This is a genomic window from Collimonas antrihumi (assembly GCF_018304965.1).
Classification (GTDB): Bacteria; Pseudomonadota; Gammaproteobacteria; order Burkholderiales; family Burkholderiaceae_D; genus Collimonas; species Collimonas antrihumi.
In genome coordinates this window covers 1-57,671 of sequence record NZ_JAGQED010000023.1, presented here as the reverse complement: position 1 = coordinate 57,671, position 57,671 = coordinate 1, and the positions used below count along the sequence as shown (strand labels likewise).

The 57,671-nt window shown below is 57.3% G+C and carries 43 protein-coding genes (1 of these 43 running past the window's edge); 24 read left to right on the top strand and 19 right to left on the bottom strand.

Features of this window, described 5'->3' with window-relative positions; all coding sequences use genetic code 11:
- The 4 genes from KHU29_RS17180 to edd form a co-directional block, all read right to left on the bottom strand.
- Window positions 1-139: the start of a glycine betaine ABC transporter substrate-binding protein gene (locus KHU29_RS17180; protein WP_211454115.1), read on the bottom strand. It extends 791 nt beyond the left edge of the window; the window shows 139 of its 930 coding nt (coding positions 1-139); its start codon is at window positions 137-139; its stop codon lies off the left edge, out of view.
- 27 nt (window positions 140-166) lie between these two features.
- A complete protein-coding gene (locus KHU29_RS17175) occupies window positions 167-838 on the bottom strand; it encodes an ABC transporter permease (protein ID WP_281416149.1) in 672 nt (223 codons plus the stop codon).
- A gap of 685 nt (window positions 839-1,523) precedes the next feature.
- Window positions 1,524-2,180, bottom strand: a complete 657-nt coding sequence (locus KHU29_RS17170) for a bifunctional 4-hydroxy-2-oxoglutarate aldolase/2-dehydro-3-deoxy-phosphogluconate aldolase (RefSeq protein ID WP_246542180.1) — start codon at window positions 2,178-2,180, stop codon at window positions 1,524-1,526.
- On the bottom strand, window positions 2,177-4,057 hold the full coding sequence (gene edd / locus KHU29_RS17165) for a phosphogluconate dehydratase (protein ID WP_211454113.1): 1,881 nt from the start codon (window positions 4,055-4,057) through the stop codon (window positions 2,177-2,179). Before edd ends, KHU29_RS17170 begins: the two co-directional genes overlap by 4 nt.
- Window positions 4,058-4,067: 10 nt before the next feature.
- Between edd and KHU29_RS17160 the strand changes: the two genes are divergently transcribed.
- The 7 genes from KHU29_RS17160 (at window position 4,068) to KHU29_RS17130 (ending at window position 12,393) form a co-directional block, all read left to right on the top strand.
- On the top strand, window positions 4,068-4,328 hold the full coding sequence (locus tag KHU29_RS17160; RefSeq protein WP_211454112.1) for a hypothetical protein: 261 nt from the start codon (window positions 4,068-4,070) through the stop codon (window positions 4,326-4,328).
- A gap of 62 nt (window positions 4,329-4,390) precedes the next feature.
- Window positions 4,391-6,061 (top strand): glucose-6-phosphate isomerase, encoded by a 1,671-nt coding sequence (pgi, locus tag KHU29_RS17155; RefSeq protein WP_211454111.1) that lies wholly within the window; start codon window positions 4,391-4,393, stop codon window positions 6,059-6,061.
- A 153-nt stretch (window positions 6,062-6,214) separates the two neighbouring features.
- On the top strand, window positions 6,215-7,687 hold the full coding sequence (gene zwf / locus KHU29_RS17150) for a glucose-6-phosphate dehydrogenase (protein WP_211454110.1): 1,473 nt from the start codon (window positions 6,215-6,217) through the stop codon (window positions 7,685-7,687).
- 23 nt (window positions 7,688-7,710) lie between these two features.
- Window positions 7,711-8,565: an SIS domain-containing protein gene (locus KHU29_RS17145; protein ID WP_211454149.1), complete on the top strand. Its 855-nt coding sequence runs from the start codon at window positions 7,711-7,713 to the stop codon at window positions 8,563-8,565.
- 68 nt (window positions 8,566-8,633) lie between these two features.
- Entirely contained in the window at window positions 8,634-9,863 is a 1,230-nt protein-coding gene (locus KHU29_RS17140; protein WP_211454108.1) for an AGE family epimerase/isomerase, read from the top strand.
- 35 nt (window positions 9,864-9,898) lie between these two features.
- The gene (locus KHU29_RS17135) at window positions 9,899-10,876 is read left to right on the top strand and encodes a carbohydrate kinase family protein (protein WP_211454106.1); all 978 of its coding nucleotides are present in this window, start codon (window positions 9,899-9,901) and stop codon (window positions 10,874-10,876) included.
- A gap of 404 nt (window positions 10,877-11,280) precedes the next feature.
- On the top strand, window positions 11,281-12,393 hold the full coding sequence (locus tag KHU29_RS17130) for a porin (protein WP_211454104.1): 1,113 nt from the start codon (window positions 11,281-11,283) through the stop codon (window positions 12,391-12,393).
- Between the two features lie 228 nt (window positions 12,394-12,621).
- Here the strand turns inward: KHU29_RS17130 and KHU29_RS17125 are convergent, their stop codons facing one another.
- Together KHU29_RS17125 and zwf (KHU29_RS17120) are read right to left on the bottom strand one after the other, a co-directional pair.
- Window positions 12,622-14,607 carry a glucokinase gene (locus KHU29_RS17125; RefSeq protein ID WP_211454102.1) on the bottom strand — a complete coding sequence of 662 codons (1,986 nt, stop codon included), beginning with the start codon at window positions 14,605-14,607 and terminating at the stop codon, window positions 12,622-12,624.
- Window positions 14,608-14,765: 158 nt separating this feature from the next.
- Window positions 14,766-16,241, bottom strand: coding sequence for a glucose-6-phosphate dehydrogenase (zwf, locus tag KHU29_RS17120; protein WP_211454100.1), 1,476 nt, complete (start codon window positions 16,239-16,241; stop codon window positions 14,766-14,768).
- Window positions 16,242-16,571: 330 nt separating this feature from the next.
- Here zwf (KHU29_RS17120) and KHU29_RS17115 point away from each other — a divergent pair, with 330 nt between their 5' ends.
- From KHU29_RS17115 to tal, 5 genes are all read left to right on the top strand, one after another.
- On the top strand, window positions 16,572-17,825 hold the full coding sequence (locus KHU29_RS17115) for an ABC transporter substrate-binding protein (RefSeq protein ID WP_211454098.1): 1,254 nt from the start codon (window positions 16,572-16,574) through the stop codon (window positions 17,823-17,825).
- A 269-nt stretch (window positions 17,826-18,094) separates the two neighbouring features.
- A complete protein-coding gene (locus tag KHU29_RS17110) occupies window positions 18,095-19,048 on the top strand; it encodes a carbohydrate ABC transporter permease (RefSeq protein ID WP_246542178.1) in 954 nt (317 codons plus the stop codon).
- Entirely contained in the window at window positions 19,038-19,931 is an 894-nt protein-coding gene (locus KHU29_RS17105) for a carbohydrate ABC transporter permease (RefSeq protein ID WP_211454097.1), read from the top strand. Before KHU29_RS17110 ends, KHU29_RS17105 begins: the two co-directional genes overlap by 11 nt.
- A gap of 27 nt (window positions 19,932-19,958) precedes the next feature.
- A complete protein-coding gene (locus KHU29_RS17100) occupies window positions 19,959-21,104 on the top strand; it encodes an ABC transporter ATP-binding protein (RefSeq protein WP_211454095.1) in 1,146 nt (381 codons plus the stop codon).
- Window positions 21,105-21,488: 384 nt separating this feature from the next.
- Window positions 21,489-22,424, top strand: a complete 936-nt coding sequence (tal, locus tag KHU29_RS17095) for a transaldolase (protein ID WP_211454093.1) — start codon at window positions 21,489-21,491, stop codon at window positions 22,422-22,424.
- Between the two features lie 94 nt (window positions 22,425-22,518).
- On the opposite strand, the gene purU is transcribed toward tal, so the two are convergent.
- Window positions 22,519-23,388: a formyltetrahydrofolate deformylase gene (gene purU / locus KHU29_RS17090; RefSeq protein ID WP_211454091.1), complete on the bottom strand. Its 870-nt coding sequence runs from the start codon at window positions 23,386-23,388 to the stop codon at window positions 22,519-22,521.
- Window positions 23,389-23,659: 271 nt separating this feature from the next.
- Window positions 23,660-24,190, bottom strand: a complete 531-nt coding sequence (locus KHU29_RS17085) for a bactofilin family protein (protein ID WP_211454088.1) — start codon at window positions 24,188-24,190, stop codon at window positions 23,660-23,662.
- A gap of 352 nt (window positions 24,191-24,542) precedes the next feature.
- On the opposite strand from KHU29_RS17085, the gene KHU29_RS17080 reads away from it, so the two are divergent.
- Window positions 24,543-25,337: a thymidylate synthase gene (locus KHU29_RS17080; RefSeq protein ID WP_211454086.1), complete on the top strand. Its 795-nt coding sequence runs from the start codon at window positions 24,543-24,545 to the stop codon at window positions 25,335-25,337.
- A gap of 12 nt (window positions 25,338-25,349) precedes the next feature.
- On the opposite strand, the gene KHU29_RS17075 is transcribed toward KHU29_RS17080, so the two are convergent.
- The 6 genes from KHU29_RS17075 to KHU29_RS17050 all read right to left on the bottom strand — a co-directional run bounded on the left by KHU29_RS17075 (window position 25,350) and on the right by KHU29_RS17050 (window position 36,202).
- Window positions 25,350-26,792: an efflux transporter outer membrane subunit gene (locus KHU29_RS17075; RefSeq protein WP_211454085.1), complete on the bottom strand. Its 1,443-nt coding sequence runs from the start codon at window positions 26,790-26,792 to the stop codon at window positions 25,350-25,352.
- A gap of 11 nt (window positions 26,793-26,803) precedes the next feature.
- Entirely contained in the window at window positions 26,804-28,123 is a 1,320-nt protein-coding gene (locus KHU29_RS17070) for an efflux RND transporter periplasmic adaptor subunit (RefSeq protein ID WP_211454083.1), read from the bottom strand.
- Between the two features lie 70 nt (window positions 28,124-28,193).
- Window positions 28,194-30,065 (bottom strand): ABC transporter ATP-binding protein, encoded by a 1,872-nt coding sequence (locus KHU29_RS17065; protein ID WP_211454081.1) that lies wholly within the window; start codon window positions 30,063-30,065, stop codon window positions 28,194-28,196.
- A 315-nt stretch (window positions 30,066-30,380) separates the two neighbouring features.
- The gene (locus KHU29_RS17060) at window positions 30,381-31,976 is read right to left on the bottom strand and encodes an OpgD/OpgG family glucan biosynthesis protein (protein WP_211454079.1); all 1,596 of its coding nucleotides are present in this window, start codon (window positions 31,974-31,976) and stop codon (window positions 30,381-30,383) included.
- A 33-nt stretch (window positions 31,977-32,009) separates the two neighbouring features.
- The gene (gene mdoH / locus KHU29_RS17055; RefSeq protein ID WP_425514484.1) at window positions 32,010-34,661 is read right to left on the bottom strand and encodes a glucans biosynthesis glucosyltransferase MdoH; all 2,652 of its coding nucleotides are present in this window, start codon (window positions 34,659-34,661) and stop codon (window positions 32,010-32,012) included.
- Window positions 34,634-36,202, bottom strand: coding sequence for a glucan biosynthesis protein G (locus tag KHU29_RS17050; RefSeq protein WP_425514483.1), 1,569 nt, complete (start codon window positions 36,200-36,202; stop codon window positions 34,634-34,636). Before KHU29_RS17050 ends, mdoH begins: the two co-directional genes overlap by 28 nt.
- A gap of 402 nt (window positions 36,203-36,604) precedes the next feature.
- Here KHU29_RS17050 and KHU29_RS17045 point away from each other — a divergent pair, with 402 nt between their 5' ends.
- Entirely contained in the window at window positions 36,605-37,117 is a 513-nt protein-coding gene (locus KHU29_RS17045) for a dihydrofolate reductase (protein WP_211454075.1), read from the top strand.
- 269 nt (window positions 37,118-37,386) lie between these two features.
- The gene (locus KHU29_RS17040; protein WP_092415874.1) at window positions 37,387-39,651 is read left to right on the top strand and encodes an arginine/lysine/ornithine decarboxylase; all 2,265 of its coding nucleotides are present in this window, start codon (window positions 37,387-37,389) and stop codon (window positions 39,649-39,651) included.
- A gap of 77 nt (window positions 39,652-39,728) precedes the next feature.
- Here the strand turns inward: KHU29_RS17040 and KHU29_RS17035 are convergent, their stop codons facing one another.
- From KHU29_RS17035 to hrpA, 4 genes are all read right to left on the bottom strand, one after another.
- Complete coding sequence (locus tag KHU29_RS17035; protein WP_211443756.1) at window positions 39,729-39,941, bottom strand: DUF1653 domain-containing protein; 213 nt, start codon at window positions 39,939-39,941, stop codon at window positions 39,729-39,731.
- A 17-nt stretch (window positions 39,942-39,958) separates the two neighbouring features.
- The gene (locus KHU29_RS17030) at window positions 39,959-41,179 is read right to left on the bottom strand and encodes a DUF2863 family protein (protein ID WP_211454073.1); all 1,221 of its coding nucleotides are present in this window, start codon (window positions 41,177-41,179) and stop codon (window positions 39,959-39,961) included.
- Between the two features lie 17 nt (window positions 41,180-41,196).
- Window positions 41,197-41,763 (bottom strand): dCTP deaminase, encoded by a 567-nt coding sequence (dcd, locus tag KHU29_RS17025; protein ID WP_092398441.1) that lies wholly within the window; start codon window positions 41,761-41,763, stop codon window positions 41,197-41,199.
- 131 nt (window positions 41,764-41,894) lie between these two features.
- Window positions 41,895-45,926 carry an ATP-dependent RNA helicase HrpA gene (hrpA, locus tag KHU29_RS17020; protein WP_211454071.1) on the bottom strand — a complete coding sequence of 1,344 codons (4,032 nt, stop codon included), beginning with the start codon at window positions 45,924-45,926 and terminating at the stop codon, window positions 41,895-41,897.
- A gap of 304 nt (window positions 45,927-46,230) precedes the next feature.
- On the opposite strand from hrpA, the gene KHU29_RS17015 reads away from it, so the two are divergent.
- The 6 genes from KHU29_RS17015 to KHU29_RS16990 all read left to right on the top strand — a co-directional run bounded on the left by KHU29_RS17015 (window position 46,231) and on the right by KHU29_RS16990 (window position 52,663).
- A complete protein-coding gene (locus tag KHU29_RS17015; RefSeq protein ID WP_211454069.1) occupies window positions 46,231-47,943 on the top strand; it encodes a peptide chain release factor 3 in 1,713 nt (570 codons plus the stop codon).
- A 184-nt stretch (window positions 47,944-48,127) separates the two neighbouring features.
- Complete coding sequence (locus KHU29_RS17010; RefSeq protein ID WP_211454068.1) at window positions 48,128-49,363, top strand: amino acid ABC transporter substrate-binding protein; 1,236 nt, start codon at window positions 48,128-48,130, stop codon at window positions 49,361-49,363.
- Between the two features lie 24 nt (window positions 49,364-49,387).
- Window positions 49,388-50,251, top strand: a complete 864-nt coding sequence (locus KHU29_RS17005) for a branched-chain amino acid ABC transporter permease (RefSeq protein ID WP_211454066.1) — start codon at window positions 49,388-49,390, stop codon at window positions 50,249-50,251.
- Window positions 50,248-51,204 (top strand): branched-chain amino acid ABC transporter permease, encoded by a 957-nt coding sequence (locus KHU29_RS17000; RefSeq protein WP_246542176.1) that lies wholly within the window; start codon window positions 50,248-50,250, stop codon window positions 51,202-51,204. The genes KHU29_RS17005 and KHU29_RS17000 overlap by 4 nt, the downstream gene beginning before the upstream one ends.
- Window positions 51,201-51,935 carry an ABC transporter ATP-binding protein gene (locus KHU29_RS16995; RefSeq protein ID WP_211454063.1) on the top strand — a complete coding sequence of 245 codons (735 nt, stop codon included), beginning with the start codon at window positions 51,201-51,203 and terminating at the stop codon, window positions 51,933-51,935. The genes KHU29_RS17000 and KHU29_RS16995 overlap by 4 nt, the downstream gene beginning before the upstream one ends.
- Window positions 51,932-52,663 (top strand): ABC transporter ATP-binding protein, encoded by a 732-nt coding sequence (locus KHU29_RS16990; RefSeq protein ID WP_211454061.1) that lies wholly within the window; start codon window positions 51,932-51,934, stop codon window positions 52,661-52,663. Before KHU29_RS16995 ends, KHU29_RS16990 begins: the two co-directional genes overlap by 4 nt.
- Before the next feature lie 125 nt (window positions 52,664-52,788).
- Here KHU29_RS16990 and KHU29_RS16985 read toward each other — a convergent pair whose 3' ends face one another.
- On the bottom strand, window positions 52,789-54,117 hold the full coding sequence (locus KHU29_RS16985) for a dicarboxylate/amino acid:cation symporter (protein WP_211454059.1): 1,329 nt from the start codon (window positions 54,115-54,117) through the stop codon (window positions 52,789-52,791).
- Between the two features lie 600 nt (window positions 54,118-54,717).
- Here KHU29_RS16985 and KHU29_RS16980 point away from each other — a divergent pair.
- From KHU29_RS16980 to KHU29_RS16970, 3 genes are all read left to right on the top strand, one after another.
- On the top strand, window positions 54,718-55,458 hold the full coding sequence (locus KHU29_RS16980; protein ID WP_211454057.1) for an acetoacetate decarboxylase: 741 nt from the start codon (window positions 54,718-54,720) through the stop codon (window positions 55,456-55,458).
- 53 nt (window positions 55,459-55,511) lie between these two features.
- The gene (locus KHU29_RS16975) at window positions 55,512-56,294 is read left to right on the top strand and encodes a 3-hydroxybutyrate dehydrogenase (RefSeq protein WP_211454055.1); all 783 of its coding nucleotides are present in this window, start codon (window positions 55,512-55,514) and stop codon (window positions 56,292-56,294) included.
- Between the two features lie 142 nt (window positions 56,295-56,436).
- The gene (locus tag KHU29_RS16970) at window positions 56,437-57,387 is read left to right on the top strand and encodes a hypothetical protein (RefSeq protein WP_211454053.1); all 951 of its coding nucleotides are present in this window, start codon (window positions 56,437-56,439) and stop codon (window positions 57,385-57,387) included.
- Window positions 57,388-57,671: the final 284 nt, after the last annotated feature.

The window sequence follows — 57,671 nt, the reverse complement described above, 5'->3', positions numbered from 1 at the left end:
TCAATTGCTCGGTAAAGTTCTTGCCGCCGACTACCAGATTGGCCGCGCTCGCTTGCGCCATGCCGAACAGGCCGAGCGTGAAGACCAGCAACGCTGTAATACGTGACAGACGAGATGCAGTTATAGGTGAATTATTCATGTGTTCCCTTTTCAGAATGGGCAGGCATCAGCGCAACAGGCCGCGTTTGCTCAGGTAGGCATTGCTGCCTAGCGAGACGATCGCATCCAGCATCAACGCCAGCACCGCGGTGGCGGTAGCGCCCAGCAGCAATTGCCCATGGTTGTTCAGGTAGATGCCTGGAAAGATCAGGCCGCCCAGGCTTTCGCCGCCAATCAGAATCGACAATGGCGCGGTCCCGACAATGATCGCCAATGCGGTACGCACACCGCCGACGATGATCGGCAAGGCATTCGGCAGTTCGACCCGGAACAACACCTGCAGCGGCTTCATGCCGATGCCTTTGGCCGCCTCCTTCATGGACGGCGAAACCTGCTTCAAGCCTTCATAGGTATTGCGCACGATGGGCAGCAACGCTGCCAGCCACAAGGCGATGATGGCCGGCTTGTCGCCGATGCCGAACAAGGCCAGCGCCAGCGCCAAGACTGCCATGGAAGGAATGGTGTTGCCGATATTGAAGATTTGCATCCACTTCTCGGCATGCCGCGCGAAGTATGGCCGGCTCAGCAAGATGCCGGCAGGAATGCCGCACAACAGCGACAGAGACATCGACCAGCAGACCAGGACCAGGTGACGGCCGGTGTAATAAATCAAGTCGCCCTGGTATTGATGGATAACCGCAGGGCCGATCGACCAGCCAATGGCGGCCACGACCAGCATGGTGATGGCGGCGCCAACCATGGCGTTGCGATAGCGATTCGTCATGCTTACTCCCTTGCATATGCAGCGGCGGCAAAACGCAGGCCGCGGCGCCCAGGCGTTTGCCTGCGAGCGCGCAACCGGATTTTTTTCGCTGCGTATTGAATGACCGGCGGGCACGGAACCGCATAGGCAAAGCCGGAACCTGTCAGCGCGACATACAACTTCAATTTTTTTATGATCTCGTCCGGTCTTCCCGCGGGGATGACATTGAACAAGCCGACTACCGCATGGGGCGGCAAAGAATGCGAGAAACTTCTCGACTTTGATGAAACTCCGGCGTTGCCGAAGTGTGAGACAACCCGCTGACGCGAGTCACGAAACCCAAAAATGTGCCGTTGAGGCAGCACTATGTTGTTGAGAGTTTGTCATTATAGCCAATTTCCTTGATGACGTCCAGTAATGGGATTAATGAAAGCTATTACCGGAATGTCTTAAGCCCACGATAGCACAGGATTTATCCGATGAATATCGGAAAACGTGATTTTTGTAACAACAAAAAAATCCAGGAAATAAGAAGGGAATACGGGAAGGAAATACAAGGAGGGAAATACAAGGCGGAAAATACAGGAAGGGAGAACAGCCAGTCAAAGACGCTGCCACGGCTAACCGACCATGGCAGCACCCTCGGGGAGGGAGATATAGCTTAGAGCGCCTTGCGCAGCTTGCTGGCGGCCGCAGCCAGGGCGGTAATGCGCGTCCAGTCGCCGGATTTCAACAGCTCTTTCGGCGTCAGCCAGGAACCGCCGACGCAGGCAACGTTTTTGCAGGCCAGGAATTCCGGCGCGCTATCCAGCGAAATGCCGCCAGTCGGGCAAAACGTTACGTCGCCCAACGGACCGGCAATCGCATTCAACATGCCGACGCCGCCCGCCGGCACTGCCGGGAACAGCTTCAACTGACGGAAACCGGCTTCGCGCGCAGCCATTACTTCGGATGGCGTCATCACGCCGGGCAGCAAAGGCAGGCCGCTAGATTTGGCGGCAGCGATCAATGCCGGGGTCAAACCTGGAGAAACGCCGAACACCGCACCAGCGTCGCGGGCAGCAACGAACTCGGCAGCCTGAGTCAACGTGCCGACGCCGACAATCGCACCCGGCACTTGTTCGGCAATGGCCCGGATTGCGGGCAAACCATGCACCGTGCGCAAAGTCACTTCAAGTACGCGAATCCCTCCCGCGACCAGGGCTTTGGCCAAAGGTACCGCATGTTCGATATCGTCGATCGCAATCACCGGAATCACCGGCGATGCACGCATGATGTCTAACAGTTCGTTGCCATAGAGGAGATTTGTGGATGTCATATCGTTGCTTTCTGTGGTTGTGCGGAATGATCGGCGGATTCGGGACTATGCAAAACAGGTGGCAAGCCAAAGCTGGTGGCGCCCTCTTCAGCCGCGCTGACCGTGTTGCGGAACATCGCAAACAGCTCGCGGCCCATGCCAACATGATTGGCTGACAAGTCGGTCGCCAGTGGCTGGCGCTGCGCCCATTCTTCCGCAGGTACCAAGGCTTCCAGTATACCCTGCTCGGCGTCCATGCGGATCATGTCGCCGGTCCGCACCAGGCCCAGCGGGCCGCCGGCCAGCACTTCCGGCGTCACGTGGATTGCTGCCGGCACCTTGCCGGAGGCGCCCGACATGCGGCCATCCGTGACCAGGGCCACATGGCGGCCGGCATCCTGCAAAATTCCCAGAGCTGGCGTCAGGGCGTGCAATTCCGGCATGCCGTTGGCACGCGGCCCCTGATGACTCAGTACCGCAACAAAATCGCGATCCAGTTCGCCGGCGCGGAAAGCCTTCATGAACGCTTCTTGCGAATGGAACACAACCGCTGGCGCCTGCACTACCCAATGTTCTTTCTTCACGGCGGAAATCTTGATGACCGAACGGCCCAGGTTGCCGGTCAGCAGGCGCAAGCCGCCATCGGCAGAAAATGGCGCGGTCGCAGTCCGCAATACCGAGTCGTCGCCGCTTAGTGCCGGCGCCGGCTTGAACACCACCGAATTGCCATCAAGGAATGGCTCGGCGCAATGCGCGCGCAGGCTGTCGCCGAGGATGGTTTTGACATCTTCATGCATCAGGCCGGCATCCAGCAATTCGCGAATCACAAATCCGGTGCCGCCGGCGGCATGGAAATGATTGACGTCGGCATCGCCATTCGGATAAATCCGGGTGACCAGCGGTACGACTGCAGACAGCGCGTCGAAATCGTTCCAGTCGATGACAATCCCGGCGGCTTTGGCAATCGCCACCAGATGCAGGGTGTGGTTGGTAGAACCACCGGTCGCCAGCAAAGTGACGATGGCGTTGACGATACTTTTCTCGCTGACCACGTGGCCAACCGGCAGGTACTGATTGCCACGGTCGGTGATCTTCAACGCCTGGCGTGCCGCCTCGGCGGTCAGTGCGTCCCGCAGCGGCGTATTCGGGGTGATGAACGCCGAGCCTGGCAGATGCAAGCCGAGTGCTTCCATCAGCATCTGGTTGCTGTTGGCGGTGCCGTAGAAAGTGCAGGTGCCGGCGCTGTGATAGGACTGGGACTCAGCTTCCAGCAATTCGGCGCGGCCGATTTTTCCTTCAGCGTAGAGTTGGCGAATCTTCACCTTCTCTTTATTGCTCATGCCGCTGGTCATTGGTCCGCCGGGGATGAACACCGCCGGCAAATGGCCGAAATGCAGGGCGCCGATCAACAGTCCCGGCACGATCTTGTCGCAGATGCCGAGATACACCGCGGCGTCGAACATGTTGTGCGACAGCGCAATCGCCGTCGCCATCGCAATCGCGTCGCGCGAGAACAAGGACAACTCCATCCCCGGCTGGCCTTGCGTCACACCGTCGCACATCGCTGGCGTACCACCGGCGAACTGGGCGACGCCGCCGGCGGCGTGGACTGCATCCTTGATAATTTGCGGAAAGCGTTCGAACGGTTGATGCGCCGACAACATGTCATTATAGGAAGACACGATCGCGATCGATGAACTTTTATCCTGTTTCAGTCTCAACTTGTCATTGGTTGGAAACGCGGCAAAGCCATGTGCAAGATTAGTACATGACAGCGCCCCACGCTGCACATCCTGACGGCGGGCATGCTCCAGGCGCGCCAGATAGGCGCTGCGATAAGGCTGGCTGCGGGCAACGATACGTTCGGTGACTTTGGCGACGCTGGCTTGAACAGACATGATTTGATCCTTGAAACAGTATAGATTTGAAATTTTACTACAAAATAACAAAGCAACGCTAACTCATCACCCTTTTTATCATCATTGCCTGCCCGCATTTGCATTTTTGAAACAGGCTCGCTCCACTCAAGCAACTGCACCACTAGCCACACAAAAACATATGATCTGCCATAACAATTACCCTGAAGAAATGGCAAACCACGTGATTACCGGAAAGCGCCGAACAACGCCAAACCAACTCCAGGCAGGTATATTACAAAATAATTTGTAGTGAAATTACCGCCAACGTTGTATAGTCGTATAAATTCCTGACCGACAATAAAGACTCCGGATATGCCACAACCAGCGCTTAATACTACCGCCAGCTTCCAAGCCTTGCATGCACATTACGCAGCAGTCAAAGATTTATCGTTGCGTGAGCTGTTTGCTGCTCCATCCGCGCCACCCACCTCGTCGCGCTTTGAACAGTTCTCGCTCAAGGCGGCTGGCCTGTTCCTGGATTATGCAAAAAACAATGTGACCGCGGAGACCATGGCGCATTTGTTTGCCCTGGCCCGCGAACGCCAGGTCGAAACACAGCGCCAGGCGATGTTTGCCGGCGCCAAAATCAATACCACCGAACATCGCGCCGTGTTGCACACAGCCTTGCGGGCGCCGCGCCTGCCAGCGCTGGAGCTTGATGGTCAGCATATCAGCGCCGACGTCCATGCGGTCCTGCAGAGAATTCAGACATTCACCACCGCGCTACGTTCCGGAGCGTGGCTGGGATACAGCGGCAAGCCGATCACGGATATCGTCAATATCGGCATCGGCGGCTCCGATCTCGGCCCCAAGATGGTATGCCAGGCGCTGCGTCCCTATCAGCGGGCCGACCTGCACCTGCACTTCGTCTCCAATGTGGATGGCGACGATCTTGATGCCGTGCTGCAGCAGGTCGATCCGCAAACCACGCTTTTCGTGATCGCCTCGAAAACCTTCACCACCGCGGAAACCATGATGAACGCGCACTCGGCGCGCAACTGGTTTTTGCAGAATGCTGCTGGCGCCAAAGAGTCCGACCTGCGCAAACATTTTGTCGCCGTATCCACCAATGTTGAAGGTGTCACGGCGTTCGGCATCGATGCCGCCAATATGTTCCCGTTCTGGGATTGGGTCGGCGGCCGTTACTCGGTGTGGTCATCGATTGGCCTGTCGGTAGCGCTGGCGGTCGGCTTCGAGCGGTTCAGCGAATTCCTGGCCGGCGCCCACGCCATGGACCAGCACTTCCAAAACGCGCCGCTGGAACAGAACATGCCGGTGATCCTGGCGTTGCTGGGCGTCTGGTACCGCAATTTCTTCGATTACCGCTCTGTCTCGATTGCACCTTACCACCAGGACCTGGGAAACTTCCCTTCCTATCTGCAGCAACTGGAAATGGAAAGCAACGGCAAGCGCGTCAGCCTCGACGGCCGTACGCTTGTAGCTGCCACTTGCCCGATTATCTGGGGCAATGTCGGCACCAACGGCCAGCATGCCTATTTTCAATTGCTGCATCAAGGCACCGACATTACGCCGGTCGATTTTATTGCGACATTGAACGCCAGCCATCACTTGCCCGGCCACCAAGCCGCGCTGCTGGCCAACTGCTTCGCTCAGTCGGAAGCGCTGATGCGCGGCAAGCATGCCGACGAAGTACAGGCGGAAATGCAAGCCAAAGGCATGCCAGCCGAGCAGATCGCCGCACTGCTGCCGCATCGCACCTTCCCCGGCAATCGCCCCAGCAACACAATCTTGATGGAAGCACTGACTCCCGCCAACCTTGGCGCGCTGATCGCTTTGTACGAACATAAGGTATTTGTCCAGGGCGTTATCTGGGACGTCAACAGTTTCGATCAATGGGGTGTCGAACTGGGCAAGGTTTTGGCAAGCAATATCTTGAACGAGCTGACCACCGCCGCTGCCCCGCAAGGCCACGACAGTTCGACCAATGGCTTGATTGCGATGGCGCGCACGGCGTTGTCATAACGGAGTTACATATTATTCATACATCCTTGTCATTCCCGCGAACGCGGAGATCCATTTTAATGGTCAACATGGATTCTCCGCCTTGGCGCCCGCGTTCGCGGGAATGACGAGGGTTTTAAAAAAAGCGGTAGTAATTTATAGGTCTCATTTATCATGGCTCTTGCAGAATTTGATTTGGCAATCTTTGGCGGCACCGGCGACCTGGCAATGCGCAAGCTGCTGCCGGCAATGTATGCGCGCGACCGCGCTAACGACTTGCCGCCGGATGCGCGCATCCTGTGCATCGGACGGCATGACAGCAGCGACGAAGATTTCATCAAGCACGTAGAGCGGGACGCCAAGCCGCACGTCAGCAAGGAAAGCTTCGACGCCACCGTCTGGCAGCGTTTTTGCAAGCGCATCAAGTACGTCGGCATGGACGCCACCGATGCCGCTTCCTACAAAGCCCTGGTCGAAGCCATGCGGCCTGATCACGCGATCACCAATGTGTTTTACCTGGCGACGCCGCCTAGCCTGTTCTCGAAAATCTGCAAAAACCTGGCTGCCAGCGGCCTCGCCACTTCCAACTCGCGCGTGGTGCTGGAAAAACCGTTGGGCCGCGACCTCGCCAGCGCCAAGCAGATCAATGTCGAAGTCGGCCTGGTGTTTGCCGAATCGCAAATTTTCCGTATCGATCACTACCTCGGCAAAGAGACTGTGCAAAACCTGCTGGCGTTGCGCTTCGGCAATGTATTGTTCGAGCCGCTGTGGCGCCGCGAATGGATTTCCGACGTGCAGATCACCATCGCCGAACAACTCGGCGTCGGCAACCGGATGGGTTACTACGAAACTTCGGGCGCTCTGCGCGACATGCTGCAAAATCACTTGCTGCAACTGTTATGTATCGTCGCCATGGAGCCGCCGGTATCGATTACTCCGGATGCCGTCCGCGATGAAAAGCTAAAAGTGCTGCGTTCGCTAAAGCGCTTCACGCCGACTACGCTGGCGCACAATGTGGTGCGTGGACAGTATCGTTCCGGCCATGTCGAAGGCGTTGCGGTGCCTGGTTATCGCAAGGAAGCCGACGCCAATCCGCAGTCGCGCACGGAAACCTTTGTCGCACTGAAGGCCGAGGTCGATACCTGGCGCTGGGCTGGCGTGCCGTTTTACCTGCGCACCGGCAAACGCATGGCCGATTCGCTGGCGGAAATCGTGATTCGCTTCAAGACCATCCCGCATTCGATTTTTGCCCAGCCGAACAGCAGCTTCGAGCCGAACTGCCTGGTCATCCGCTTGCAGCCGGACGAAGGCCTGACCCTGAACCTGATGGCCAAGACCCCGGGCGACGGCATGCGCTTGAAACCGGTTGAGCTGGAACTGAATTTCCGCGAAAGCTTCAAATCTCCGCGCATGGAAGCTTACGAACGGCTGCTGCTGGACGTCTTGCGCGGCCAGTTGACATTATTCATGCGCAGCGACGAACTGGAAGCGGCATGGGAATGGGTAGAGCCGATTCTGGAGTTCTGGGACCAGGAAGAAGACGATCCGATTCCTTACACCGCCGGCACCTGGGGCCCGGCGGCAGCCAGCGCCCTGATTGCACGCGACGGCTTGCAGTGGCGCGAAGAATCGCTGCCAGAATTGTAACCGGGCCAGGACACAGAATGACAATGCTACTGGATGCGATCAAGACTCAGATCGACTTGCTGTCGAAGTCTGAGAAAAAGGTCGCACTGACCATTCTTGATAATCCGCAGCTGGCGCTGGCAGAAAACATCACTGCCCTGGCCAAGAACGCACAAGTATCGGAACCGACGGTGGTGCGGTTTTGCCGCGCCATCGGTTACGAGGGCTGGCATGATTTCAAGCTGAAGCTGGCGCAAAGCCTGGCCGTGGCCCTGCCGGGCGCCAACGAAATGCTGGCGCAAGACGATATCGCCGCCGATCTGGTCAACAAGATTTGCAGCCGCTCGATTAACACCCTGCTCGACCTGCGCAACCATTTAAGCGCCGATGCGATCCAGAAAGCGCTGGACGTTTTGCTCAAGGCGAACAAGATCGAGTTCTACGGCCAGGGCACTTCGGGTATCGTCGCCGCGGACGCACAGCATAAATTTTTCCGCTCCGGCGTTCCCACTGTCGCCTACTCCGATCCGCATATCCACAGCATCGCGGCCTCGCTGTTGCAACCGGGCGACGCGGTGGTCGCCATCTCGCAACGCGGCGGCAATGCGGCCCTGTTGCGCAGCGTCCAGCTGGCAAGAAAAGGCGGCGCGGATATCATTGTGCTTGGCCCCAGCGGCACGCCGTTGGCAGAACTGGCCACGGTGCTGGTGCCGATCGACCTGAGTTTCAATACCGATCCCTACACGCCGATCTCGGCGCGCCTGGCGCATCTGGTGGTGATCGATATTCTGGCAGTCGGGCTGGCGCTCAAGCGCGGCCCTGAATTCCGCAAGAAAATGCAGAACGCGCAGAAAGCCTTGCAGCAGTTCGACATGCAGTTCGATTCATTTTTCCGCTGATTTTTTTTGTTTTTTTTGTTGTTAGCGGCTCCCTGCCGGCAACCGCATACCTATAAAAAAATACCGACATGAGACCAACTTCTGCCTTGCCCAAGCATCTCGATTATCGTGACCCTGAATTCCTGCGCGACAGGATGCGGCGCGACATCGCCTTCTTTCATCCGCGCGCGATTGATCCCGCCGGCGGATTTTTCCATTACCTGAACGACGACGGCAGCGTCTACGATAGCGCCAGCCGGCATCTGGTCAACAGCAGCCGGATGGTGTTTTGCTACGCCCTGGCTTGGCGCCTCGACGGCAAGGAAGAATATCGCGCAGCGGCACGGCATGGCTTGCGCTTTTTACAGGAACGGCATTGGCAGCCATCTTACGGCGGCTATGCCTGGGTATTGGAAAACCATGCCGCCATCGATCGCACCCAGCATTGCTATGGCCTGGCATTCGTACTGCTGGCGCATGCCCACGCGCTGCGCATCGGCATCGACGACGCAGCCGCAGGTATCGGCGCCACCTTCGATTTGATGGAAAAACTGTTCTGGTCGGAAGTCGACGGCTTGTACGCCGACGAAGCCACGCCCGATGGCGTAGTGTCGTCTTATCGTGGCCAGAACGCCAATATGCACAGCTGCGAAGCACTGATCGCCGCATTTGAAGCCACTGGCGAGCAACGCTATTTGCACCGCGCCGAGCTGCTGGCGCACAACATCACCGAGCGCCAGGCGGCGCTGGCCGACGGCTGGATCTGGGAACACTATCATGCCGACTGGCGCGTGGACTGGGAATACAACCGCCACGACAGCAGCAATATGTTCCGCCCGTGGGGCTTCCAGCCCGGCCACATGACCGAGTGGTCGAAGTTGCTGTTGCTGCTGGAACGCCATCGCGCGCATTTGCAGGGCGACGCCGATTGGCTGCTGCCGCGCGCCAGAGCGCTGTTCGATGTCACCATGCCGGCCGCCTGGGATCAGGAATCCGGTGGCCTGGTGTATGGGCTGGCGCCTGACGGCAAGGTCTGTGACGGCGACAAGTATTTCTGGGTGCAGGCAGAATCGCTGGCCACCGCAGCGCTGCTGGCGGCACGTAGCGGCGACCAGGGTTATTGGGACAGCTACAACAAATTGTGGGAATACAGCAGTGCGCATTTGATAGACCAGGAGCGCGGCGGCTGGTATCGCATCCTGCGGCAAGACAACCAACGCTACGGCCCCGAAAAGCCGCCGCATGGCAAAACCGATTTCTACCACCCGATGGGCGCGTACCTGGAATCGCTGGCGGCTATCGGTAGTCCGCTTGAATAAACTTTTTATATATCAAACATTGCCTGGATGCTGTCATGTCTGAAACAACCCAATCCGCCCAACCCGCCCCCCCTTTCCCGCAATTCATCAGCGCCGGCGAAGCACTCACCGATTTGATACGGGTCGGCGCCGACCAATGGCTCAGCAAGACCGGCGGCTCGACCTGGAATGTGGCTCGCGCCGCCGCCAGCCTGGGCGTTTCCTCGGCTTTCGCCGGCGCTATCAGCCAGGACTGGTTCGGCGATGAATTGTACGCAGCCAGCCAGGCCGCCGACCTCGACCTGCGCTTCCTGCAGCGCGCCGCGCGCTCGCCCTTGTTGGCGGTAGTGTATGAAACCACGCCGCCACAATACAATTTCATCGGCGACAACAGTGCCGACCTCTCCTTCGATCCCGCTATGCTGCCCGGCGGCTGGCAGCAAGCCGCATCATGGGTGCACTTCGGCGGCATCAGCCTGACCCGTTCGCCGCTGGCCGAGCGCTTGATCGAACTGGCTGAAGATTTGCATGGCCGCGGCGTCAAAATCAGCTACGATCCGAATTTCCGCAACGTGATGGATCAGCGCTACGATCCCGTGCTGAAAAAAATGGCGCAGCTGGCGGACGTTATCAAAGTTTCGGATGAAGACCTGGCCGGCCTGTTCCGCACCGACGATGCCGAGGCCGCCCTGGCGACCTTACGCGGTTTCAATCCGAACGCTACCGTGTTGCTGACCTTAGGCTCGCAAGGCGCGGCGATCCATGCCGGCGATCAGTATTGGCAAGTGGCGCCGCCGCCGATCACTGTGGTCGACACGGTAGGCGCCGGCGATGCCGGCATTGCCGGCCTGATCTTCTCGCTGATCCAAGAAACCGCTACACACGCACCATCAACCTCATCCAGCCAATCTCCATCACCGGATTGGCTGCGACATCTGCGATTTTCCGTCGCCTGCGGCTCGGCCGCCTGCTTGAATGCCGGCGCCAAGCCACCGCAACTGGCACAAGTGCGTGCATTGCTGGAAAAAAACTAAAATTGCCGCCATGTTTCAGTGCGGCAATTTAGACTACCCGTAAATGTATCAAAATTACTTGTAGTAAAAATACAGATAAAAAAATCCCCAAATACAAATAAATACAAAAAAGACCTATTAAGTTCATTCTTAATAGGTCTTTCAGTTGCCACAACTATGCGTTAAGCGCATGAGAAATTGGTCAGTGCTGTAAATTAGCAACAGAAATATAGTAAAACTACACAAATAAAACAAAAATTTCATAAACCGGTTTACCATTCTTAACAACAAAGAAGCCGGCATTAATTGAACGCAAAGTACGGAACACAAGTACTCCGCAAGAACCAAAGTCCGATTCAAGAATTTCGAGCTACAGAAGACTCGGAAAGCAGTGGTCAACGCCACATTTTTACTTAGGAGATGAAATGAGAAAATCCGTTCTGAAAGCCAAGCCACTCGCGATTGCCGCAGTTCTGGCTTGCGCATTCGCTGGCCAGGCGCAAGCGCAAACCAATGTGATCATCTATGGTCGCGTCGATGCGGGCATCAACTACCAAAGCAATCAAGTCGGCAAAGATGCAAATGGCAATACCATCCGTGGCGGCCAATGGGGCGTCGGTGGTAACGAATGGGGTACCAGCATGATCGGTTTCAAGGGCACCGAAGATCTGGGTGGCGGCCTGAAAGCGATGTTCACATTGGAAAGCGGCTTCCAAGCCGACACCGGCCGCTTCAATGGCTCCGGCCTTTTTAATCGTCGTTCGACCGTTGGTTTGAACGGTGGCTTCGGTACTGTGAAAATCGGCCGCGATCTTGCGCTGCCAAGCGACAAGGTATGGAGCATCGATCCTACCGGCCAACAGAACATGAGTACTTCGACCTTGTTCAAAGGTCGTAACTGGCCACAAACCAGCAACCAGATTCAGTACATCACGCCAGATATGGGCGGCCTCTACGTGCACCTCATGTACGGCGCCGGCGAAGCTGCAGGATCGACTACACGCGGACCAACTGGTTCAGGAATCGGTAACAGCACCGGTATCGCAATTGGTTTCGTACAGCCTACCTATGAATTGCTGGCGATGTACGATACGGCACATGACGAAAACGGCACTTACGACAACTTGTTCTCCCGCTCCAAGGAAATCACTGTCGGCGGCAACGTGACGTTCGGCGCCGCAAAACTGTACGCCGGCTGGCAAAACCTGTCGGCTCCGGCTCAGCCTCTGACGACCAGCGGCATCGGTGCAGCTAACAAGGCCAATCAGTTCTGGCTCGGCGCCAACTACCAGCTGACCCCTGCCCTGACGCTGATCGGCGCGGCTTATCACGTCAAGCTTAACCACGACGTAGGCAGCGCAAACCTGTTCATGCTGGGTACCAACTACAGCCTGTCCAAGCGGACTCTGCTGTACGCGAGCATCGGTACTATCCGCAATGGTTCGAACACCGATTTCCAAGTTCAAACCGGCGACAGCACCGGCTTGACTGGACAGAACCAAAACACGTTCTACACTGGTATCAGCCACTCGTTCTAAGACAGCAAGTATCGATGGACGCGCCGCTTGAGCTCGGCGCGTCGATTGACCTTGCTAGTACCACCGTGGTGCTTGCCGCGTGCGCGGCATTAGTGAAAGACGTCCCTGGGTAACTCCCAGATTTTGCCCATTCGCGTGCGAATGGGCATTTTTTATGGGCGACGAGTTTTGTTATGGCGTTGTAGGGTGTGGGCACTACGTGCCCCCCCCCTACCCGCATCCCAGGCATTATTTGATATGTGAAATCACATTCGGCGACAAAGTCACCTCTTGATCGGTACGTGCCGATTGCACCGGTTTGCCATCACCCTCAGCGGTGATCTTGTCGCTGGCCGACTCGCCCAACGAAGCGATGTGGGTCAGGATGCCGCGTTTGGCCTGGCGCTGCAATTCGGCAAACGGGCTGGAACGGTTGAGCGATACGCCCACGGCCAGCACGTCGATCAATAGCAACAGCAAGATCCGCGAAACCATTGGAATATGCATCATGCTGCTTTCGTCGTGCTCGACTGCCAGCGTGTAGTTCGCACGCTTGGCCAATTGCGAATTGCTTGGAGCCAGCGCGATGATGGTGGCGCCGGAATGCACCGCAACCTCGACTGCCGGCGCCAGATGGCGCAAACGTCCGGAATTGGAGATCACCACTACGACGTCGCTGCTTTTCAGCATGGCGGCAGAAACTTCCTGCAGCTGCGGATCGGTATAGGCCGAAGATGGAATCCCCAGCCGGAAGAATTTTTGCTGCGCATCTTCAGCCACCAGGCCACAGCTGCCGAAGCCGTAGAATTCGATACGGCTGGCCTGGCTTAATGCTTCGATCACCCGCGACAGGGTGTCGGCATTGAGGTTATCGCGTACTTCCATCATCGCTGAAATGGTGTTGTCGACCACCTTGACGCCGACATCCAGCGAAGAATCGCCGACGTGAACCTGGCTGTGCGCAACCGGCACCGTGCCAGTGACGCCTGAAGCCAGCTTCAACTTGAAATCGGCCAAACCCTGGCAACCCATGGTGCGACAAAACCGGATCACCGTCGGCTGGCTGACATCGGCACGTCTGGCGATTTCTGAAATCGGCTCGCTCATCACGGCGCGCGGATGGGCCAGGATCAGGCTCGCAACCTTTTGCTCGGCAGGTGAAAACTGATCGCGCGCCTTACGGATTTTTTCCAGGATAGGCACGGCGTTGCCACCGCCGAGATGCTCGGAAAGAATGGCAGCAACCCCAACGAAGGCCGGATAAGGCGCGGTAATGACGAAGGTCGGGACTTTGGCCAGATAGCTGCTGAAACGCCCTTTGCTTTCGAAGCGTGCGCGAAACGGCGAACGGGCGAAATAATCGCCCAGGCGCGGCACCACGCCGCCGCCGATATACAAGCCGCCCAACGTACCCAAGGTCACTGCGACGTCGGCCGCTACCGTGCCCAGCATCGCACAAAAACATTCCACTACTTCCATGCACAAGCCATCTTGGCCTTGCAATGCGCGCTCGACGATTTGCGCGGTATGCAAAGGCTCAGGCTTGGCGATTCCCTGCAGATCGGCCAATGCCTGGTAAATCATTTCGATGCCAGGCCCGGAAACCAGGCGCTCGGCCGAAACGTGCGAATAAGTGCGCCAGCAATAGGCCAGCACCGCAGCCTCGCGCGCATCGCCGGGGGCGAAGGTGACATGGCCGCCTTCGCTGCCCAGTGCAATCCAGCGACCTTCCGTAGGAATCAAACCGCCGACGCCGAGCCCGGTACCGGCGCCAACCAGGCCGATCACGCCGCCGCTCAACGCACGGCCAGCGCCGACCTGGATGCAATGCGATTGCTCCAGATGCGGCAAAGACATCGACAATGCGGTGAAATCATTGACCACCAGCAGCGTGTCCAGATTCAGGCGGCGGCGCATATTTTCAATCGAAAATTCCCAATGATGATTGGTCATCTTGATGTCGTCGCCCTGCACCGGATTGGCGATCGCGATTGCCGCATGCCGCACTTGCGAACGCGCGCTGACAGGCACGTTGGAAGCCAGGTACGCCTCGACCGCCAGCGCGAATTCGGCATAATCGGCACAGCGCAAGGTCTGTATCGTGTCGATCTGGCCCGGCGCGCGCTCTAACCCGAAGCGCGCATTGGTACCGCCGACATCTGCCAGCAGACGGGGGCCATCCAGATAGCTAGTTGCCGAGTTCTCGCTAGCGCTCATGATCGTGGATGAAGACATGGTGTAAAACTTTCACTTAAATGCTAATACTGTTAGTAGGATGTGCGGTAGCGATTTCTTACATTACTTGCCGTGCTTTTTGCTGCGCTTTTGTCACGCGCGTGGCACGTTTTTTTCTACGCGTTTTCCACACTCTTCAAATTTTTCATTCAGGCAACTCAACGATCTTCCGGCCATTGGGCTCCCGCACGCGCCATCATCGCAAACGACGCTGTCGGCCCCCAGCTGCCTGCCATATAAGGTTTAGGCTGAGACGAACTGCTTTGCCAATGGTGCAACAGCGGCTCGACCCAGCGCCACGCTGCTTCTTGTTCATCACGCCGCACGAATAAAGACAAATTTCCGCGAATTGCATCCAGCAACAAGCGCTCATACGCTTCTGCCCGGCGCTGCTTGAAAGCCTGGTCGAACGCCAGGTCAAGCGCTACCGGCTGTACCGTCATGCCATCGCCAGGCTGTTTTGCCAGGCAATGCAGTTGAATCGATTCGTCCGGCTGCAGGCGGATCACCAGGCGGTTGCTGCTGCCCCCGGCTTGCCCGCCTGGCATCGGTAAAATGGCGTGCGGGATAGGCCGGAAGGTAATCACGATTTCCGCCGTGCGCTGCGCCAGACGTTTGCCAGTGCGCAAGAAGAACGGTACCCCGGCCCAACGCCAGTTATTGATCTCGGCATGCAGCGCGACGAAAGTTTCCGTCTGCGATTGGGCGGCCACTCCCGGCTCTTGCTGATAAGCCGCAACTGATTGGCCGTCGACTGCGCCCGACACATACTGGCCGCGCACCGCCTTCAGCTCCATGTCTTCGGGCGAAAACGGCTTCAATGCACGCAACACACGCAATTTCTCGTCCCGCACAGCATCCGCATCCAGCGACGTCGGCGGTTCCATCGCCACCATGCACAGCAATTGCAGCAAATGGTTTTGCACCATGTCGCGCATGGCGCCGGTAGCGTCATAGAACTCGCCGCGACCCTCAACACCTAGTTGCTCGGCAATCGTCAGCTGGACATGTGCCACTGACTCGCGCCGCCACAGCGGTTCAAACAGAGAGTTGGCAAAACGCAAAGCCAACAGGTTTTGCACCGCCTCCTTGCCCAGGTAATGATCGATGCGATAAATCTGGTCTTCGGCGAAGACGCGAGCTACCGCATCGTTGATCGCCCGCGAAGACAGCAAATCATGGCCCAACGGCTTCTCCAGCACCAGCCGCGCCTGCGACAGATCGATATCGCTGGCGGCAAGATTGGCGCAGATCGGCTCGAACAACGATGGCGAAGTCGCCAGATAAAAAACCGACACCGCTTTGCCGGCTGCCAGCGTCTTTGCCAGCAACCGATAACCGGCGCGGTCCAGCAGATCCAGTGGCAGATAAGTGATGCGCGCCAGAAAACTTTGCCAGTGTGCCTCGTCCTGCGTGCCTGCCAGCCCGCTTTTCACATAAGGGATGGCGCTCTTGCTGACCCAGGCCAGGTAATCTTCCTGACTGAAATCCTGCTTGGCGACGCAGATGATGCGGCCGTCCTGATGCAACTTCCCTTCCCTATGGGCAACAAATAACGCAGGAAGAATCTTCCGCATCGATAAATCGCCGGTCGCTCCGAAAAGCGTGAAAGTAAAAGGAATATGTGGTTGCATCAAAATTTTTGTAATAAATAAAAAACTTATATTGCAATATTAATGTAGCATTACTACAATTACAAGCAGCGAAAAGAGTAATTCAGGTATATTTGCAGGAAAATTCAAGATCGCGTGTAGTTTTACTAGTTTTCAACATGATACACATGGGCAGTGAATTGTGCTGGATTCCAGTGCTGTGTAAAGACGGTGCCCTGTGGCAATAAATTGCCAATGTGTGTATGTAGCAAGTTTGAAGTGAGAGTAAGGAAGTAGTGCCTTTAGTACCAGTCAGGTAATTAAGTATTCATCGCAAACACAACTGAACCACAACTGAACCAGGAGACAAGAATGAAGCTGAGTCAAATAATAAAATCGGTATTCGCAACTACAGCGCTGCTGTCCGGCGCCGCCGCAGTTCACGCAGCTGAAGTAGAAGTACTCCATTACTGGACCTCGGGCGGCGAAGCCAAATCGGTCGCCGAGTTGAAAAAAATCATGGAAGCCAAGGGCGTGACCTGGAAGGATTTCGCGGTTGCCGGCGGCGCTGGGGAAAACGCAACCACCGCACTGAAAGCCCGCGTCATCGCCGGCAGCCCTCCGACAGCGGCACAGATCAAAGGCCCGTCGATCCAGGAATGGGGTCAAGAAGGCGTGCTGGCCAATATCGATGCTGCAGCAACCGCAGGCAAATGGGATTCGCTGTTGCCGAAGGTCGTCTCCAACACCATGAAGTATCAAGGTCACTACGTGGCAGCGCCGGTCAACGTGCACCGCGTCAACTGGCTCTGGATCAATCCTGAAGTCCTGAAAAAAGCTGGCGCCAAAACGCCAACTACCTGGCCTGAATTCTTCGACGCCGCAGACAAGATCCAGAAAGCCGGTTTTGTCGCTATCGCCCACGGCGGCCAGCCTTGGCAAGACGCGACAGTATTTGAAACCGTTGCGCTGGGCGTAGGCGGCGCCGATTTCTACAACAAGGCTCTGGTCAAGCTCGATCCGGCAACCCTGACCGGTCCAACCATGATCAAGACCTTCGACACCCTGGGCAAGATCAAGGGTTATATCGACAAGAACGCCGCAGGCCGCGACTGGAACCTGGCGACCGCGATGGTCATCAATGGCAAGGCCGGCATGCAATTCATGGGTGACTGGGCTAAAGGCGAATTCACCGCTGCCGGCAAGGTACCGGGCAAAGACTTCCTGTGCGTAGCAGCACCTGGCACCGACAAGTCGTACACCTACAACATCGATTCGATCGCCATGTTCAAGGTCAAGAATCCTGATTCGCAAAAAGCTCAGTTGACCCTGGCAACCGCCATCATGAGCCCTGAGTTCCAGGAAGTCTTCAATTTGAACAAGGGTTCGATCCCTGTGCGTCCTGATGTCCCACGCACAAAATTCGACAGCTGCGCCGTCAAGTCGATGGACGACATGGCTGCCTCCAGCAAAGCCGGCACTCTGGAGCCAAGCATGGCGCATGGCATGGCAGTCAATTCTGCGGTGCAAGGTGCTATTCTTGACGTGGTTTCCAAGTTCATGAATTCAAACATGACCTCGCAAGCTGCGGTACAGGCCCTGGCAAAAGCGGCAAAGACGCAATAAGTGCAATTGCTTGATAGTTGTTGATGTATTTTATTGAAATATTATTTAAATATCATTTAAATATTACTTAAATATCATTTACACATCATTTGTTCAATAGCGTAATAAGAGCAGGGGCCGAAGCGAGTAACATCGTCTTCGGCGCCCGCCGCACAGGAAGAAATAGCAGCGAGAAATAGCAGCACCACTGCTGTCAAGCTGCGCTTCTTAAGCTTTGCTTCTTAAGCTTTATTCTTGCGCCGGCTCCGATCCTGCTTCAGGAGACTTGCATGTCCGATCACACCCTCCCCTATCCGGCTGCCGCTGTCGGGAGTTCAAGCAACACGCCCAAGCAGCAAGGGCGCATTGCGGCAATCGCCGATGCCTGGCTACCACGCATCGTACTGTCGCCTACCATCATCCTGTCACTGGTCTTTGTGTACGGCTTCATTGCCGTCACCGCGTGGCTGTCGCTGACCAATTCACGGATGCTGCCGAACTACGAAATTTCCGGCTTCAATCAATATGTCACGCTGTTCGGCCTGGACCGCTGGTGGGTTGCCGCCGCCAACCTGGGCATTTTCGGCGGCTTGTTCATTCTGTTTTGCCTGGCCATCGGCCTCATCATGGCGATCTTCCTGGACCAGCAAATCCGCGGCGAAGGTGCACTGCGCGCGATCTACCTGTATCCGATGGCGCTCTCGTTCATCGTTACCGGCGCCGCCTGGAAGTGGATTTTGAATCCGGGCCTGGGCCTGGAAAAAATGATGCACGACTGGGGCTTCGCCAACTTCCATTTCGACTGGCTGGTGAATTCCGATTTTTCGATCTATACGGTAGTGATCGCCGGCGTCTGGCAATCCTCCGGATTCGTGATGGCCTTGTTCCTGGCCGGCCTGCGCGGCATCGACGACAGCATCATCAAAGCTGCCATGGTCGACGGCGCAAGCTTGCCGACCATCTATCGACGCATCGTGATTCCTGCGCTGCGGCCGGTGTTCTTCAGCGTGTTGCTGGTGCTGGCCCATATCGCCATCAAGAGCTTCGACTTGGTCATGGCGCTGACCGCAGGCGGTCCCGGAAACTCTTCCGACCTGCCGGCAATTTTCATGTATCAATTTTCCTTCTCGCGCGGTCAGCTTGGACTAGGCGCCGCCTCGGCCATGATGATGCTGGCAACCGTACTGGCAGTGCTGGTGCCCATGATGTACCTGGAAACCAAAGGAGCGCGCAATGGCCGCTAACAGCACCAGCAACACCATCTATAACGAAAACAGCAAGCTCAGCGTCGGCCGCGTAGTGATTTACGGCCTGCTGGTTTTGGTTGCACTGTACTATCTGGCGCCTCTGTATGTGATGTTGAGCACTTCGGTGAAAACCCTGGACGAAATCCGTTCCGGCAATTTGCTGTCGTTGCCGATGGCGCCGACCGCCGCTGCCTGGGGCAAAGCGTGGAGCACCGCATGCACCGGTGTCGACTGCAACGGCCTGGAACCGTTCTTCTGGAACTCGATCAAGATATCGGTGCCGGCCGTCTTGATTTCGACCCTGGTCGGCTCGCTTAACGGCTACGTGCTGGCGCACTGGCGCTTCCGCGGATCGGAAATCCTGTTCACGGCCTTGATGGTCGGCTGCTTCATTCCATTCCAGGTAGTGATCCTGCCGATGGCGCGCCTGCTGGGCACCGTCAACCTGGCAAACACCACAACCGGCCTGGTATTTGTCCATATCGTCTACGGTATCGCCTTTACCACGCTGTTCTTCCGCAATTACTACGTGACGGTGCCGGAAGAGCTGGTCAAGGCGGCAAGAATCGATGGCGCGGGCTTCTTCATGACCTATCGCAAAATCATTTTCCCGTTGTCGCTGCCGATTTTCATGGTCTGCTTCATCTGGCAATTCACGCAAATCTGGAACGACTTCCTGTTCGGCGTGGTGTTCGGCGGCTCCGATGCCAAGCCGGTCACGGTGGCGTTGAACAACCTGGTGAACACTTCGACCGGCGTCACCGAATACAACGTCAACATGGCAGCGGCGATCATTGCGGCATTGCCAACCTTGGTGGTGTATCTGCTGGCTGGTAAATACTTTGTGCGCGGCCTGACTGCTGGTGCGGTCAAGGGTTGAGAATAAAATTTAAGGAATGATTTAATAATGGCAAGCTTATCAATTCGCAATGTGCGCAAGGTTTACCCGAACGGCAATGAAGTCCTCAAGGGCATCGACCTGGAAATCGAAGACGGCCAGTTTCTGATCCTGGTCGGCGGCTCCGGCTGCGGCAAATCAACCCTGCTGAACATGATCGCCGGACTCGAAACGGTGTCCGAGGGACAGATCATGATCGGTGATCGCTGCGTCAACGATGTGCCGCCCAAAGAGCGCGACATCGCCATGGTGTTCCAGTCCTACGCTTTGTATCCGACCATGACGGTGCGTGAGAACATTTCATTTGGCCTGGGTATCCGCAAGGTACCGAAAGCGGAACAAAAGCAGATCGTCGAACGCGTCGCCACTACGCTGCAAATCACGCACCTGCTGGATCGCAAACCGGCGCTGCTGTCCGGCGGCCAACGGCAACGCGTTGCCATGGGCCGCGCGATCGCACGCGATCCATCGCTGTTCCTGTTCGACGAACCGCTCTCCAACCTGGATGCCAAGCTGCGGGTCGAGATGCGGGCGGAAATCAAGCTGATGCATCAGCGCCTCGGCAGCACCATCGTGTATGTCACGCATGACCAGATTGAAGCGATGACCCTGGGCGACCGCATCGCCGTGATGAAAGACGGCGTGGTGCAGCAGTTCGGCAGTCCGCAAGAGATCTATGACAACCCTAGCAACCTGTTCGTGGCCGGCTTCATCGGCTCGCCGTCGATGAATTTCATGCGCGGCAACCTGGTGGCGAATGGCCATGGTCCGGCGTTCGAACTTGAGCATGCGGGGCAAAAAACCCTGCTGCCACTGGCGCCGGCGCAAGCACAAGATCCGAAAATCGCTTCCTGGATCGGCCGCGAAATCATCCTCGGCATCCGTCCGGAACACGTCACCGACGCGCAAAGCGCACGCGGTTCGGAATCCCATGACAGCAACGGCAATTATCATCCGACCGAAGTCGGCTGCACAGTGGAGCTGACTGAACCTACCGGCCCGGATACGCTGGTGTTTACCAGCTTCAATAACGCCCGCGTAACTTGCCGTACGCATCCGCGTGCTGCCGCCAAGCCTCAGGATCAGATGCAATTGGCGTTCGACCTGTCGAAGGCGGTGCTGTTTGATGCGAAGAGCGAGGATCGGATCGGCTGACGATGTGAGGTGCACACCTACAAGGCCACTTCGAATAAATCTTCATGCGTCTCGGCGACCCCGTCTCGGCGACCCCGTCTAGGCGACCCCGTCTCGGCGACCCCGTCTCGGCGACCCCGTCTCGGCGACCCCGTCATTCCCGCGAACGCGGGAATCCATTTTAATCAGTAACTTGGATTCCCCGCCTTGGTGTCCGCGTTCGCGGAGATGACGGAGTTTTTAGAGCGCGCCACAAGATCAGAATATAAGGTATTGCTGATCTGGCCATCTGTTCATCGGTCCATCTGTGTTGGGCAAGCATAAATTGCGTAGAATGGCAGGAACGTGTTTCGCTGTCGTTCCGCGCTGTAATCCCGACCAACAGTTCTGTTTTTCTACGCTGCCATGAACCAACTCGAACAACTCAAGCAATTCACCACCATCGTTGCCGACACCGGCGACTTTCAGTCCATCCAGGCGTTTGCGCCACGCGACGCCACCACCAATCCGTCGCTGATCCTGCAAGCGGTGCAGAAGCCGGAATACCAGCCGCTGCTGAGCCAGACGGTGAAGGCGCACAGCCAGCAATCGACTACCGACATCATCGATCATCTGCTGATCACATTCGGCAAGGAGATCCTGAAAATCATTCCGGGCCGGGTTTCAACCGAAACCGATGCGCGCCTGTCGTTCAATACCCAAGGCACCATCGACAAAGGGCACGCCCTGATCAAGCTGTATGAAGCCGCAGGCATAGACCGTGAACGCGTGCTGATCAAGATCGCCTCTACCTGGGAAGGCATTCGCGCTGCCGAAGTGCTGCAAAAGGCCGGCATCCATTGCAACCTGACCTTGCTGTTTTCGTTACCGCAGGCGATTGCCTGCGCCGAAGCCAACGTGCAGCTGATCTCGCCATTCGTCGGCCGTATTTACGACTGGTACAAGAAATCCAGCGGCCAGGATTACACCGGCGCCGACGATCCTGGCGTGCAGTCGGTCAAACAGATCTACAGCTATTTCCGCAAATACGGCTATGCCACCGAAGTCATGGGTGCCAGCTTCCGCAATACCTCGCAAATCGTCGAGCTGGCCGGTTGCGACCTGCTTACCATCAGTCCCGACCTGCTGCAGAAACTGGCGGAAAGCGATGCCCCGGTCAGCCGCAAGCTGAGCCCGGAAGCTGCGCAACAGAGTACTTTGGAAAAAATCGACCTCGACGAAACCACTTTCCGCACCATGTTGAACGACGATGCAATGGCGACCGAAAAACTGGCGGAAGGCATACGCCAGTTCAGCGCCGATGCGGTCAAGCTGGAAAAAATGGTAGACGCTTTGCGTTGATGATCGCCGGCGCCAGCCGGCACATTGCTGCGATGTTATAAAAAAATGGCCTCAATGTGAATTGAGGCCATTTTTTTGCTGCTTGCTTACTTATTTACTTGAACACCACCGTCTTGTGCCCGTTGAGCAAAATCCTGTGCTCGATAAACCACTTCACTGCCCGCGCCAACACCACGCACTCAACGTCGCGCCCGATGGCGGTCAAAGTCTCAGGCTCCATCGCGTGATCAACCCGTGCCACGTCCTGCTCGATGATCGGACCTTCATCCAGATCGCCGGTGACGAAATGGGCAGTGGCGCCGATCAGCTTCACGCCGCGATCATGCGCCTGGTAGTAGGGTTTGGCGCCTTTGAAACTAGGCAGGAAGGAATGATGGATGTTGATTGCCCGTCCTGTCAGCGCAGTGCACATGGCAGGCGACAGGATTTGCATATAGCGGGCCAACACCACCAGATCGATATTATTGGCCTCGACGATTTCCATCACCCGCGCTTCCTGCGCCTGTTTGGCTGCAGCTGAAGCGCCCGTGGCCAATGGCAGATGGTGGAAGGGAATGTTATAGCTGGCGGCCAGCTGATAAAAATCAGTGTGATTCGAAACGATTGCCGAAATTTCTACCGGCAGCAAGCCGCTCTTGTAGCGGAACAGCAAATCATTCAGGCAATGGCCGATTTTCGACACCATCAGCATCATGCGCGGCTTCTTGTGCGCATCATGCAATTGCCAATGCATTTGCATGGTATCGCCCAAGGCAGAAAATTCTGCCCTCAGGCGCTCATCGGTAACCGTTGCATCCTCGGAGGAGAAATGCACACGCATGAAAAACAGTGCGGACTGGGCATCCCCAAACTGGGCCGAATCGATGATATTGCAACCGTGATCCGCCAGGAAACCGGAGACGCGATGGACGATTCCGCGCTGATCGAGGCAGGACAAGGTGAGAATGTATTCTGGATAGCTCATGATTTTGTGTGAGGCGGGAAGCGCTTTAGCGTTGAGCCAAAAGCGCTATTGTCGCATGCCTGCCTGCACATGACAAAAAAACCAGGGTGGCTTTGTCTCCACTCTGGTTAATTGGTACAAACAGGAACGACTAGATAGTCCCGGCCGCTACCCACGGCGGGACAAGTTGCTGGCCTTGCGCTGTATGGCCAAGGCCGGTCAGCCTGGACGCTGACCTGGAGTTAACGTAAAGCCAACCGGAAGTTGACTCGAAGTTAACTCGAAGTTAACTTTATGCTACTGCGGTAACCGCAGCCGGCTTGGTGCCGACTGAGCTGCTGCCGGTACCGACTTGCACTTCACCAGTCAGTTGGCCGCCTTCTTCGATGACAACCTTGCCATAGCGGATTTTGCCGGAAACCTTGCCGGTCGAATAAATCACCAGCTTTTCGCGAACAATCAGGTCGCCATCGAATTCGCCATAGATTTCGGCCAGGTCGATTTCAGCCGAACCCTTGAATGCGCCTTTTTCTGCGATATGAATAACGCGCGAATTCATTGTTGCTTCAACCCGGCCTTCTACCACCAAGGTGTCGCAATCGGTAATTTCAACGCCCTTGAGCTTTATGTTCGGACCGACGATCAGTTTGCTGCCGACTTCATTGGTGCTCGACGAGGAGTGACTGACTGGAGTGCTCACGGGATTGCTAGCCTTTGGAATGTTGGAGGTGCTGCCGGAAGTCAGGTTGCTGCTGGCACTGAATGGTGAATTAGGTGTTGGTGTTTCGCGCTTGCCGCCGAAAAATGTATCTGATTTAAGCATGGGATCTCCTGGAAGGTGTTGCGTGCACTAATGGGCCAGCGCTGCCACATAAAAAATGAAAATAAAATAAGCAAATGACCATATGAGACGAAGGTCTCCAGCTTTCGAGAAGATCGTCCGCAAAAAGTTCATGCCTAAAATCATTAATTTGTAACCGTCATTCAGACGCGGCAACCGGAAAAATCGATTCCATCAGCTTTTGATTATCAATCATTTATCTTCTTCGCGTACGATAAATGATCATAAGCCTGCGCTTGATATTTCTATGACAATGCCGGCATGCGTTTCACCGGCAAACCTGCGGCGGCAATGCGTTACAATCTTGGAATCCGTTTCCGTTATCAAGAAAAAAATGCGCCAATACCTAGATCTCATGCGTCATGTGCAACAACATGGCACCGTCAAGACCGACCGCACCGGCACTGGCACCCGCTCGGTATTCGGCTACCAGATGCGTTTCAATCTGCAAGACGGCTTTCCCTTGCTGACCACAAAAAAACTGCATCTGCGATCGATCATCCATGAACTGATCTGGTTTCTGGCCGGCTCCACCAATATCCAGTATCTAAAAGACAATGACGTAAAAATCTGGGACGAATGGGCCGATGCCGACGGCAACCTGGGACCGATCTACGGCTATCAATGGCGCTCCTGGCCAACCCCGGGCCGCGAACATATCGACCAGATAAAGCAAGTGGTTGAACAAATCAAGAACAATCCGGATTCGCGGCGGCTGATCGTCTCGGCCTGGAATGTCGCTGATATCCCGCAGATGAAACTGCCGCCCTGCCACGCCTTCTTCCAGTTTTATGTCGCCGACGGCAAACTGTCTTGCCAGTTGTACCAGCGCAGCGCCGATATTTTCCTTGGCGTGCCGTTCAACATTGCATCCTATGCCCTGCTGACGCATATGATGGCGCAGCAATGCGGGCTCGAGGTGGGGGATTTTATCTGGACCGGCGGCGATTGCCATCTGTATTCCAACCACACGGCGCAAGTCGAAGAGCAGTTGTCACGCACGCCTGGCCCGCTGCCGCGTTTGGAAATCAAGCGCCGTCCCGATTCGATTTTCGATTACCGCTTTGAAGATTTCGACATCGTCGACTATCACCCGCAGGCGCACATCAAGGCGCCGGTGGCTGTGTAGGCGCACACCCTACTAACTGCCGCGCATCGGCTCGACAGCGGGTTTGGCAGCAGGTGCATCCTGCCAGCCTCCCCCCAGGGCTTTGTAGAGCGACACCGTGGCTTTCAGTCGCTTCAGTTTGATCTGGCCCAGCTCGTTCTGCACTTCCGACAACGAACGCTGGGTATCCAGCACCGTCATCAAATCCTCGGCGCCGACGCGATAGCGAATTTCGGATAGGTCGAAAGCAAAACGCGCCTGCTCCATTTCCGTGATTTTCAACTGGCGTTGTTCATCCAGGCTGCGGATCTGTCCCAACGCCGTGTCGACTTCGGACAGCGCGGCAATCACGGTCGAACGATAGATCTGCACCAGTTCCTGCTTCTGCGCAATCGCCAGGTCGCGCTGGCTGTTGAGGCGGCCGGCGTCGAAAATCGGCGCGACCAGTCCGGCGCCCAGATTGACCAGCATGTTAGGGCCGTTAAACAGCGACAGTAACGCGTTGCTTTGGCCGCCGGCCGAGCCGGTCAGACGGATGCTGGGAAACAAAGCGGCGCGCGCAGCAGCGACGTTGGCGTTAGCGGCTGCCAGCTCAGCTTCGGCATGACGGATATCCGGACGACGCGACAACAGTTCTGACGGCAAACCCGGGGTTACCTGCGGCAGCAGAATCTTGGCGAGCCCCGGTTCGTTGACAGTAAACGTCTGAGGCGGGCGCCCTAGCAAAATCGCCAGCGCAGTCTGCGCTTCACGCTCCTGCTGCTTCAGATCGGGAATCACGGCTTTTTGTCCCGCCACCGCCGACCGTTGCCGCGCCAAATCCAGCGGCGACGCCGAGCCGGCGCGACTTTGCGCCGCAACCAGTTTCAGCACGCGCTCTGCATTGTCGACGTTTTTCTGGGCGATTTCGATCCGGTCGCGCAGCGACAGTACCTGCAGGTAAGTCGATACGATACCGCTGGTGACGGTCAACGCTACCGTTTCCCGGTCATAACGATTTGCTTGCAAAGAGGCTTCGGCGGCGGCCAGTCCGGCTTTGTTTTTACCCCAGAAATCAACTTCATAGCCGATTTCAACCAAGCCGCTGGTAGAAGTAACGGCGCTGCCGCTGGAGGCCAGTGGCAGTGCACGATTAACACTGGTTGAAAAGTCCGCGTTCGGCAGCAACGGCGCGCCGGCAATCCGCGCTTGCGCCTCGGCTTGCCGCACACGCGATATCGCCGCGGCAATTTCCAGATTGCTGGCCTGCCCTTGCGTCACCAGCAGGCTCAACTCATCGCTGCCAAACAACTTCCACCAACCGCTGTCAGGCCAGTCCTGCTCACCATTGTTGGCGGACAGATCCCAGCTTTGGGGAATTTCGACGCTGGGAGTCGCTTCCCGGATCTGAACCTGGTTTGCACACGCGGTCACCAGCAACAAGACGCTTGCACAAGCGGCAGTGGCAGGCCAACGGCGGCGAAAAAAATAATTCATGTACCGTTTCCTCAATGCGCTTTAGGTACCGATGCAGCCGGCGACGATGTGGCATTTTTTGCCGCCGGTATGGGAGTCGATGCCGGAGTCGGCGCCGGCGCCGGCGTCGCTGCTGTCACCGTGGTAACCGCGGGGACCACCACCCGCTCACCTGGCTCCAGCCCCGACAAAACCTGCGCCATCTGATCATTGTGGATGCCGATTTTTATCTTGCGCAGAATGGCTTGTTGATTCGCCTGTTGATTCGCTTTCGGATTGGCGTCGGCCACCTTCACCACGTAGCTGCCATCGGCTTCCGGCTTGCCTAACAGCTTCACCGGCAATATCACCACATCGTGCGCCTGCGCCAGCACAAAGCGGACTTGCGTGCTCATGCCGCTCATCAGTTCTTCTTGCGGATTGTCGACTTCAAACAAGACATTGTAAAAAGTCTGCTTGCCTTGTTCGCCCGAGCCATCGGCGGGCACCGGAATCACCTGCCGCAGCTTGCCTGACCAGCGTTTGCCGGGATAGCCGGGAGTAGTGAAATACGCCGTCATCCCTTTGCGTAACAGCGGCACGTCGATTTCCGCCACCCGGGCCTGCACCGTCAGCCGGCTCAAGTCGGCAATCCGCATCAGCGGCACAGTTGTCTGGCCCGGATTGATCATCTGGCCGGTACGCGCCGCTACCGACACCACGGTGCCGCTGATCGGCGCCAATACCTGGGTATGGCTGCGGGTCAATTCGTCGTCTTTCAAGGTTGCCTCGATCTGGCGAATCTGGGCATTGATCGCCTCCACCCGGGCCGATGCGGAATACATGCTCATGCGGCTGGATTCATAGGATTCCTCGCGCGTGGCGTTCTCCGCTTTCAACTGCGTCTGGCGTTTGAACTGCAATTCGGCAAAATCCAGCTGCGCCCGCTGGTCCGCCAACTCCGCCTGCAGCTTGGCTAGCTGGGCGCGATTGCTTTCCAGCCGTGCCGAGGGCAAGGTCGGCGTGATTTCGACCACCATCTTGCCGGATTTGACTTCATCTCCCACCATCACCAGCACGTCCTTGATCTGGCCCGACACCTGCGCCACGACATCGCTGTATTTATGTAGTTGCAATTTACCGTTGGCAAATACCGCTTGCTCGATATCACCGCGCCGCACCACCTCGGTCTGCAACGGCACCGGCGCCGGCTTAGGCGCCGGCGGCGGCGGCGGCTTGTACCAGAACGCTTTCCATATCAGGAATCCCGCTCCCAGTGCAATCAGGAGCGCCAGGATTGCGGTCAGCCAGCGCCGGCCAGCGTGGCCGAGAGCGGTGGGCAAAGCAGATTTATCGGTCGGTTCAACAGTCATTGGTGCAAACTCAAGGTACAAACTCAGGATTCATCAAATTTCAGTGGCAACGTGCAGTTTCTCGTTCGCCTTAAGCTAACACAGCCTGAGTCTCGCCCGGCAATTCATCTTCATCTATCTCTTCGCCGAGGAAGCCGCCGCTCTGATGCGCCCACAAGCGCGCGTACAGGCCACCGCGTTCCAGCAGACTGCGGTGATCGCCCTCTTCGACGATGCGGCCCTTGTCGAGTACGACCAGGCGATCCATGGCGGCAATGGTCGACAGCCGATGCGCAATCGCCACCACAGTCTTGCCTTCCATCAGCCGGTACAGGCTGGCCTGAATCGCCGCTTCGACTTCCGAATCGAGTGCACTGGTAGCTTCATCCAGCAGCAGGATAGGTGCATCTTTCAACATCACGCGAGCGATCGCAATCCGCTGCCGCTGGCCGCCGGACAGCTTGACGCCGCGCTCGCCGACATGGGCGTCGTAACCGGTGCGGCCTTTGGGATCGGTCAGGGTCAGGATAAATTCATGCGCCTCCGCCCGTTGCGCCGCCACCAGCATGTCAGCGTCGGTGGCGTCAGGGCGGCCGTATAGCAGGTTGTCGCGCACCGAACGGTGCAGCAGCGAAGTATCCTGCGTCACCATGCCGACCTGCGCCCGCAAGGTGTCTTGTGTGACGTGCGCAATGTCCTGGCCATCGATCAGGATGCGGCCTTGTTCAACGTCGTAGAAACGCAGCAGCAAGTTGACGATAGTCGATTTGCCGGCGCCGGACCGGCCGACCAGGCCAATTTTTTCGCCAGGACGGATATGCAGGGACAACTGATCGATCACCGGCCGCTGGCCGCCATAGGCAAAACTCACGCGCTCGAAATCCAGCGCACCTTGCTTCACTTGCAATGGCTTAGCGTCAGCTTGATCCTGCACCGCATGCGGGCGCGACAAAGTATTGATACCGTCCTGCACCGTGCCGACCTGCTCAAACAGCGAGGCAAACTCCCACATGACCCAGTGCGAAATGCCGTTCAGGCGCAAAGCCATCGCCGTCGCCGCAGCTACCGCGCCGATGCCGACCTGGCCCTGGGTCCACAACCAGAGCGCAGCGCCGGCGGTGCTCAGGATCAGCAACATGCTCAAGACGTGGTTGACGATTTCAAAACCGGTCACCAGCCGCATCTGGCCATGCACGGTCAGCAAGAACTCTTGCATCGCCGAGCGCGCGTAACCGGCCTCGCGGCCTGCATGCGAGAACAGCTTGACGGTAGCGATGTTGGTGTAGGCATCGGTAATGCGGCCGGTCATCAGGGAGCGCGCATCAGCCTGGGCCTTGGCGACCTTGCTCAGGCGTGGCACGAAGTGACGCAAGGCCACGCTATACAATACCAGCCAGCTCAGGAACGGCACCAGCATCCAGCCGTTAAAGCTGCCTACCACCGCCACCATGGTGAAAAAGTAAATCACCACGAATACCAGGATATCGCACAGGATCATGCAGACATCGCGCACCGCCAGCGAGGTTTGCATGACTTTGGTTGCAACCCGGCCGGCGAACTCGTCCTGATAAAAATTCATGCTTTGATTCAGCATCAGGCGATGGAATTTCCAGCGCAACAACATCGGGAAATTGCCCGCCAGCGCTTGCTGCTTGAACATGCTTTGCAAGGCGACAACGATCGGACTTGCCAGCAATATTCCCGCCAGCAATAACAGGTTACCGCTTTCATGGGTCCACAAAGTCGACGGCTCGACGTGACCCAGCCAGTCGACAATCCGTCCCATCATGGCGAACAACAAGGCTTCAAACGCACCGGTGACGGCGGTCAGCAAGGTCATGGCAATAATGTAAGGGCGCAAACCCTTGGTGCAGGCCCAGACAAACGCAAAAAAGCCGCGCGGCGGCGGCGTCATGACGGCATCCGGATATGGATGCAACAGTCTTTCGAACCATCCAAACATGGAAATACTCCAAAATAGGCGGGGCTAAAAACATGCCCAAGCCCAACAGTATATTGTAAATCTGTCAGGGGCTCGCAGGGTGGGTGCGTCTTTGTGCCCGAGCGTGAATTCACAATACGCACATACCTATTTCCGCGTCGCGTAGACCTTACTCCGGTTGTCGCGGTCGCTGACGTTGTAGGGTGGGCACGCTTTTGTGCCCACGCGGAATTCACTCCACGCACATGCGCCTGTTTCCGTGCCGCGAGGGCCGGTACTCCGGTTATCGCGGTCACGCGTGGGCATACATGCCCACCCTACGCGAAACTTGCCTACTTAGTACGTGCGCTTGGCGGGCGCCGGCGGTGTCCATTGATACAACCAGGTTTCGCTCAGCGGCTGGCCGCCTGCAGCCAGGTAGACCCGCACATCAATCGGTTCGACGCTGTCATCGGTCGGTTTCAAATCAAACATCGCGCGATAACCGTGGATCGCGTCCAGCGGACGCGCCGAGCTGATTTCCACCTTGCCGCGCGAGGCGCTGATCATCGCCGTCACCTTGGCATCCTTGCCCAGTAAAGCCAGGTCGCCGCCGGCAAAATCGATGGCAAAGCGCCGTGAGTAGTAAGCGCGCTTCTGGCCGATCACGCCGCCCATGCCGGTACGGGTTGCCACAACTTGTGCCAGCTGCGGTGAAAACGGCATCTTGCTGCCCCAGTGCAGACGATACGCGAACAAACGTTCTTGCCCGGCTTGCGGCTTGTCGGCGGGGTTCCAGAACGCGACGATGTTGTCGAAGGTTTCATCCGCGGTAGGGATTTCCACCAATTGTATAGCGCCCTTGCCCCAGCCCGATTTCGGTTCCACCCACAAACTTGGGCGCCGATCGTAGAACACGCCGTCATCCTGATAATGATCGAAATTGCGATCCCGCTGCAACAAGCCGAAACCGCGCGGATTCTCATCCTGATAGGCGTTGAAACGCAGATGCTCGGGATTGGTCAGCGGCCGCCAGATCCATTCGCCATTGCCACGCTGCATGGACAAACCATCGGAGTCGTGGATTTCCGGACGCCAGTCGTCGCTGGCGCCGATGCGGCGGTCATTCTCACCGTACTGGAACATGCTGGTCAGCGGCGCCACGCCCATGCGTTCGATTGTCTTGCGCGGATATAGCGCCACGTCCACATCCATCACCATGGTCGCCGATGGCTGGATTTCGAAGCGATAGGCGCCCGATACGCTAGGCGAATCGAGTAGCGCGTAGACCACCAGCTTACTGGAATCCTTGGCCGGACGCTCCAGCCAGAAGCTGGTGAATATTGGAAATTCTTCCGGCTTGTCCATGCCGCAATCGATGGCAAGGCCACGTGCCGACAGGCCATACTGCCATTCGGCGCCGACCGCACGGAAATAGCTGGCACCCAGGAACGCCGTGATATCGCGTTCCAGATCGGTATGAAAATTCACCCGAAAACCGGCAAAGCCAAGATCCTTCGGCATGTGATCGGCTTTCAGGCCGCTCTTGCCATAATTAAACATCGCCGGATCGTAAGCCAGTTCCTGCGCCTGGCCATTCTTCAATTCGTAGATCTGTACCGGGCTCTTGAAGAACAGGCCCAGATGGAAAAACTTGGCCTGAAATCGCAGTTTCTCGTCACCCCACAAGGCATGGCCGTCGCGATAGCTGATCGATTGGTATTGATCCCAGTCGAGCGCCTTGACCTCTGGCGGGATATGGCTTTCCGGTGCTTTATAAGGCTGGCTGGCGAGTTGTCTTGCATGGCCTTTCAGCCAGGCGTAATCGAAGGCTTGCGGCTGCCCCAGGAATTTCAATTGCGCTGGCGCGGTTGCAGCCGCCAGTAGCGAACTTGCCGGGAAGCCGGCGGCAGCAAGTGCCGCCGACGTTTTTAGAAAATCACGTCGTAACATGGTGCTCCTTGATTGATTAAAACGATCGCATGCTCAAGGCGCCGTGGCCGCTGTAGGCGCTGTAACAGCCGCAGCACCCGACAGCGATTGCCAGCGCCGGTTGGCCTGCTCCGAATTCCAGATATCGAAATGCAACTGGGACAGTGTCAAAGGGTCATCCAGCAAGGCATTTTTTTGGCGCGGCGACAGGCTATCCGGGCCGTCCTTCAATGCTGCCTGAAGCAACGCTGCGCGCGCCGCCAAGGTGGCTGCCGGCACTGCCGGGCGCGCGCTCACCGCCGCACATACCAAGGCATTCATGACCGGATCGATCACTGCGTCATTGAACTTTGCCAATACCTTACCGTTGTCGTTGTAGACCGTGGTGGCCGCCAGTTCGGCCGGCAAATCGACCTCTTCCGGAATCACGAACAAGCGCGCATGGCGGAAGCTGCGGCCAAGCGTGACACGGCTGGAGAATACCGAGAGCGGAATCGATAGCATCAGCGAGCCGACGATAGGCAGTAACCACCACAGGAATCCGGGCTCCAGCCAATACACGCCGCCGCCCCACGCCAGTCCCAGCAGCGTATGGCCGCCATGGCGACGCACCGCTTCGCCCCAGCTGGTTTCAGCATCTTCGCGCGGCGGCGACTTCCAGCTGATTGCCCAGCCAAGGAATGCAGCAATCACAAAGCGCGTGTGAAACAGCATGCGCACCGGCGCCAGCAACATCGAGAACAACAGTTCCATGATCATGCTGGCAGTCAGGCGCAAGGCACCGCCAAATTCGCGCGCGCCCTTGACCCAGATCAGCACCACGCTCAACACCTTCGGCAGGAACAGCAAGGTGGCGGTAGCCGTGAACAAGGCCAAGGCGCGTTCCGGATGCCACTCGGGCCAAACCGGGAACAGCTGTCCGGGAGTCACAAAATATGCCGGCGCCACCAGCGTATGCACTGCCAGCAATACCGTCGACAACATCAGCGACAAGAACCACAGCGGCGCCGACAGATAGGCCATGACACCGGTCACGAACACCGCCCGATGCACGGCGTGCATGCCGCGTGCCAGGAACAGCCGGAAATTCATCAGGTTGCCTTGGCACCAGCGGCGGTCGCGCTTCAGTTCGTCGAGCAGGTTGGGCGGCATTTCCTCGTAACTGCCGGCCAGGTCGTAGGCGATCCAGACACCCCAGCCGGCACGGCGCATCAATGCCGCTTCGACGAAATCATGCGACAGGATTTCACCCGCCAACGCGCCCTCGCCGGGCAGCGGCGCCAGCGCGCAATGTTCCATGAACGGCTGCAGGCGAATGATCGCGTTGTGTCCCCAGTAATGCGATTCGCCCAGCTGCCAGTAATGCAAGCCGGCGGTAAACAAGGGGCCGTATACGCGCGTCGAAAATTGCTGAATCCGCGCGTACAAGGTATCGCGGCCGGCGGCGCGCGGCGCGGTCTGGACGATGCCGGCGGTGGGATTGGCTTCCATCAAACGCACCAGGGTAGTCAGGCAGCTGCCGCTCATGACACTGTCCGCATCAAGCACGATCATGTAGCTGTAGTTGGCGCCCCAGCGCCGGCAAAAATCGTCGATATTGCCGCTCTTGCGTTTGACACGGCGCCGCCGATGCCGGTAAAAGATCCGGCCAAAGCCGCCTGATGTCTGGCACAAGCTGGCCCAGGCGTCCAGTTCGGCAGTGCAGATATCGCTATCGCCGCTATCGCTCAACACGAAAAAATCGAAACGGTCCAGTTCGCCGCTGGCGGCAACCGACTCGTAGGTCGCGCGCAGGCCGGCGAAAACCCTGGTCACATCCTCATTACAGATCGGCATCACGATCGCGGTCCTGGCGCTGGCCGGAATCGGTCCCGGAGCGGCATCTTCGCGTGAAATCACGTAACGATCGGTGCCGCGCATCAATACCAGAAAGCCTGCCATGGCGGTCCAGAATCCTGCCGAGACCCAGCAAAACAACAGTGCAAACAAACCCAGCGTCACCAGCTCCAGCGGTTTGTCGCCGTGATACGGCAACACCGCGCTCATGAAATACGTCGCCAATGCAGTTTGCGCCAGCATCAGCAGCAACAGCACGATCCGCCGCAGATTGCCGCGCGACTTGCTCCGATGCTGATCCTGGCTGTCGGCTTCGGCTACCGGCAACGGTTCCGGTTTTGGCAACTCAGTCGAACGCACCATTTTTTTATGACGCCGCTGTGAGGTGCGCGGACGCAAGTCGAATTTCTTATTCGCGGTTTCAATCCAGCGCACCAATGGATTCAAGGTTCCCCATGGATGAGCGACAATCGGCGTCCGCTGCAACGGCGGTGCGATGGCGATGCGGGCACGGCCGTCGGCATCGGAACTGATCTCCGGCATCTGATGCGGTTGAGCCGCACCGGTTTGCCTTGCGGTTTGCGCAAAAGCCAGTTGCAGCCGCGCTGCCACCGACCCGTAAGCTGGATTGACGCTAGCCAGTTCAGGTCGGATCTTTACATCATGAGTTGCATCGCGATTTGCATCGCTGGTCAAAACCTGATGCAAAGCCGCCATCGACGTATTGCCATTCGCCGTCAGCTGTTCAGACAAATTTGCCCGCCGCTCAGCCGATAACGGCAAGCGATCGAGATAGCGATCGTAGATATCCGGCAGGCCCGTCACGGGCGGCTGCTTGCGGTCTAGTTGGGCGGTAATATGTAACTCCAGGTTTCAGATAAGGTTGTGCTGCCACCACGCAGGAATCCCCGCAGTTCGACCGGCTTGTTGTCTTCATTGCGGCGCACGCGCACCGTCATGCGCCAGCCGCCGGTAACAGCGTTGCGGAACACCTTGGTCTCCAGTACCTTGCCATTGTCGTCGGCGCTGACCACACCTTCAGGCTGGACCTTGTCAGACAATTTCTTGAATACCGGGCCTTCAAAATCGACCACCAGGCCGATGCTGTTGTCGTCGCTCTTCTTTTGATAACCATAACCACGCCGGGTCTGCGTCACCCATGACAAAGGCGGCCGTTTTTCGGCATCCTTCTGCCATGACAAAGTGTATTCCAGATTGAAAGGCTGGCCGACTTTAGGCTGCGTTTCCGGCACCCAGAACGCCACTACATTGTCGTTGGTTTCATCCGGCGTCGGGAGCTGCACCAGCTCTACCCTGCCGCTGCCCCAGTTACCCTTGGGCTGGACCCAGGCGCTAGGCCGCTTTTCATATCTGGCATCCAGATCCTGGTAACTGGCAAAGTCGCGATCGCGTTGCATCAGACCGAAGCCGGCCGGATTGCTAAGCGCATAAGAGGTCACCAAAAGCCGCTTCGGATTGACCAGCGGCCGCCAGATCCATTCGCCCGTGCCGGACGCAACCGACAAACCGTCGGAGTCATGCACTTCGGGCCGGTAATCCTCGCCTTGCGGACGTTGGTTATCGCCGTGCAGATACATGCTGGTCAACGGCGCCAGTCCTAGCTTGCTGACATTTTCGCGCAGATACAACTGGGCTTTGACATCGACCACGGTATCCGCACCCGGCTTGAGCACAAACCGATATGCCCCGGTGACGCGACGCGAGTTGAGCAAGGCGTAAATGGTGAGTTCCTTGTCGCTGGCTTTCGGCCGCTCGATCCAGAACTCCGTGAAGCGTGGAAATTCCTCGCCCGAACTCAATCCGGTATCGATTGCCAGGCCTCTGGCCGACAGTCCGTAGCCCTGATCCTTGCCCAAGGCGCGGAAATAACTGGCGCCAAGAAACGACAGCGCCTCATCTTTATATTTAGCCGTATTCAACGGGTAATGCACCCGGAATCCGGCAAAACCCAGCGAACGCAGCTTGTTCGTATCGATTTTGTTGCCGCCATAATCGAAATCATTCGGATCGAAACGGATTTCGCGCACGCTCTGCCCGTTGATCTCGTTGATCTTCACCGGCTGGTCGAAAGAATATCCCTCGTGAAAGAACGCCAGTTCAAACGGTAGTTTCTGGTTGCGCCAGGTAAACTTTTCCGGTCGAAAGCGAATGTCCTTATATTGCTCATAATCGAGATTGCTGATTTCTTTTGGTAGATTGCTCTCGGGCTTGCCGTATGACGTCGCCGCAAGAGTCTTTGCCTGTCTGGCAACCGTATTGAAATCGAAAGCGAATGCGTTGCCGCCAACCCACGGCAGCAGCAAGGCAACCGGCAAAGCGACCATGCGTAGCCGCGCCTGGACGGATACGGATGTGCGCAATCGCTTCCGCTGAAACAAATTTAAATGCATTGGATTCCCATCTGACACTGCTGAATTGACCTGCTCGTGCGTACCTGTGTCGGCAACATCGAGAGTAGGCGGTAGTTTATCAGTGTTCTATAATTTTTTATGTCCATCGAGAAACTAGTTGGCGCCACATTTTATTCGAGCCGGCACCGGAACCATGCAAGGCTCATGCCATTGCATACCGGAAATTGCCAAACAGGCAAATTTGCAGCAGAACGGCAGCACAAAGTAAAAAAGAAGAAAATCCCTGACCTGGCTAACCTTAGCCGATCTTAATTTAGCTAATCTTAAGTCCCTGGCATTTAAGAGCAATGACAGGTGCACAAAGTTCCTTTTAAGACTTTATAGTAATATCACCCTTTTTTACCCCAGCCTGCGAATGAGCAGGCCCACGCACCAGCGCCCATGACTTCTCGCCTTACCATTATTGTCGCGACCGACGCTCACAACGGCATCGGCATCCGCAACACCCTGCCCTGGCATTTGCCGGAGGATCTGGCGCACTTCAAACGCACTACCTCGGGCCACCCGATCATCATGGGCCGTAAAACCTTTGAATCGATAGGCCGGCCCTTGCCGCAACGACGCAATATCGTCATCACCCGCAATCCCGAGTGGCGTCACGACGGCGTCGAAAGCGCGCCGTCGCTGGCAGCCGCTGCGGCCATGGTTGGCGACGCCGAAGCCTTCATCATCGGCGGCGCCGAAATCTATGCCGCGGCACAGAAATTAACGCAACGCCTGATCGTTACCGAAATCAGGCACAGCTTCGATTGCGACGCCTTTTTCCCGGCGCGCGACCAGCAGCAATGGCAGGAAATTTCGCGTGAAACCCATCATTCCGCCACTAACGGTTTCGACTATGCTTTTGTGGTGTACGAGCGCCGCGCGCCTGGCCTTGACGAGTCCAACAGCTAACCCGACGTGATGACGGAATGACATCTGTTGTTTTCTGCAGGAATTCCGTCATCTTTACCCCCTAATTCGCACATATCTGCGAAAATTCGACTTTCTTTTTTTAGTGTTGCCTCCATCTTTGGCAATGCTAAAAGCAGCAGGCTGCATGCCCTACCCAGGCAACACTCCGGAGCGCTACTTGGCCCCAGCCGGAACGACGATTTTTAAACGCCACTTCGGCCACTTCGATTGGCAGCCTTGTTATCAACCACCGTCTCTTGGAGACCTTGATGAAATTCCGCTTCCCCATCGTCATTATTGACGAAGACTTCCGTTCCGAAAACACTTCCGGTCTCGGCATTCGCGCACTCGCCGATGCCATGGAGACAGAAGGCATGGAGGTATTGGGCGTGACCAGTTACGGCGACCTGTCGCAGTTCGCGCAGCAGCAATCGCGGGCGTCGGCCTTTATCCTGTCGATCGACGACGAAGAATTCGGCGCCGGTTCGTTTGAAGAAACCGACCATGCGCTGAAATCGCTGCGCGCATTCGTCGAAGAAATCCGCCACAAGAACGCCGACATCCCGATCTACCTGTACGGCGAAACCCGCACTTCGCGCCACATCCCCAACGACATCCTGCGCGAACTGCACGGCTTCATCCACATGTTTGAAGACACGCCGGAATTCGTTGCGCGCCACATCATCCGCGAAGCCAAATCGTACCTGGACGGCCTGTCGCCGCCATTCTTCCGCGCGCTGGTGCATTATGCGCAAGACGGTTCCTACTCCTGGCATTGCCCGGGACATTCGGGCGGCGTCGCCTTCCTGAAGTCGCCTATCGGCCAGATGTTCCACCAGTTCTTCGGTGAAAACATGCTGCGCGCCGACGTCTGCAACGCGGTTGAAGAGCTCGGTCAACTGCTCGACCATACCGGCCCGGTAGCCGCTTCAGAGCGCAATGCAGCGCGCATCTTCAACGCCGACCATTGCTATTTCGTCACCAACGGCACCAGCACCAGCAACAAGATGGTGTGGCACTCGACCGTAGCGCCGGGCGATATCGTGGTGGTTGACCGCAACTGCCACAAATCGATCCTGCATTCGATCATCATGACCGGCGCCATTCCGGTGTTCCTGATGCCGACCCGGAACCACCTCGGCATCATCGGCCCGATTCCGCTGGAAGAGTTCACGCTGGAAAGCATCCGTAAGAAAATCGAAGCCAATCCGTTCGCGCGCGAAGCTGTCAACAAGAAGCCGCGCATCCTGACCATTACGCAGTCGACTTACGATGGCGTGATCTACAACGTCGAAACCCTGAAGAACATGCTCGACGGCGAGATCGACACCTTGCATTTCGACGAAGCGTGGCTGCCGCATGCGACGTTCCATGATTTCTACAAAGACATGCACGCGATCGGCAAGGACCGCCCGCGCGCCAAGAAATCGATGATCTTCTCGACCCAGTCGACCCACAAGTTGCTGGCCGGCCTGTCGCAGGCCTCGCAAATCCTGGTGCGCGAATCGGAAAGCGTGCAACTGGATCAGGATGCTTTCAACGAAGCCTACCTGATGCACACGTCGACTTCGCCGCAATACTCGATCATCGCCTCATGCGATGTTGCAGCGGCCATGATGGAAGCACCTGGCGGCACGGCGCTGGTTGAAGAAAGCATTCTGGAAGCGCTGGATTTCCGCCGCGCCATGAAGAAGATCGACGAAGAATGGGGCAAGGACTGGTGGTTCCAGGTATGGGGACCGAACAGCTTTTCGGAAGACGGCATCGGCAGTCGTGAAGACTGGGTGATCCGCGCTGAAGACGACTGGCACGGTTTCGGCAACCTGGCGCCGAACTTCAACATGCTCGATCCGATCAAAGCCACCATTGTCACACCGGGCCTGTCGCTGGAAGGCAAGTTCGGCGAGAGCGGCATTCCGGCCTCCATCGTAACCAAATACCTGGCCGAGCACGGCGTTATCGTCGAGAAATGCGGCCTGTATTCGTTCTTCATCATGTTCACCATCGGCATCACCAAGGGCCGCTGGAACACGCTGCTGACCGCGCTGCAACAGTTCAAGGACGACTACGACAAGAACCAGCCGATCTGGCGCATCCTGCCCGAATTCGCAGCCGGCAACAGCGGCAAGAATGCGCGCTACGAGCGGCTCGGCTTGCGCGACCTGTGCCAGCAGATCCATGAGACCTACAAGTCCTACGACGTGGCGCGCCTGACCACTGAGATGTATCTGTCCGACATGCAGCCTGCCATGAAGCCATCTGATGCATTTGCAAAAATGGCCCATCGTGAAATCGACCGCGTGCCGATCGACCAGCTCGAAGGCCGTGTCACTTCGATCTTGCTGACGCCTTACCCGCCGGGTATTCCGCTGCTGATTCCGGGCGAACGCTTCAACAAGACCATCGTCGATTACCTGAAATTTGCGCGGGATTTCAACGAGAAATTCCCTGGCTTCGAGACCGATGTACATGGTCTGGTGAAGCGCGAGGTGAATGGCAAGCGGGATTATTTCGTAGATTGCGTGCGGCAGTAAGTGTGACAAAAAACGGGAGGCCCGATATAGAGCCTCCCGTTTTTTTTCGCGTAGGGTGGGCACGTTACCCACCCTACTTACAACGGTGCGAAACGCCTTGCGCCATTCTCAAGCAAACCGTTGAACAGCTCCGCAGGCCGCACCCACAGGCCCGGCGCATGCGGCCACAGGTGTTCATAGACTACCATCGCCTCTTCGGTTTCCGAGTGCCTGGCGACACCGATATAGCGGTACAGGCCGCCTTTGTAATGCCGATGGGTGGCAATTTTCCGTGCGTCTTCTTCAGTCACTCAGTTCTCCAAAATAGTCAGGGCGCCGCGTACGGCTGCACTTCGGACGGCTGTCCGTCTGCTTCAAATCGCATCGCGACCGCCAGCGACGTGACGCCGATAGTGCGCAGCGCATCGTAGGTATCGTCGACTTCCACCTGCAAGTCGGCGCCGGCAGGCAACGGCTTTTCAGAGGAGGCCAGCAAGGCGCCGTCCTTGCCGTACAAATTCACCCGCAAGACTATGTCGCCACGCACATCGGCCGGACCGACGACAGCGTTGGCGTCGAAAGATGCAACGCCGTGCTGATCGAGGCCGTGGTTCAGCTCAGACATCATCTGCAACGTGAAGTATTCGGCAATGCCGCGCTCCTTACCGCCGTGGAACAGGTCCTGGTAGAGGAAATGCAGATCGATCTCGCTGCCATCGGTGGCAAGGCAACGTTTGAGTAAAGGCGCGACCTGCTCAGTCCAGCCATGAAAACGCTCTTCCCGCGCACCGAAGTAAACGTCGGCGCCGGCTTCATCATCCGGCACTTTATAAAACGGGTCGTCGGTCGCCTTGAGGGAAAAGCCCAGCAGGAAGCGCAACTCGACCGCATCGTCGTCCGCCCCGAACAGATTTTCCGGCCAGCCGCTGATACTGCGTTCGATGGCAGTCGTCGCCGCCAGCTTCTTGTCTGCCATGGAGCCGAATGCATCGCGGTTCATTTCAAACAGATGGCTGTAACGGATGCTGTCGATTTCATCGAGGTGGTAGGCGTGGCTGACCAGCACTACTGTCGCATCCGGCCCTTCCAGCTGAGCCTGCTTAAAGCTCGCGGACAGCGCATCGAATGCCTCTTGATCCTGGAAGCTTTGCTCGCGCTTGAGGCCGCCGCGGATGTGCGCGAAGAACGGCACCACGAACGCATTCAGCTCCAGCACCTTGCCTTCATCGCGCCGCACCAGCAAAATCTCCGAGGCTTCTTCGACCTGCTCTTTCAGGAATTTCCAGGCGTCGAGATCGGCATACTTGGTGCGCTCAATCGCGTCATACAGGATGTCATCCTTTTTCTGCTGCAGGCTCTTCTTGATGATCCTGTGAAAATCAATAGAAGCTTGCTGCAAGACGGCGCCGGCAGCAACGCCTTCGGCTTCGTCCCCATCTTGCTCAGCGAGGTCGATCGCCAGGTCGCACAGCTGCTGGGTGACGGCTTCGTCTTTGTCTTCGGGGGAAAGGCTGGATTTCCGTGGCGCCGGGCGCTTGTTCTTTGGCATGTCTGGTCTTCAGGTCTTTAGGTTTTTGGCAGGGTCACGCCGTGCTGTCCCTGATACTTGCCGCCGCGGTCCTTGTAGGAGGTCTCGCAGATTTCATCGCTTTCGAAGAACAGCACCTGGGCGCAGCCCTCGCCGGCGTAAATCTTGGCTGGCAACGGCGTAGTGTTGGAAAACTCCAGCGTCACATAGCCTTCCCATTCCGGCTCGAACGGGGTGACGTTGACGATGATGCCGCAACGCGCATAGGTCGATTTGCCGAGGCAGATGGTCAGTACGCTACGCGGGATACGGAAATATTCCATGGTGCGCGCCAACGCAAAAGAGTTAGGCGGGATGATACAGACATCGCCGCTGAAATCGACGAACGATTTCTCATCGAAATTCTTGGGATCGACGATGGTGGAATTGATATTCGTGAAAATCTTGAATTCATTGGCGCAGCGGATATCGTAGCCATACGACGAGGTGCCGTAAGACACGATCTTGTGGCCGTTAGCCTCGCGCACCTGACCAGGCTCGAACGGCTCGATCATGCCGGTTTCCTGCGCCATGCGGCGGATCCATTTGTCGGATTTGATGCTCATAGCGTATTTCCTCTTTTGCCTGCAATAGTGTGTGATGAATTTGTGACGTACTTTTGGCGCAATTTTACGCGAAAACCCTTTTAAAGCAGTGATTTCACGCTCTACAGCTTGCTTACTGACGCTTACTGACTCTAACGTTGCATGGTTTCCCATACTTTCTGCAAGCGCTTCACCGAAACCGGCATCGGCGTGCGCAATTCTTGCGCGAACAGCGACACCCGCAGCTCTTCCAGCAACCAGCGGAATTCGGTCTGCTTCGGATCCGTCTTGCCGCCCCGGTCTTTTTGCGCACGTTGCCACGGCGTCGCCACTTGCGCCCATTCCGCCATCAGTTTGGCGTCGCGGCTCGGATCGGCGCGTAATTTCTCCAGCCGTACGTTCACCGCCTTGAGATAGCGCGGGAAATGCGTCAAATTGGCGTAGTCGTTATCGGCAATGAATCGCTTGCCGACCAGGGACTGCATTTGCGCCTGGATATCGGCAACGGCTTGCGGATGCCCTTTGGCGGCTTGCAGGCGCTTCGGCAAACCGTGATATTCGCCCAGGATCAGTGCTGCCAGCCGGGCGATTTCATTGCACAGCAAACCCAGCCGCGACTTGCCTTCATCCTTGCGTTGCGTGAATTCTGCGGCAGTCCGCGGGAGCGGCAGTTGCAGGCAGGCGCGTTCAAGCCCCGCATAAATAATCTGGTCGCGCAGTTCTTCCTGCGAACCCAACGCCAGGAATTGCATGCCCATTTGCTGCAAGCCAGGGATATTTTTCTCAAGGAATTTCAATTGCTCCTTGAGTTGCAAGGCAAACAACCGGCGCAAGCCCAGATGATGGACCCGCGCGGCTTCGTTCGGATCGTCGAATACTTCGAGGTCGCAATGCGTGGCCCGGTCCACCAGCGCCGGAAAACCGATCAAGATTTGCTTGCCCTGCTGGATCTCCAGCAGTTCGGGCAATTCGCCAAAGGTCCAGCTGGTGAGGTTGCTGAACTGTGCATTTGTGCTGTCGCCGGGCTTTGCAGCCGGCTGAGCGGCAACCCGGGTTGCCGTCGGCGTTGCCGGCTTTCCCGTTTGCGGCTGCGCCGCTGCGGTCGCATTGTCATCGGTGGCCGTAACACTTGCCAACTTCTGGAAACTTTCCCGCGCCTGTCCGCCAAACTCGGCTTGCAGGGCTGCCAGGTTGCGCCCCATATCGAGTTGCCGGCCATGCTCATCCACCACCTTGAAATTCATTGAATGATGGGCCGGCAAGGTTTCCTGCTTGAAATCGGTGCTGCGCGTGGCGACGCTGGTTTCGGTACGAATATCGGCCATCAAGGCATCCAGCAGATTGCCGTGGCCGAACACATGGCGCGCCTGTATCCGCTCGCAAAAGCCGGCGGCATAGTCCGGCAACGGCACGCAATTGCGGCGTATTTTTTGCGGCAGGGATTTCAGCAGCAGATGGACTTTTTCCTTCAGCATGCCGGCCACCAGCCAGTCGCAGCGGTCGGCGTACACTTGGTTCAACGCATACAGCGGCACCGTCAGCGTGACGCCGTCGCGCGGCGTGCCGGGTTCGAAATGATAAGACAAAGCCATTTCGATGCCGGCCACCCGCATCACCTTGGGGAACAGTTCTGTCGTGATGCCGGCAGCCTCATGCCGCATCAAATCGTCACGATTCAGGAACAGCAGCTTGGGCGTCTGGACGCTGACATCCTTATGCCATTTTTCAAACGTGATGCCATTACAGATATCGGCTGGAATCAGCTTATCGTAAAACGCAGCGATCAATTCATCGTCGACCAGCACGTCGAGCCGGCGTGACTTGTGTTCCAGGTTCTCGATTTCGCGGATCAGCTTCTGGTTGTGCGCAAAGAATGGCGCACGGGTATCGAACTCACCGCCTACCAGTGCATCGCGAATGAATATCTCGCGCGCTTCCTGCGGGTTGATCAAGCCGAAATTGATGCGTCGCTGGCTATACACCACCAATCCGTACAAGGTGGCGCGCTCCGATGCAGATACCTGCGCCGTGCGTTTTTCCCAACGCGGCTCGCCATACGATTTCTTCAACAGATGGGCGCCGACCCGCTCCAGCCACTCCGGCTGGATCTGCGCGATGCAACGCGCGTACAGGCGGCTGGTATCGACCAGCTCGGCCGCCATCACCCACTTGCCAGCCTTCTTCGACAAATGCGAACCCGGCCACAGATGGAATTTGATGGCCCGCGCGCCAAGATAATGCGAGTCTTCATCGGCCTTGAAACCGACGTTGCCAAGCAAACCCGTCAGCAAGGCGCAATGCAATTGCTCATAAGTCGCCGGCGCTTCGTTCAAACGCCAGCCTTGTTCGCGCACAATCGTCAGCAACTGCGAATGCACATCGCGCCATTCGCGCAGGCGCAATTGCGACAGGAAATTGGCGCGGCAGTTATCCATCAGCTGGCGATTGGTTTTCTTGTGCTCAATCGCTTCTTCAAACCATTTCCAGATTTTCAGGTAACTCTGAAATTCCGATTTTTCATCGGCGAATTTCTTGTGCGCCTGATCCGCAGCACCCTGCGCTTCCAACGGCCGGTCGCGCGGATCCTGCACTGACAAGGCGGCGGCGATGATCAGCATTTCCGTCAGGCAGACATTATCCAGCGCTGCCAGGATCATGCGACCGACGCGTGGATCGAGCGGCAGCTTGGCCAGCTGGCGGCCGGTTTTGGTGAGTGCGTTATTGTCGTCAACCGCACCCAGTTCCTGCAGCAGCTGATAGCCGTCGGCGATGGCGCGGCCCGGCGGCGGTTCGATGAACGGAAAAGTTTCGACATCGGTCAGATGCAGCGACTTCATCCGCAAGATGACGGAAGCGAGCGACGAGCGCAAGATTTCCGGCTCGGTGAATTTCGGGCGCTGCAGATAATCCTGCTCTTCATACAACCGGATACAAACACCGGCAGCGACCCGGCCGCAACGGCCGGCGCGTTGATTGGCGGCCGACTGCGCAATCGGCTCGATCTGCAGCTGCTCGACCTTGTTGCGATAACTGTAGCGTTTTACCCGGGCCAGGCCGGCATCCACCACATAGCGGATACCCGGCACGGTCAGCGAAGTCTCAGCAACGTTGGTCGCCAGCACGATGCGCCGCGCATTGGACGACTTGAACACGCGCTCCTGCTCCTGCGCCGACAAACGGGCGAACAAAGGCAGGATTTCAACATGAGGCGGATGGTGCTTGCGCAGTGCCTCGGCGGTATCGCGGATTTCGCGCTCGCCCGGCAAGAACACCAGCACATCGCCAGAGCCGATACGGGCCAGCTCGTCGACCGCATCTACCACTGCATCCATCAGGTCGCGTTGCTCACGGTCGCGCTGGGCGGCGCTTTGCGGCGCATTCGGTTTGGCTGCCGCGGCGGCGGGATTGACGCCACTGCGATCGGCATTGTCGACCGGCCGGTAGCGCACTTCAACCGCATACAGCCGGCCGGAAACCTCGATCACCGGCGCCGGCTTCTCGTTGGTGCCGAAATGGCGAGCGAAACGATCGGCATCGATCGTCGCCGAGGTGATGATGATTTTCAGATCCGGGCGCTTCGGCAACAACTGCTTCAGATAGCCGAGCAGGAAATCGATGTTCAAGCTGCGTTCATGCGCCTCATCGATGATGATGGTGTCGTACTGGCGCAGCAAGGGATCGGTCTGGGTCTCGGCCAGCAGGATACCGTCGGTCATCAGCTTGATCCAGGCGCCCTTGGTCAGGGTGTCGTTGAAACGCACCTTGTAACCGACATGCTCGCCCAGCGGCGAGTTGAGTTCCTGGGCGATGCGCTTGGCAGTCGAGGAAGCTGCAATCCGGCGCGGCTGGGTGTGGCCGATCAGGCCGGTTTGGCCGCGCCCCAGTTCCAGGCAGATCTTCGGCAGCTGGGTGGTTTTACCTGAGCCGGTTTCACCGCAAACGATGACGACCTGGTTGGCCGCCAGCGCCGCCGAAATTTCAGCGCGCTTGCCGGAAACCGGCAACTCCTCGGGAAATGCGATAGGCGGCAGCGGATTGCGCTCAGGCACCGGCCGCGCAGACTCTGGACGCGATGACACTGGACGCGACGATTCAGAACGCGGCTGGGATGGACGGCCAGCGGCACGCTGGGGACTTGGGCGATCTGTTGACCGCGGTGGTTTGTTGGATTCTGATACTGACATGAGGATGGAATTATACAGACCGCCATAGCGGAAGCCGCTGCATATCGCTAACTGTTTTGTCCGCCGCTAAACCAGAACATTTATCACAATGGCAATTGCGACGAATTATGCCCTCGGGCGAACTAAAGCCATGGTTGTTTTGCCAACGCTGGTCCATCACACGACATACGTTATAATCGAGGGTTATCGAAACTGCCAATACCAGCATAGGGTCAACCACAACAACGACTGGCTGGCAGGTTTCCCTTTTTCCCGCATTCATTATTCTCAAGGCAGGCGGCCGAGATCGCCTGAACCACGCATCATGCAAGAACCGATCTCCGAGCAACCGGACCTGAATGACACGACTGACACGACCGACGCCGCCAACGTAGCCAACGCAGCCGATGCTGCCGAAGTCGTCGCCAACAATGTTTCCGTCGAACAAATCGCCAGCGAAGTGGCGCGCCGCCGCACCTTCGGCATCATTTCCCATCCGGATGCCGGTAAAACCACGCTGACTGAAAAATTGCTGCTGTTTTCGGGCGCGATTCAGCTGGCCGGCACGGTCAAGGGGCGCAAAAGCGGCCGCCATGCAACGTCGGACTGGATGGATATCGAAAAGCAGCGCGGCATCTCCGTCGCCAGCTCGGTCATGCAGTTCGAATACCGCGACCACGTAGTCAACCTGCTCGATACCCCGGGCCACCAGGATTTCTCGGAAGATACCTATCGGGTACTGACAGCGGTCGACTCGGCCCTGATGGTGATCGATGCCGCCAAAGGCGTTGAAACCCAGACCATCAAGCTGCTCAACGTTTGCCGCATGCGCAATACGCCGATCATCACGTTGATGAACAAGATGGACCGCGAAACCCGCGATCCGCTGGAATTGCTGGATGAACTGGAATCGGTGTTGAAGATCCAGTGCGCGCCGGTGACCTGGCCGATCGGCATGGGCAAGACTTTCCGCGGCGTATATCACTTGCTGCGTGACGAAATCCTGCTGTTTGCTGCCGGTAGCGACAAGGCCGACCAGACCTTTGAAGTCATCAAGGGCATCGACAACCCGCGCCTGGACGAAATGTTCCCGCGTGAAATCGAGCAATTGCGGATGGAAGTCGAACTGGTGCACGGCGCTTCGCACCCGTTCGATCAGGAAGCGTTCCTGGCCGGTGTGCAAACCCCGGTATTCTTCGGCTCCGCCATCAACAATTTCGGTATTCGCGAAATCCTGAATGCACTGATCGACTGGGCGCAACCGCCAGGCTCGCGCGATGCTACCGTGCGCACTGTCGAGCCGAAGGAAGCTAGCTTCTCCGGCTTCGTGTTCAAGATTCAGGCCAATATGGACCCGGCGCACCGCGACCGGATTGCTTTCCTGCGCGTCTGCTCCGGCCATTTCCAGCGCGGCATGAAAATCAAGCATCTGCGCCTGAACCGCGAGATCAAGGTATCGAACGTGGTGACCTTCATGGCATCCAGCCGCGAACAGGTCGAAGAAGCTTACGCCGGCGATATCATCGGCTTGCCGAACCACGGCAACATGCAGATCGGCGACAGTTTCTCTGAAGGCGAGCTGCTGCAGTTCACCGGTATTCCCTATTTCGCCCCGGATTTTTTCCGTTCGGTGCGGATTCGCAATCCGCTCAAGATCAAGCAGTTGCACAAAGGCTTGCAACAGCTCGGTGAAGAAGGCGCGATCCAGGTGTTCAAGCCGGTCACCAGTAGCGACCTGGTATTGGGCGGGGTCGGCGTGCTGCAGTTTGAAGTGGTCGCCAGCCGCCTGCTCAACGAGTATGGCGTCGACGCCGTATTCGAAGGCACCAGCATCAGCAGCGCACGCTGGATCACCTGCGACGACAAGAAAATCCTGGCCGACTTTGAAAAATCATCGGCCGGCCATAACGTCGCTTACGATGCCGCCGGCAACATGGCTTATCTGGCAACCTCGGGCGTGAACCTGCGCCTGACGCAGGAGCGTTGGCCGCAGGTGGTGTTCCATGAAACACGGGAGCATGCAGTCAAGCTGAACTAAAGTAATTTTTTTATCAAAAAGCCCCGCCCATACTCCGGCGGGGCTTTTTTTTTGTTCTTGACGGATCACCTTGAAATCTACCGCGAAATATTTCCAATTTGCATTTCGGAAATCGCAAGAGTAAGCTATACACAGCCTGAATACCACGATTCGCAATTCTAATTCTTATAAGAAAGCGTACATCATGCTACTTCAACGTTCACGTCTGCTCCCCGCCCTGTCCGCTTTCCTGTTATCCACCCTATCCGCCGCCGTTCTTACCTGCGTTCCGACCGGCGCCGCGCTGGCCCAGGAAGTCTTGCTGGGCGCCTCCGTGCAACTGACCGGTCCGGTCGCCAACACCGGACGCTATTACCGCGACGCCTATCAACTCGCGATCGACAAAATCAACGCAGCGGGCGGCGTGAAAATCGGTGGCCAGCCACATAAACTGGTACTCCGGCTCTACGACAATCAATCCGACGTCAATCTAAGCGTGCGCCAGTACACGCGCCTGGTGACAGAGGACAAGGTCAACCTGCTGCTGGGGCCGTTCGCCAGCAATTTTGCGTTGGCCGATTCGGCCGTATCGGAAAAATACAAGATCCCGATGGTCGAGGGCGGCGGCGCTTCGGACCAGATTTTCGCGCGTAAATTCAATTACATTTTCGGCACGCTGGCGCCTGCCAGCAATTATTTTGGCAGCACTGTCGAAATGCTCAAATCGCTCAAGCCGGAACCGAAATCCGTGGCGCTGCTGTATGCCGACGACGCCTTCGACGTCTCGGTGGCGGAAGGCACGCGGCCTAAATTGAAGCAAGCGGGCTTGAATGTCGTCATGGATGAGCGCTACAGCACCAACGCCACCGATTTCAATTCGCTGCTATCCCAGATCAAGAGCAAGAACGTCGATGTGGTGCTGGTGGCCGGCCACGAAACCGAGATCTTGAATTTCGTGCGGCAGGCCAAGAGCCTGGCAGTGGCGCCGAAGCTGTATTCGTTTACGGTGGGCGTGCCGAGCGAGGATTTCCGCAAAGCCTTGGGCAAGGATGCCGACTACGCGTTTGGCATGACAGCCTGGTTGCCGAGTACCACCTTGAAAGACCGCTGGTTTGGCGATGCACAGCAGTTTGCCAAGGAATACAAGGCAAAATTCGGCTATGACCCGGATTATCATGCCGCTTCCGGCGCTGCCGACGTAGAGGCGCTGGTGCAGGCCATGGAAGACGCTGACAGCATCGACCCGCAAAAGGTGCGCGACGCGCTGGCGAAGATCAAGTTTGATAGCCTGTACGGCCCAATCGCGTTCAATGCACAGGGACAAATCGACCTGCCGCAAGTTGTGATCCAGGTGCAAGGTAATCAACTGGCGGAAATCTACGGCGCCAAGGGCTTCGTGAAACAACCGAAATACCCGATGCCAGCCTGGTCCGCACGCTAATCCGGCAGGCGATCGGGACTTCAGGTGGAGCTGCTCGCACAGATCCTCGTCAACGGCATTCTGCTCGGCGGCCTGTACGCTGTCATGGCGCTTGGCCTGGCTTTGGTCTGGGGCGTGCTCAATATTGTCAACCTGGCGCATGGTGCCTTCATCATGCTGGGCGCCTACGCGTCGTGGTACCTCTACACCTACGCGCATATTGATCCGTTCCTCGGATTACCCGTCACCGCCGCCGTGATGTTCGCCTTGGGCTACGCGCTGCAGCGTGGCTTGCTCAACCTGGTGATCCGGGCGCCGATGTTCAACACGCTGTTGATCACTTTCGGACTGGAAGTGGTGTTGACTTATCTGGCGCAATTGGTATTTTCTGCAGACTTTCGCACCATCAATCCACCCTACGCCGGCAACAGCCTTGCATGGGGACCGGTGGTGTTTCCGGTGGCGCGGCTGGGCGCGTTCGGCGTAGCCATTGTCCTGACGGTCGGCATGTGGCTGTTTTTGCTGCACACGCGGCTCGGGCGGGCGATTCGCGCCACCGCCCAGAATCTGATTGCCGCCCGCCTCTACGGCGTCGAGCCACGCCACCTGTACGCCATGACCTTCGCCCTGGGCATAGCGCTGGCGGGATCAGCCGGCACGCTGTATGGCACGGTGTCGCAAATCAATCCGTACATCGGCGCCACGCTCACCGCCAAGTCCTTCGCCATTGCGATTATCGGCGGCCTCGACAATCCGCTGGGCGTCATCGTCGGCGGCCTGTTCCTGGGGATCGTCGAATCGCTGACTGCCTTGTATATCGGCCAGACCTTCGCCGATGTCGCCAGCTTCGGCATCCTGGTGCTGGTGCTGATCGTGCGTCCCAGCGGCTTACTTGGAAAGACCACATGAGCAACATGAAAAGGCGGCGCACAGGCCTGGTAGCGTTCGCTCTGCTACTGCTGGCCGGCGTTCCCTGGTATGGATCCGACGTGCTGATCCAGTTCGGCATCAACGCGTTGCTGCTGGCGGTGTTGGCCCAAGGCTGGAACATCATCGGCGGCTATACCGGCTATGCTTCGTTCGGTAATTCGGTATTTTACGGACTGGGCGGCTACGGCGTGGCCATCGCCATGGTGCAGTGGCAACTGCCGTTCGGCGTCGGCCTGGTTTTCGGCGTGCTGCTGGCGATCGTCTTTGCGGTTCTGCTGGGCTTGCCGGTGCTGCGTCTCAAAGGCCACTACTTCGCGATTGCGACGCTGGCTCTGTCGCAAGTCATGACCGCGATCGTCTCCAACGTCGGGCTGGCCGGCCAGAATATCGGTCTGGTGCTGCCGCCGCTAAATAACGACCGGTTATTCTATGAACTGGCGCTGGGCCTGCTGGTGATCGCTACCCTGACGATCTTCTGGCTGACGCGCAGCCGCTTCGGTTTCGGACTGATTGCGATTCGGGAAAACGAGGAAGCCGCCGCCGTCATGGGTGTCAACACTACCTTGTACAAGGTTCTTGCATTTACGCTTTCAGGCATATTCAGCGCCATGGCCGGCGGCATTCATGCTTACTGGATCACCTTCCTCGATCCGGAGAGCGCGTTCGATATCAGCCTTAACGTCAAGATGATCATCATGGCGATCTTCGGCGGGCCGGGCACGGTGCTCGGCCCCATCGTCGGCGCGCTCTCGCTGTCTGCCGTTTCCGAATTCCTGTCGAGTGAAGTGACCAGCGTCGCCGGCCTGTTTTTCGGTGTCGTCATCGTCGCTGCGGTAGTCATGATGCCGCTCGGCCTGGCCGATATGCTGCGGCGCTTCCGCAAAACCGGCTGGCGTTATTTCATCGAAAACATCCGGACCCACAGGCTATGACTGCCCTGCTCGAAGTCCGTCACGCCACCCGGCGTTTCGCCGGGCTGGTCGCGGTTAACGATGTCAGCCTGACGCTGGCGCAAGGTGAAATCCTGGGCCTGATCGGTCCCAACGGCGCCGGCAAGACGACATTGATCAGCCTGATTAGCGGAACCCTGGCGCCGAGCGAGGGCGAGTTGCTGTTCCAGGGCGAATCCATCAATCGCCTGCCGGCATTTCGCCGTGCGCGGCTCGGAATTGGCCGTACGTTCCAGATCATGCGCCCGTTTCCAGGGTTGACCGTGCTGGATAACGTCGCTGTGGGTGCTCTGTTCGGGCGCGACGGCGGTCAGTCGCGCCTGGCACAAGCGCGCGACCAGGCCCGTGCCTGCCTTGAATTCGTGGGTCTGGATAAACACATCGACCAGCGCGCCGATGAGCTGGGTGGCCCCGGCCGCAAACGGCTGGAGCTAGCCAAGGCGCTGGCGATGCAGCCCAAGCTTTTACTGTGCGACGAGATCATGGCCGGCCTGAACCATGTCGAGATCGATGAAGTTATCGATCTGCTGCGCAAAGTGCGCGATCAGGGCATCAGCATCCTGGTCATCGAGCACGTGATCAAGGCCATCAAAAGCCTGTCGGATCGCTTGCTGGTGCTGCACCATGGAGAAAAGATCGCCGATGGCACGCCCGAAGCGGTGCTGTCGGATCCGGTCGTGGTGCAGGCTTACCTGGGAAAGAAGCGGCCATGAACGCTCCGGCAGATCCGATTCCTTTGCTTAAAGTCAGCAATCTGAGTGCCGGCTACGGCGAATTGCCTGTGCTGCATGGCGTCGACCTGGAAATCTATCCAGCCGAAATGGTGGCGCTGGTCGGTAGCAATGGCGCCGGCAAGACGACTTTGCTGCGGGCTTTATCTGGCATGCTGTCTTGCAGCGGCAGCATTGTCATGAACGGCCGCGAGCTGGCCGGCGTCACACCCGATCGGATCTTCGGCCTGGGTCTGGTGCAGGTACCCGAAGGACGCCAGTTGTTTGATCGCATGACCGTGCAAGACAACCTGTTGATGGGCAGTTACCGCCGCCATCACGATAAGATCGCCATCGCGCGCGATCTGGACAAGATGTACGCCATCTTCCCGCGCATGGCGGAACGGCGGCGCCAGCTGGCCGGCAGCATGTCGGGTGGCGAGCAGCAGATGTGCGCCATCGCGCGCGCCTTGATGGCGGCGCCGGTGCTGATGATGATCGATGAAATGAGCCTGGGACTGGCACCGGTCGTGACACAGGAACTGATGGACGTAATGGCCGCGATCCAACGGGATGGCGTGACCGTATTGCTGGTCGAGCAGGATGTGCAACTGGCATTGTCCGGCGCAGACCGCGCCTACGTGATGGAAACCGGCCGCATCGTGCACAGCGGATTTGCAAAAAACCTGATCAACGATCCGGCCGTTCAGCAGGCTTATTTGGGAATCTAATCGTAGGGTGGGCACGCTTTTTTGCCCACCCTGCGCCGATTTGCGATTTACACCGGTAATAAAAAACCCCGTTGGCGTAACAACGGGGTTTTTGTTCGGATCGGGGGAATCCCCCGCAAGCAAGCTTAGGAATGACTGCGCTGGTCAGCCTCTGCCATCGCAGCTTCGCGTGCCGCCAACTCCTGCTCGGAGTCGATCGCTTTACCGTCCAGCTGACGATGCAATTGTGCTTCATCCAGCTCGCCGGTCCATTTCGCCACGACGATAGTCGCCACGCCATTGCCGATGGTGTTGGTCAAGGCGCGCGCTTCCGACATGAAACGGTCGATGCCAAGAATCAGCGCCAACCCGGCAACCGGCACATGGCCAACCGCCGACAAAGTCGCCGCCAGCACGATGAAGCCGCTGCCGGTAACGCCGGCGGCGCCCTTGGAAGTCAGCAGCAAGACTGCCAGCAAGGTCAGTTGCTGCACCAGTGTCATCGGGGTATCGGTAGCTTGGGCGATGAATACTGCCGCCATGGTCAGGTAGATCGAAGTGCCGTCCAGGTTGAATGAGTAACCGGTTGGAATCACCAGGCCGACCACCGATTTCTTGGCGCCCAGGTTTTCCATCTTGCCCATCAGGCGCGGCAACACCGATTCCGACGACGAAGTACCGAGTACGATCAGCAATTCTTCCTTGATGTATTTGACGAACTTCCAGACGCTGAAACCATGCACCCTGGCGACTATTCCCAGCACGCCGAAAATGAACAGCAGGCAGGTCAGGTAAAACGCGCCCATCAACTGGCCCAGCGACAGCAAGGAGCCGACGCCGTATTTGCCGATAGTGAAAGCCATCGCGCCAAACGCGCCGATAGGTGCGACCTTCATGATAATTCCGACCATGCCGAACAGCACATGCGAGAATTTTTCGACAAAATCAAACACCAGCGTGCCGCGGCCGCCGAACTTATGCAGCGCGAAACCGAACAGTATCGCAATCAGCAATACTTGCAGGATCTCGTTCTTGGCAAAAGCATCGACAAAACTGCTTGGAATGATGTGGAACAGGAAATCGGTAGTCGACTCCATCTTGCCCGGGCCGGTATAGGCGGCAATGCTCTTGGTATCGAGCGCGCTCAGGTCGACGTGCATGCCGGTGCCCGGATGCCAGACATTGACCACCACCAGGCCGAGGATCAAGGCCAGGGTGCTCATGATTTCAAAATACAGCAACGCCAGGCCGCCGGTCTTGCCGACTTTCTTCATGTCTTCCATGCCGGCGATGCCGATCACCACGGTGCAGAAAATCACCGGTGCAATGATCATCTTGATCAGTTTGATGAAGCCGTCGCCGAGCGGCTTCATTGCCGCCCCGGTTTCCGGGTAAAGATGTCCAAGTACGACGCCGATCACGATGGCGGTCAATACTTGTACATAGAGTGATTTGTAAAGCGCTGGTTTTGCCATATGTTCTCTCCGATTAGATTACGCTTTTTTTAGAATTTCGCTGCAGGCAGCCTGTCACCAGGACATTGAACGGCCGGCGCAGATTATGCCGCTTGCTTATGTCGCTTCCTTCTTCCCCCCATCGATGCGGTAAACCTCCCTGGATACCGGAACAGGAAAAACTGAAAAAAGTGCGCCACTTTAGCTGATAACGCTACCATCACTCAAGTTATTTACATTCATCGACATAAAATTGCATTTTATGCAATCATCATCAAAGCGCACTTGCGGCAGTCTCTTGAATTGGCAATTTTGCATACGGATACATTCTGTTCTGTATTTGAGCGCAAGTAAATTCCTGCATGAGATATTTATCCAGCAAGACTTCTTGAGATGCCCTTGTCACAATGCTTGCGTATTCTGGATTGCTGGATTGCACTTTCGAATGTTTTAAATGGTTTTAAATTGTTTTATTTGTAATTGCGCATCTTGCTCACAGGTTGCACGAGAGTGGAAACAACGGTTTTACACAAAACATGGAAAAGCGATGGCAACCTTTCCCCTGTTGCGTTTGTCTCAAACAAGCCAGGCCACCAGCAAGTCTTTTCATAAGGAAGATCCATGACTGAAAACGATGTCCGCAACAACGCCTTTGCGATGCCTATCCATAACCCCGCTTTTCCGCCGGGACCTTATCGTTTCATCAATCGCGAATTCTTGATCATTACCTACCGTACCGATCCGGAAGCGCTCAAGAAAATCATCCCTGCGCCGCTGCAATTCGTCGAACCCATCGTCAAGTTTGAATTTATCAAAATGCCTGATTCCACCGGCTTTGGCCATTACTGCGAATCGGGGCAAGTGATCCCGGTGACGCTCGATGGCGTAGCCGGCGGTTATGTCCACAGCATGTATCTGAATGATCATCCACCGATTGCCGGCGGCCGCGAATTATGGGGTTTCCCGAAGAAACTCGGCAACCCGGAGTTGCGTGTGCATACCGACACCCTGATGGGTACGCTGGATTACAGCGACTTCCGGGTCGCCACCGGCACCATGGGCTACAAGCACAAGATGCTCGATAATGCAGCGATCAAGAAATCGCTGGAAACGCCAGCCTTCTTGCTGAAAATCATTCCGCATGTCGACGGCACACCGCGCATCTGCGAACTGGTACAGTACAGTTTGACCGACATTACCGTCAAAGGCGCCTGGAGCGGCCCTGGCGCGCTCGACCTGCACGCGCATGCGTTAGCGCCCGTCGCCGATCTGCCGGTGCTGGAAGTATTATCTGCAGTACACATTTTGTCTGACCTGACCTTGCCCTTGGGCACGGTCGCCTATGATTATCTGGCCAAGTAACCTGCATCGCTCAAATCATCACGCAAATATCATCACGCAAATAAGGGAATACCATGTCACTCAAAGATAAAGTTGCACTGATTACCGGTTCCGCCAGCGGCATCGGCAAGGAAATCGCCATCGAATACGCACGCGCCGGCGCCAAGGTCGTGATCGCCGATCTGGCGCTCGATGCCGCCACTGCCACCGCCAACGAGATCACCCAATCCGGTGGCATCGCGATGGCGGTCGCCATGAACGTCACCGATGAAGCCCAGGTCGACAAAGGCATCGCCGACACCGTCGCCGCCTATGGCAGCATCGACGTCCTGATCAGCAACGCCGGGATCCAGATCATCGCGCCGATCGTCGACTCGACCCTGGACAACTGGAAAAAAATGCTGGCGATCCATCTCGACGGCGCTTACCTGACTACCCGTGCAGCGATGCGCGAAATGATCAAGAAGGGCAACGGCGGTTCCATTATCTACATGGGATCGGTGCACTCGCATGAAGCCTCGCCGCTGAAAGCGCCGTACGTCACCGCCAAGCACGGCTTGATCGGCCTGGCCAAGGTGGTCGCCAAAGAAGGCGCGAAAAACAAGATTCGCGCCAACGTCATCTGCCCTGGTTTCGTGCGTACCCCGCTGGTGGAAAAGCAGATTCCGGAACAAGCCAAGGAACTCGGCATCACCGAAGATCAGGTAGTCAAGAACGTGATGTTGAAAGACACCGTGGATGGCGAGTTCACCACCACCCACGATGTGGCGCAAACCGCAATCTTCCTCGGCGGTTTCGAATCCAACGCGCTGACCGGGCAATCGATCGTGGTCAGCCACGGCTGGTTCATGCAGTAAGTTCATGCAGTAAGTTCGCACAATAAGTTCGTGCAGTAAATTCATCCAGTAAGAGATTGCGGCTGCCAGCGATAAGCAAGAAGGACAACCAACCTTCTTGCCTTTTTATCGACCGCAGCCGCACTCAATACGAGAAGCCATTTTGAGTACACCTTATTACCCGTCGCAACCGGCCCGCCGTCCGCTTCGATTACAGCATTGCTTGCTATGCGCGTTGCTGCTGCTAGGCAGCACCAATCTGCTAGCTAAAACCGAGTTATCCAAACCAGCCGCGGCCGAGGCGACACCGGTGTTTACCAGCCGGCAAGCAGCGTTATCCGCTTTGCCGCCGCTGATGCTATGGGTAGGAGAACGGCCCGACGACGTTCGCACCTGGATCGACGGCAGCGCCAGGCAAGGCAAAGGCGCCGCCGACAATCCGGCGCCCTCAATCCAGGATCAGCGGATGGGTGTCGCTGTGCTCGACACCACCGTCCTGTTGCGCGACGGCGGCGCCAGTGTCCGCCGCCGTCAGCAATCGTTGAAACTGCCGCCAGCGTGGTATGCGCAGAGCGGCTTGCAGAAAAGGGCGCCGGTTGTCACTATCGTCCATATCGAGATGGCGCGCGGCGCGCATAGACCGGCCCTGAACGAAAGGCAAAAACGGACTATCGTCAACGCCGTGGTCGCCGCCGCGACGCGTAGTCCAAGCCAGGTAGTGCAACTCGATTTCGAAGTCATGCACAGCCAGAAACCGTTCCTGGCCGATGTAGTCAAACGCAGCCGCGACGCCCTGCCCGCCAACGTGGCTTTGTCGATCACGGCGTTAGCGTCATGGTGTGTAGGCGATGCCTGGCTTGCCGATTTGCCAGTCGATGAAGTAGTGCCGACAGCATTCCATATGGATGGCGAGGCCAAACGTATGCGCGACGTCCTCGATCACGACGGCCGCTTCCCACGTCCGGAATGCCAGCCTAGCATCGGCTTGTCGCTGGATGAACAACCGTGGCCGAACAAGTTGCGCAGCCAGCGGCTCTACCTGTTTAACCGTAATGTCTGGTCAGGTACGCCGATGGCGAGCTGGTCGGTACGGTTGGGGGCGATTTTTCCCTAGAGGCGGCCGCTGTCAACAGCGCGCATGACGCTTGCGCGCTGTCTGTGACAAGGACGATGGGAGTTAGGGAAGATGGTGGAGCAGTTTGTCCTTTGAGCAGGGCTACCGGACCTGTATTTATGGCTTGATTTCTACTACCTCATCCACTGGTACAAAGGAGCCTGTCAGATTTTCTGTGTGAACGGGGTTATGAAATAATACCGAAAGGGAAATTCCATGACCGACGTAATGACCACAAAGAAACCGAAGAAGCAGAAAGCACCTAGCCTCATCCCCGTTGATCT

Coding starts and splice junctions, on each gene's coding strand:
- KHU29_RS17175 (WP_281416149.1), bottom strand. CDS start 838: ATGCTGGTCGTGGCCGCCATTGGCTGGTCGATCGGCCCTGCGGTTATC.
- KHU29_RS17170 (WP_246542180.1), bottom strand. CDS start 2,180: ATGACATCCACAAATCTCCTCTATGGCAACGAACTGTTAGACATCATG.
- edd (WP_211454113.1), bottom strand. CDS start 4,057: ATGTCTGTTCAAGCCAGCGTCGCCAAAGTCACCGAACGTATCGTTGCC.
- pgi (WP_211454111.1), top strand. CDS start 4,391: ATGCCACAACCAGCGCTTAATACTACCGCCAGCTTCCAAGCCTTGCAT.
- zwf (WP_211454110.1), top strand. CDS start 6,215: ATGGCTCTTGCAGAATTTGATTTGGCAATCTTTGGCGGCACCGGCGAC.
- KHU29_RS17145 (WP_211454149.1), top strand. CDS start 7,711: ATGCTACTGGATGCGATCAAGACTCAGATCGACTTGCTGTCGAAGTCT.
- KHU29_RS17140 (WP_211454108.1), top strand. CDS start 8,634: ATGAGACCAACTTCTGCCTTGCCCAAGCATCTCGATTATCGTGACCCT.
- KHU29_RS17135 (WP_211454106.1), top strand. CDS start 9,899: ATGTCTGAAACAACCCAATCCGCCCAACCCGCCCCCCCTTTCCCGCAA.
- KHU29_RS17130 (WP_211454104.1), top strand. CDS start 11,281: ATGAGAAAATCCGTTCTGAAAGCCAAGCCACTCGCGATTGCCGCAGTT.
- KHU29_RS17125 (WP_211454102.1), bottom strand. CDS start 14,607: ATGTCTTCATCCACGATCATGAGCGCTAGCGAGAACTCGGCAACTAGC.
- zwf (WP_211454100.1), bottom strand. CDS start 16,241: ATGCAACCACATATTCCTTTTACTTTCACGCTTTTCGGAGCGACCGGC.
- KHU29_RS17115 (WP_211454098.1), top strand. CDS start 16,572: ATGAAGCTGAGTCAAATAATAAAATCGGTATTCGCAACTACAGCGCTG.
- KHU29_RS17110 (WP_246542178.1), top strand. CDS start 18,095: ATGTCCGATCACACCCTCCCCTATCCGGCTGCCGCTGTCGGGAGTTCA.
- KHU29_RS17105 (WP_211454097.1), top strand. CDS start 19,038: ATGGCCGCTAACAGCACCAGCAACACCATCTATAACGAAAACAGCAAG.
- KHU29_RS17100 (WP_211454095.1), top strand. CDS start 19,959: ATGGCAAGCTTATCAATTCGCAATGTGCGCAAGGTTTACCCGAACGGC.
- tal (WP_211454093.1), top strand. CDS start 21,489: ATGAACCAACTCGAACAACTCAAGCAATTCACCACCATCGTTGCCGAC.
- purU (WP_211454091.1), bottom strand. CDS start 23,388: ATGAGCTATCCAGAATACATTCTCACCTTGTCCTGCCTCGATCAGCGC.
- KHU29_RS17085 (WP_211454088.1), bottom strand. CDS start 24,190: ATGCTTAAATCAGATACATTTTTCGGCGGCAAGCGCGAAACACCAACA.
- KHU29_RS17080 (WP_211454086.1), top strand. CDS start 24,543: ATGCGCCAATACCTAGATCTCATGCGTCATGTGCAACAACATGGCACC.
- KHU29_RS17075 (WP_211454085.1), bottom strand. CDS start 26,792: ATGAATTATTTTTTTCGCCGCCGTTGGCCTGCCACTGCCGCTTGTGCA.
- KHU29_RS17070 (WP_211454083.1), bottom strand. CDS start 28,123: ATGACTGTTGAACCGACCGATAAATCTGCTTTGCCCACCGCTCTCGGC.
- KHU29_RS17065 (WP_211454081.1), bottom strand. CDS start 30,065: ATGTTTGGATGGTTCGAAAGACTGTTGCATCCATATCCGGATGCCGTC.
- KHU29_RS17060 (WP_211454079.1), bottom strand. CDS start 31,976: ATGTTACGACGTGATTTTCTAAAAACGTCGGCGGCACTTGCTGCCGCC.
- KHU29_RS17050 (WP_425514483.1), bottom strand. CDS start 36,202: ATGCATTTAAATTTGTTTCAGCGGAAGCGATTGCGCACATCCGTATCC.
- KHU29_RS17045 (WP_211454075.1), top strand. CDS start 36,605: ATGACTTCTCGCCTTACCATTATTGTCGCGACCGACGCTCACAACGGC.
- KHU29_RS17040 (WP_092415874.1), top strand. CDS start 37,387: ATGAAATTCCGCTTCCCCATCGTCATTATTGACGAAGACTTCCGTTCC.
- KHU29_RS17030 (WP_211454073.1), bottom strand. CDS start 41,179: ATGCCAAAGAACAAGCGCCCGGCGCCACGGAAATCCAGCCTTTCCCCC.
- dcd (WP_092398441.1), bottom strand. CDS start 41,763: ATGAGCATCAAATCCGACAAATGGATCCGCCGCATGGCGCAGGAAACC.
- hrpA (WP_211454071.1), bottom strand. CDS start 45,926: ATGTCAGTATCAGAATCCAACAAACCACCGCGGTCAACAGATCGCCCA.
- KHU29_RS17015 (WP_211454069.1), top strand. CDS start 46,231: ATGCAAGAACCGATCTCCGAGCAACCGGACCTGAATGACACGACTGAC.
- KHU29_RS17010 (WP_211454068.1), top strand. CDS start 48,128: ATGCTACTTCAACGTTCACGTCTGCTCCCCGCCCTGTCCGCTTTCCTG.
- KHU29_RS17000 (WP_246542176.1), top strand. CDS start 50,248: ATGAGCAACATGAAAAGGCGGCGCACAGGCCTGGTAGCGTTCGCTCTG.
- KHU29_RS16995 (WP_211454063.1), top strand. CDS start 51,201: ATGACTGCCCTGCTCGAAGTCCGTCACGCCACCCGGCGTTTCGCCGGG.
- KHU29_RS16990 (WP_211454061.1), top strand. CDS start 51,932: ATGAACGCTCCGGCAGATCCGATTCCTTTGCTTAAAGTCAGCAATCTG.
- KHU29_RS16985 (WP_211454059.1), bottom strand. CDS start 54,117: ATGGCAAAACCAGCGCTTTACAAATCACTCTATGTACAAGTATTGACC.
- KHU29_RS16980 (WP_211454057.1), top strand. CDS start 54,718: ATGACTGAAAACGATGTCCGCAACAACGCCTTTGCGATGCCTATCCAT.
- KHU29_RS16975 (WP_211454055.1), top strand. CDS start 55,512: ATGTCACTCAAAGATAAAGTTGCACTGATTACCGGTTCCGCCAGCGGC.